This window comes from Streptomyces sp. NPDC054883, assembly GCF_053610645.1.
The window spans coordinates 1-50,137 of sequence record NZ_JBSGYT010000009.1 but is presented as its reverse complement, the minus strand read 5'-3'; the positions used below and the strand labels follow the sequence as shown (position 1 = coordinate 50,137).

At 69.4% G+C, this 50,137-nt stretch carries 35 protein-coding genes and 9 pseudogenes; 20 read left to right on the top strand and 24 right to left on the bottom strand.

Going from position 1 to position 50,137, the window contains the following annotated elements; translation table 11 throughout:
• Positions 1-517, bottom strand: a 517-nt coding sequence (locus tag ACWGH1_RS09525; protein ID WP_453408579.1) for a tetratricopeptide repeat protein, incomplete at its 3' end; no start/stop codon positions are given.
• Between the two features lie 1,171 nt (positions 518-1,688).
• Between ACWGH1_RS09525 and ACWGH1_RS09520 the strand changes: the two genes are divergently transcribed.
• Both ACWGH1_RS09520 and ACWGH1_RS09515 read left to right on the top strand, forming a co-directional pair.
• The gene (locus ACWGH1_RS09520) at positions 1,689-2,504 is read left to right on the top strand and encodes a hypothetical protein (protein ID WP_453356653.1); all 816 of its coding nucleotides are present in this window, start codon (positions 1,689-1,691) and stop codon (positions 2,502-2,504) included.
• A 37-nt stretch (positions 2,505-2,541) separates the two neighbouring features.
• The gene (locus ACWGH1_RS09515; RefSeq protein WP_453356652.1) at positions 2,542-3,168 is read left to right on the top strand and encodes a hypothetical protein; all 627 of its coding nucleotides are present in this window, start codon (positions 2,542-2,544) and stop codon (positions 3,166-3,168) included.
• Here ACWGH1_RS09515 and ACWGH1_RS09510 read toward each other — a convergent pair.
• From ACWGH1_RS09510 to ACWGH1_RS09500, 3 genes are all read right to left on the bottom strand, one after another.
• Positions 3,093-3,719 carry a transposase gene (locus ACWGH1_RS09510; protein WP_453356651.1) on the bottom strand — a complete coding sequence of 209 codons (627 nt, stop codon included), beginning with the start codon at positions 3,717-3,719 and terminating at the stop codon, positions 3,093-3,095. The genes ACWGH1_RS09515 and ACWGH1_RS09510 overlap by 76 nt on opposite strands.
• 364 nt (positions 3,720-4,083) lie before the next feature.
• Positions 4,084-4,287 (bottom strand): cold-shock protein, encoded by a 204-nt coding sequence (locus tag ACWGH1_RS09505; protein ID WP_453353985.1) that lies wholly within the window; start codon positions 4,285-4,287, stop codon positions 4,084-4,086.
• Between the two features lie 285 nt (positions 4,288-4,572).
• The gene (locus tag ACWGH1_RS09500; RefSeq protein ID WP_453353984.1) at positions 4,573-5,358 is read right to left on the bottom strand and encodes a class I SAM-dependent methyltransferase; all 786 of its coding nucleotides are present in this window, start codon (positions 5,356-5,358) and stop codon (positions 4,573-4,575) included.
• A 227-nt stretch (positions 5,359-5,585) separates the two neighbouring features.
• Here ACWGH1_RS09500 and ACWGH1_RS09495 point away from each other — a divergent pair.
• Positions 5,586-6,534 (top strand): annotated as a pseudogene (locus ACWGH1_RS09495) (IS5 family transposase).
• Here ACWGH1_RS09495 and ACWGH1_RS09490 read toward each other — a convergent pair.
• Positions 6,529-7,032: a hypothetical protein gene (locus ACWGH1_RS09490; RefSeq protein WP_453353983.1), complete on the bottom strand. Its 504-nt coding sequence runs from the start codon at positions 7,030-7,032 to the stop codon at positions 6,529-6,531. The pseudogene ACWGH1_RS09495 and the gene ACWGH1_RS09490 sit on opposite strands and share 6 nt — an antisense overlap.
• 102 nt (positions 7,033-7,134) lie before the next feature.
• On the opposite strand from ACWGH1_RS09490, the gene ACWGH1_RS09485 reads away from it, so the two are divergent.
• A complete protein-coding gene (locus ACWGH1_RS09485; protein ID WP_453353982.1) occupies positions 7,135-7,599 on the top strand; it encodes a helix-turn-helix domain-containing protein in 465 nt (154 codons plus the stop codon).
• A pseudogene (locus ACWGH1_RS09480) lies at positions 7,600-7,785 on the top strand (IS701 family transposase); the annotation flags it as partial.
• Between the two features lie 320 nt (positions 7,786-8,105).
• On the opposite strand, the gene ACWGH1_RS09475 reads toward ACWGH1_RS09480, so the two are convergent.
• The 4 genes and pseudogenes from ACWGH1_RS09475 to ACWGH1_RS09460 all read right to left on the bottom strand — a co-directional run bounded on the left by ACWGH1_RS09475 (position 8,106) and on the right by ACWGH1_RS09460 (position 11,676).
• On the bottom strand, positions 8,106-8,873 hold the full coding sequence (locus ACWGH1_RS09475; protein WP_361318461.1) for an SDR family NAD(P)-dependent oxidoreductase: 768 nt from the start codon (positions 8,871-8,873) through the stop codon (positions 8,106-8,108).
• Positions 8,874-8,906: 33 nt separating this feature from the next.
• Positions 8,907-9,669 (bottom strand): annotated as a pseudogene (locus ACWGH1_RS09470) (glucose 1-dehydrogenase).
• A 471-nt stretch (positions 9,670-10,140) separates the two neighbouring features.
• Positions 10,141-10,545, bottom strand: a pseudogene (locus tag ACWGH1_RS09465) ((R)-mandelonitrile lyase); the annotation flags it as partial.
• A gap of 114 nt (positions 10,546-10,659) precedes the next feature.
• Entirely contained in the window at positions 10,660-11,676 is a 1,017-nt protein-coding gene (locus ACWGH1_RS09460) for a zinc-dependent alcohol dehydrogenase family protein (RefSeq protein WP_453353981.1), read from the bottom strand.
• Positions 11,677-11,929: 253 nt separating this feature from the next.
• On the opposite strand from ACWGH1_RS09460, the gene ACWGH1_RS09455 reads away from it, so the two are divergent.
• The 4 genes and pseudogenes from ACWGH1_RS09455 (at position 11,930) to ACWGH1_RS09440 (ending at position 18,131) form a co-directional block, all read left to right on the top strand.
• Positions 11,930-12,817 carry a helix-turn-helix transcriptional regulator gene (locus tag ACWGH1_RS09455; protein ID WP_453353980.1) on the top strand — a complete coding sequence of 296 codons (888 nt, stop codon included), beginning with the start codon at positions 11,930-11,932 and terminating at the stop codon, positions 12,815-12,817.
• A 1,068-nt stretch (positions 12,818-13,885) separates the two neighbouring features.
• The gene (locus tag ACWGH1_RS09450) at positions 13,886-14,356 is read left to right on the top strand and encodes a DIP1984 family protein (RefSeq protein WP_453408578.1); all 471 of its coding nucleotides are present in this window, start codon (positions 13,886-13,888) and stop codon (positions 14,354-14,356) included.
• 1,793 nt (positions 14,357-16,149) lie between these two features.
• The gene (locus tag ACWGH1_RS09445) at positions 16,150-16,719 is read left to right on the top strand and encodes a suppressor of fused domain protein (protein ID WP_453352222.1); all 570 of its coding nucleotides are present in this window, start codon (positions 16,150-16,152) and stop codon (positions 16,717-16,719) included.
• Between the two features lie 667 nt (positions 16,720-17,386).
• Positions 17,387-18,131 (top strand): annotated as a pseudogene (locus tag ACWGH1_RS09440) (transposase).
• 51 nt (positions 18,132-18,182) lie between these two features.
• Here the strand turns inward: ACWGH1_RS09440 and ACWGH1_RS09435 are convergent.
• Positions 18,183-19,001: a lipase family protein gene (locus ACWGH1_RS09435; protein ID WP_453352223.1), complete on the bottom strand. Its 819-nt coding sequence runs from the start codon at positions 18,999-19,001 to the stop codon at positions 18,183-18,185.
• Positions 19,002-19,311: 310 nt separating this feature from the next.
• Here ACWGH1_RS09435 and ACWGH1_RS09430 point away from each other — a divergent pair, with 310 nt between their 5' ends.
• A complete protein-coding gene (locus tag ACWGH1_RS09430; protein ID WP_453352224.1) occupies positions 19,312-19,674 on the top strand; it encodes a chorismate-binding protein in 363 nt (120 codons plus the stop codon).
• Between the two features lie 65 nt (positions 19,675-19,739).
• On the opposite strand, the gene ACWGH1_RS09425 is transcribed toward ACWGH1_RS09430, so the two are convergent.
• The 6 genes and pseudogenes from ACWGH1_RS09425 to ACWGH1_RS09400 form a co-directional block, all read right to left on the bottom strand.
• Positions 19,740-20,081 carry a hypothetical protein gene (locus ACWGH1_RS09425; protein ID WP_453352225.1) on the bottom strand — a complete coding sequence of 114 codons (342 nt, stop codon included), beginning with the start codon at positions 20,079-20,081 and terminating at the stop codon, positions 19,740-19,742.
• A gap of 299 nt (positions 20,082-20,380) precedes the next feature.
• Positions 20,381-20,479, bottom strand: a pseudogene (locus ACWGH1_RS09420) (IS5/IS1182 family transposase); the annotation flags it as partial.
• A gap of 293 nt (positions 20,480-20,772) precedes the next feature.
• On the bottom strand, positions 20,773-21,492 hold the full coding sequence (locus ACWGH1_RS09415) for a hypothetical protein (RefSeq protein ID WP_453352226.1): 720 nt from the start codon (positions 21,490-21,492) through the stop codon (positions 20,773-20,775).
• Positions 21,489-22,676 (bottom strand): tryptophan 7-halogenase, encoded by a 1,188-nt coding sequence (locus ACWGH1_RS09410; protein WP_453352227.1) that lies wholly within the window; start codon positions 22,674-22,676, stop codon positions 21,489-21,491. Before ACWGH1_RS09410 ends, ACWGH1_RS09415 begins: the two co-directional genes overlap by 4 nt.
• A gap of 2 nt (positions 22,677-22,678) precedes the next feature.
• Positions 22,679-24,652 (bottom strand): LodA/GoxA family CTQ-dependent oxidase, encoded by a 1,974-nt coding sequence (locus tag ACWGH1_RS09405; protein WP_453352228.1) that lies wholly within the window; start codon positions 24,650-24,652, stop codon positions 22,679-22,681.
• A gap of 505 nt (positions 24,653-25,157) precedes the next feature.
• A pseudogene (locus ACWGH1_RS09400) lies at positions 25,158-25,436 on the bottom strand (ATP-binding cassette domain-containing protein); the annotation flags it as partial.
• Between the two features lie 373 nt (positions 25,437-25,809).
• Here ACWGH1_RS09400 and ACWGH1_RS09395 point away from each other — a divergent pair.
• Positions 25,810-25,945: pseudogene (locus ACWGH1_RS09395) on the top strand (IS701 family transposase); the annotation flags it as partial.
• Positions 25,946-26,271: 326 nt separating this feature from the next.
• Positions 26,272-27,138, top strand: a complete 867-nt coding sequence (locus ACWGH1_RS09390) for a COG4705 family protein (RefSeq protein ID WP_453352229.1) — start codon at positions 26,272-26,274, stop codon at positions 27,136-27,138.
• A 274-nt stretch (positions 27,139-27,412) separates the two neighbouring features.
• Here ACWGH1_RS09390 and ACWGH1_RS09385 read toward each other — a convergent pair.
• A pseudogene (locus tag ACWGH1_RS09385) lies at positions 27,413-28,739 on the bottom strand (IS1380 family transposase).
• Between the two features lie 899 nt (positions 28,740-29,638).
• Here ACWGH1_RS09385 and ACWGH1_RS09380 point away from each other — a divergent pair.
• From ACWGH1_RS09380 to ACWGH1_RS09370, 3 genes are read left to right on the top strand one after another with little or no spacing between them, the layout of a single operon-like run.
• Positions 29,639-30,715 carry an aminotransferase class I/II-fold pyridoxal phosphate-dependent enzyme gene (locus ACWGH1_RS09380; protein WP_453408577.1) on the top strand — a complete coding sequence of 359 codons (1,077 nt, stop codon included), beginning with the start codon at positions 29,639-29,641 and terminating at the stop codon, positions 30,713-30,715.
• Between the two features lie 29 nt (positions 30,716-30,744).
• Positions 30,745-31,827 carry a cupin domain-containing protein gene (locus tag ACWGH1_RS09375; RefSeq protein WP_453352231.1) on the top strand — a complete coding sequence of 361 codons (1,083 nt, stop codon included), beginning with the start codon at positions 30,745-30,747 and terminating at the stop codon, positions 31,825-31,827.
• Positions 31,828-31,854: 27 nt separating this feature from the next.
• A complete protein-coding gene (locus ACWGH1_RS09370) occupies positions 31,855-33,639 on the top strand; it encodes a pyridoxal phosphate-dependent decarboxylase family protein (protein ID WP_453408576.1) in 1,785 nt (594 codons plus the stop codon).
• A 22-nt stretch (positions 33,640-33,661) separates the two neighbouring features.
• On the opposite strand, the gene ACWGH1_RS09365 is transcribed toward ACWGH1_RS09370, so the two are convergent.
• From ACWGH1_RS09365 to ACWGH1_RS09355, 3 genes are all read right to left on the bottom strand, one after another.
• Positions 33,662-34,492 carry a methyltransferase domain-containing protein gene (locus ACWGH1_RS09365; protein ID WP_453356824.1) on the bottom strand — a complete coding sequence of 277 codons (831 nt, stop codon included), beginning with the start codon at positions 34,490-34,492 and terminating at the stop codon, positions 33,662-33,664.
• A gap of 92 nt (positions 34,493-34,584) precedes the next feature.
• Entirely contained in the window at positions 34,585-36,918 is a 2,334-nt protein-coding gene (locus ACWGH1_RS09360; RefSeq protein ID WP_453408575.1) for an ABC transporter ATP-binding protein, read from the bottom strand.
• Positions 36,919-37,084: 166 nt separating this feature from the next.
• Positions 37,085-44,827, bottom strand: a complete 7,743-nt coding sequence (locus ACWGH1_RS09355) for an amino acid adenylation domain-containing protein (protein WP_453408574.1) — start codon at positions 44,825-44,827, stop codon at positions 37,085-37,087.
• A gap of 545 nt (positions 44,828-45,372) precedes the next feature.
• Here ACWGH1_RS09355 and ACWGH1_RS09350 point away from each other — a divergent pair.
• The 3 genes from ACWGH1_RS09350 to ACWGH1_RS09340 all read left to right on the top strand — a co-directional run bounded on the left by ACWGH1_RS09350 (position 45,373) and on the right by ACWGH1_RS09340 (position 46,359).
• Positions 45,373-45,684 carry a DUF5132 domain-containing protein gene (locus ACWGH1_RS09350; RefSeq protein WP_453356581.1) on the top strand — a complete coding sequence of 104 codons (312 nt, stop codon included), beginning with the start codon at positions 45,373-45,375 and terminating at the stop codon, positions 45,682-45,684.
• A gap of 172 nt (positions 45,685-45,856) precedes the next feature.
• Complete coding sequence (locus ACWGH1_RS09345) at positions 45,857-46,072, top strand: MbtH family protein (RefSeq protein WP_453356580.1); 216 nt, start codon at positions 45,857-45,859, stop codon at positions 46,070-46,072.
• A 92-nt stretch (positions 46,073-46,164) separates the two neighbouring features.
• A complete protein-coding gene (locus tag ACWGH1_RS09340; protein WP_453408573.1) occupies positions 46,165-46,359 on the top strand; it encodes a hypothetical protein in 195 nt (64 codons plus the stop codon).
• 78 nt (positions 46,360-46,437) lie between these two features.
• Here ACWGH1_RS09340 and ACWGH1_RS09335 read toward each other — a convergent pair whose 3' ends face one another.
• The 4 genes from ACWGH1_RS09335 to ACWGH1_RS09320 form a co-directional block, all read right to left on the bottom strand.
• A complete protein-coding gene (locus ACWGH1_RS09335) occupies positions 46,438-46,572 on the bottom strand; it encodes a hypothetical protein (protein WP_453356684.1) in 135 nt (44 codons plus the stop codon).
• Positions 46,573-46,871: 299 nt separating this feature from the next.
• On the bottom strand, positions 46,872-47,654 hold the full coding sequence (locus ACWGH1_RS09330; RefSeq protein WP_453356682.1) for a COG4705 family protein: 783 nt from the start codon (positions 47,652-47,654) through the stop codon (positions 46,872-46,874).
• 423 nt (positions 47,655-48,077) lie between these two features.
• On the bottom strand, positions 48,078-48,248 hold the full coding sequence (locus ACWGH1_RS09325; RefSeq protein WP_453356688.1) for a hypothetical protein: 171 nt from the start codon (positions 48,246-48,248) through the stop codon (positions 48,078-48,080).
• Positions 48,181-48,549, bottom strand: coding sequence for a BlaI/MecI/CopY family transcriptional regulator (locus tag ACWGH1_RS09320; RefSeq protein WP_453356687.1), 369 nt, complete (start codon positions 48,547-48,549; stop codon positions 48,181-48,183). The genes ACWGH1_RS09325 and ACWGH1_RS09320 overlap by 68 nt, the downstream gene beginning before the upstream one ends.
• Before the next feature lie 502 nt (positions 48,550-49,051).
• Here ACWGH1_RS09320 and ACWGH1_RS09315 point away from each other — a divergent pair.
• Both ACWGH1_RS09315 and ACWGH1_RS09310 read left to right on the top strand, forming a co-directional pair.
• Positions 49,052-49,729, top strand: coding sequence for a polysaccharide deacetylase family protein (locus ACWGH1_RS09315; RefSeq protein ID WP_453356686.1), 678 nt, complete (start codon positions 49,052-49,054; stop codon positions 49,727-49,729).
• Between the two features lie 244 nt (positions 49,730-49,973).
• Positions 49,974-50,137 (top strand): undecaprenyl-diphosphate phosphatase (locus tag ACWGH1_RS09310; protein ID WP_453408597.1); only part of this gene is annotated, 164 nt, incomplete at its 3' end.

Sequence of the window (50,137 nt, the reverse complement as noted above, 5' to 3'; positions counted from 1 at the left end):
GCTCGGCAAACCGGGCGGCGGCCTGCTGATGTGCGTCGATGGCCTCCTCGAACCGCCGCACCTGCTGCAAAGCCGTACCCAGATTGTTCAGGGCCTGCCCCTCACGGTGATGGTCACCCAGCTCGGTGAACCGGGCGGCGGCCTGCTGGTGGGCGTCGATGGCCTCCTCGAACCGCCGGACCTGCTGCAGGGCCGTACCCAGATTGTTCAGGGCCTGCCCCTCACGGTGATGGTCACCCAGCTCGGTGAACCGGGCGGCGGCCTGCTGGTGGGCGTCGATGGCCTCGTCGAACCGCTGCATCTGCTGCAGGGCCGTGCCGAGGTTGTTCAGGGCCTGCCCTTCGGCATGGCGCTCGCCCAGCTCGCGGCATGTGACGAGGTCGTGCTGGTGGGCGTCGATGGCCTCGTCGAACCGCTGCACCTGCTGCAGGGCGACGCCGAGGCTGTTCAGCGCCCGGCTCTCGCCATGACGCTCGCCCAGTTCGCGACAAATTATCAGATCCTGCTGGTAGCTCATGGTGTCTCCCTGGAGTCAGGCCGTCCATGACGACACCCCCAGCAATCAGCCAAACGCGGACGACCGCAACCGGTCCGGGGCCGGTGTCGTCCAACCGAATGGCGCTTTCGCCTGTCTGGCGGACGCGGCCTGCCACAACTGCCCGGTCGCCTCCTCGCCAGCACTGGCGCCCCGGGCGAGGACGACCACGGTGCGCCCGGGGGGGCAGCCGGCCGTCCCGGGCCCGGCGCAGCGTGCACGCACTCTGCGGGGCAACCGAACGCTGCGGCGTAGGTCGCGGTGCCAAGAACGGCGGCGCCGGTGCCCGTGACGCGGGCGGGACGCTCCTGCACTTCGACCTCGCCGAACACCGCGCCTTCTGGGCCTGGGCAGCGGTGGAGTTCTTGCGCCACCCGGCGCCCGCATCGAGCAGATGCTGCAGACCAGCCACCACGCCCTGGTCCAGTACCGCCTACCCACGACCGGCGTCCCTTGCTCCGAATCGGCCGCCTCCAAGACCGACCAGTAGCGCGTCCTACCGGTCAGCTCCGAGCTCGCCGACGTCCTGTCCTCGGTCATCCGCCGGGTCCGCGATTCAGTGCGGACGTCATCCCGCTACAGCGGGGGCCCTGCGAGGCGAACCGTCCCAGGTGCTGGTGGGAAGCCGCGCCGGCATTACGGTGGAAAACTGCTCGCGCCCCTCCGCGCCAAGGCCGCTGCTGGCGCTCCGCCCGAGGTAAGGCGAGGTGGAGGGGCGGCCGCTGCTGAGGTTCGGAGCCCACCGTGATCCCGTCCTCATCGCGTAGTTCATCCGCTACAAGTTGGTCGGGCCGGAGCACGAGAACTGGCTGGCCGTACACCGGGCTGCAGCCGCCTACCGTCAGCGCGAGGGACACCGAACGGGTGACGGTCTCCGAAGCCTCGGAGAGCCCGGACCTCGGCGTTGTGGGTCTTGGCCTCGCCTTGGGCGGCCCCAAGTACGAGAAACCGTCGGGATGTCGGCTCCAGCTCGTTGGGACTGACCCCACCTCGAGTGGGTGGTATACCCCAGTGACCGGGCGACCGCCGATACGGAATGGTGACCGAAATGACAACGGCATCACAACCTACCGGCGCACAGGGACACCCCGCTCCTGGAACCCCCTGCGGTCTTGTGCCCCTTTCGCGATCCGCAGGCTTCTCCGGTCGTGCAATGGCTCTCCTCGTCACCCTAGCCGTGGCCTTCGGCGCCACCTTCGTCGTCGCCCCGGGCCCGTTGGCGGCGAGCGGGGGGTCGGGTGGCAACTACGTCGATCAGCGCAACCTGACCGAAGCCCTCCGCCAGGCGTTCGTCGCGTACTGGAGTTCCGGCGACCGGGATTTCTCCCCGGGCCTGGACAGGGTCGTGAACTACTGGTTCCGCTACCACGTGGCCAAGGCCGTGATCGCCGCGCTCCTGCTGATCGTGCTCGTAGCGCTCGGCGTTCTTCTCTGGAAGGTGTTCCTGAGGGTCGGCAGTCTCAGGGCGCAAAGGAGGGCGGCCCTCGCATCGGCCTGTGTTCTTGTCACGCTACTCGCCCTGTTCTCGTCGGCGGCGGTCATGGCCAATGTCCAGGGGGTGGTGGCGCCCTTCTCTTCGTTGCTGCCAATGCTGGGTGGCAGCGCGACCGACGCGGGTCTCGCCGATACGCTCGACCAGGTCAAACAGCAACTGGCCGACTCCCCGGGCACGGGGGACCGCACCCCGGCCGCCCTCGCCGTGATGATCGACGACTTCGCCCGATACCACGTGCCGATGGCCGTGACCGCCGCGATCGTGGCGACCATCCTCGTCGGCATGAGCCTGGCGTCATGGAAGAGGCGCGCGCGAACGGAGCCGTCCGACAGGCGAACGAGGCGCGTGTGGTGGTACTTCTGCGTCCTCTCGGCGTTGTTGTCGCTGGTCCTGGTCGTTGTCGCGGTGGCGAACACGACCACCGCGACAGACCCGGCACCGGCCCTCCTGGCTTTCTTCGAGGGCGGATGGTGAGGCGGCTCGTCCCGCCGGCAACGCCTTCTACCAGGCCATGAACGAGGCGCTGGGCGTCGAGGCCATGAAGCGGGCGGAAGGGAGCAACTACAACACCATCGTCCCGACCATGACCGCAGTCAAGAAACTGCCGGACTGGATCCAGCTGCCGAGCTGGTGGACCCCCAGCTTCAACCCCGGGGGCGCTGTCCGGCACCCAGTTCGCGGACCTGACGCCGCACCTATCCGGCGAAAACATCGAGAAGTACTCGAACCTGGCCGCGATACCCACCGGCGCCTGGAAGGTCTGCGTGGGGGGGACAAGCTGTACGGCATCCCGTGCGTGTCCAGCAATCTCTTGATCTCCGGCGTCACTTACCGCCGTCGGGACATCCTGGAGCCGCGCGGGATCAAGGCCGACCAGGTAAAGTCCGCCGACGACCTGATGAGCCTCGGCAAGGAGCTGACCGACGCCAAGCGCGGCGTATGGGCCTTCGGCGACTTGCGGACCTACCTGTACACGTCCTGGGGCGCCCCGGCTCAAGTGGAAGATGGACAACGGCAAGCTGGTCCACCTGTTCGTGACCCAGGAGTTCCTAAGGTCCGTCTTCAAACCGATCTTGCCCAGAGTAGGAGTGAGACGAGTGTGACCGCCGCTTCGTATGAGGTGGTGGTCTTCTCGTAGCGGGCGGCGATGCCTCGGAAGCCCTTGAGCTGGTTGAAGCAGCGTTCGACGGTGTTGCGGCGGCGGTAGATCTCGCTGCCGAAGCCCGTCGGCCGGCCACCTCGCCGGCCTCGGTTGTGGCGGTGCCATTTCTGGTGGCTCTTCTCCGCGATCGTGTGTCCGATGCCGCGTTTGCGCAGGTAGGCGCGGAAACCGCGGGAACTGTAGACCTTGTCGGCGATGACGTGGTCCGTTCGGCAGCGGGGCCGGTGCGGGCCACTTGGATGCGTTCGAGCAGGGCAAACGCGCAGATGCCGTCGTGCCGTTGGCCTGGGGTCAGCAGTATGGCCAGGGGTCGGCCGCGTCCGTCGCAAGCCGAGATGGATTTTGGTGGTCAGGCCTCCGCGGGATCGGCCAAGGGCGGGATGTCCGGTCCGTCCGTCCGGCGCCACCACCTCGACCGTGCCGAACGCGGCCGAAACCGCCTCGATACCCACATCGTCGATCCCGTCGAAGACCAGCGAGTCCCAGAACGGTGCACGGTCTGCATGACCAGCACCATCACCGTCCACAGCAGCGACTGGCCAAGCACCTGAAGGCGCGTCATTTCCGACTGACAGACGACAAGGCGTACGCCCTCTCACGAGCCGGTCTCCTCGCAATCGAACATCGAGGTAACACTCCGCGACGGCTCCCCAAGATCTGTGTCAGAACCCGCTTCTCGCGTATAGAGCCAGTGGGCAGCCGGAGGCGAAGGTGGCGGCCGGCCGTCGCTCGATAACCGCTTCGGAGAGAGGAGGATGTTGCCGGCCGGCTGCCACCTCGACGACTGCCAAGTGCCTGCAAGGCCGCACCAGCCGACGTGCCCCGGCCGTCTCGCGGCCGGGGCAGTTCAGCGGCCGGTGTCACCACCAGTGGCGCGCTGGTCGTCCGCCGCTACGAAGGGACGACGTTCTCCGCCTGGGGGCCCTTGGGGCCCTGAGTGACGTCGAAGGTCACCTTCTGGCCCTCTTGCAGCTCGCGGAATCCGGCGGCGGAGATGGCGGAGTAGTGGACGAACACGTCCGGGCCACCACCGTCCTGCTCGATGAATCCGAAGCCCTTCTCCGAGTTGAACCACTTCACGATGCCGCTTGCCATCAGTTCATATCCCTTGCCATGTTCCACGATGCGGCCACGCCGCACCGGCCAGGACCATCCACTTACGACCCCGACACCTCCACTATGTCCCCAGCAACCACCACCCGAACCCTCGACCGCACCGGCAGGACGGCCAAGAGGTCACCCAGGTGGCCTCAGCTGCGTGTGCCCCACGCGTGCCGGGTAGCCGGTTTGGTGGACGGTTCCGAACGAAGGCGCGAAGAAGTCACAGTGCCATCGCCACGATGACGGCCGCCGTCACCCCGCCCGGCACCATCACCGTCATCAGCCGGATCCCGTTGGGTCCGGTGTCTCAAAGGCTCCCGCACACCCACGGCGGACGGCCACGTTCAGGTCGACCACGTACTGCTCCTCCAGCCACCCGTCCGGGAACAACGCCGCAAGGCGCTCCCGCTCTGCGGCGAGGAATGCCTCCGTGCCGGGACGGCCGATCAGGAAGAGCGAATGGGTGGACAGCTTGGCCAGGTGCACATCAATCGGAATCCGCCGGGACCAACGCAGCAGGCGGTTCACGAAGGCCAGGCCCTCCTGCGAGCGTGCGCGTTCGTTGATGTACCAGCCAGCGCCGAAACTCTTCTCGATGCGCGCCTGCTGATCCGCAATCCAGCCGACCCCGACGTCCGGGTCGTTCGACCAGACCGCCAGCGCCCCACCAGGGCGCAGTACCCGCAGGGCCTCGGGTACGGAACGGGTCGGGTCGGTCCAGTGCCAGGACTGCGCGTACGTCAGGAGATCGAGGGAACCGGTCGCGAGCGGGAGCCGGTTGCCATCCCCGCGGACGAGTGGGACGCCGGGGTTGCGGCGCCGGAACTCGCCTGCCATCCCCTCCCCCGGCTCCACCGCGACCACCCGCGCCCCGCGCGCGTGCAGCAGCGCGGTCGCGATGCCGGTGCCCGCACCCACATCGGCGACGCGTGCACCGTGCAGTACGAAGCCGGCGAACTCCTCCACCGCGTCGAGCAGCTCCGGCGGATAGGACGGCCGGTTGTCGGCGTACCGAGTGGCGGCGGAGCTGAACGAGCGAGCGCGAGAGCGGGGTCCGATCGTCATGCCACCACTGTTCAGCCCCACGGCCCCCGCCACAACAGCGCACCAGAACACCCGTGGGGACACTGGCCCGAAGTAGGCACTCGACGATGGCGGACAGCATCCGGGCCGGCCTCGCTGCCCTGCCCACCCCCAGAGCAGACAGCGTGCCCGTGGCTCCCCGTCCGGCGGGCGCAGCCGCCAGAGGGGCGTGGGCGATCAGGTGACCGGCACTTGATCGGGTCGTTGTCCTGTATGCGGGGCGGGACCAACGCGGTGACTTGACGGACGTCGAGTGGGAGCGGCTTCGGCCGTTCCTACCGGTGGGCAATGGCCGGTGCGGGCGGTGGCGTGATCACCGGCAGGTGATCGACGGGATCTTGCATCGAGTGCGGACCGGCGTGCAGTGGCGCGATCTGCCGGAGCGTTTCGGGCCGTGGAAGACGGTCTACGAGCGTCATCGGCTGTGGTCGGCGGACGGTACGTGGGAACACCTGTTGCAGCAGGTCCAGGCCGCGGCCGACGCGGTCGGCGAGATTGACTGGGACGTCTCGGCGGACTCCACAATCGTGCGCGCGCACCAGCACGCGGCCGGAGCCCGCACCGACCCACCGCCCGCGCCCTCGGTGGCAAAGGGGGACGCGGTGGCAGAACACCAGGACGAGACACCACGGCAGAGCTTGGTCGGCCGGCTGGCGGAGGTGGTGCGGGCGGTGAGGGCCTGGGCCGGTCGCGGGGCGGCTTCACCAGCAAGATCCACCTGAGTGCCGATGGGCACTGTCGCCCGTTGTCCCTGATCATTACGCCGGGGCAGCAGGCAGATTGCACCCAGTTCGCGTGCGTACTGGAGAAGATCCGGGTTCCCCGCCTCGAGCAGGGCAGGCCCGCAAGAAGCCGGAGAGTATCGCGGCCGACAAGGGTTACAGCAACGGTCCCTGCCGCCACTACCTGCGGCGGCGGGGCATCCGGCACACGATTCCGGAGAAGACGGACAGCCAGGCCGTCCGTCTGCGCAAAGGAACACGCGGCGGACGACCTCCTGGCTTCGACGAGGACCGCTACAAGAAGCGCAACACCGTCGAGCGGGCCGTCAACAAGCTCAAGAACTCCCGGGCCGTAGCCACCCGCTACGACAGTGCGCGGCTATGTCTTCCTCGGAACCGTCACTGTGGCAGCCTCATCATCTGGCTCCGCTCATGACCGGCGAGCCGCGCCTGGGTCAAACGCAGGGGTCTGGCCGACCGCCGCGAGCAGTTCGAGCGGAAGCTCCTTGTCTCCCTGGCCGATGGTGAGCGCGAGCCAACGGCTGGAATCCCCGTGTGGCCATACCTGCATGCTTCCGGCCATCTGGCTAAGGAAGTTGATCGGCTCGGACACGGCCTCCCCCTCGAATCCAGCCCTCAGATACGGCCACAGGTCGACGACGAGTGGCTCGCCCCAGCGTGCCTTGAGCGAAGCGATCAACGCGTCGAGGTAGGCCCCCAGGTCTGCGTCGGCCTCGCGCGCCGCCTGGCCGTCGTCGTCATCCCAGAAGTCCTGACTTGCCCGCAGGATGCGCACACGATGCTCGGGGCCACCGCACCCGGTGCCGTCGTGGAAGTTCGTCTCCGGGAAAGGCTGTCCAAGCAGCTCGTCGATCAAGGAGAGGTACTTCTCAAGAGCCGCACTCGCAATGGCTCCGGACTCATCGGTCGTCATGAGCGCAGACTATGGGACTGCACAGACAATCCAACCCGGGCCTTGCGCACCGAACCGTGATCGCCCGGACAGCTCCTACTGATCCTTTCGTAAGTTCGGTGGGTGTGGTGGCGGTGCGGGTGGGAGGCTGTCGAGGTGGCTTATCGACCTTCGTCCTCCGCAGCCTGCGCCTCCCTTCCTCCCTTGTTGCGGCCTCAGTTGGCGGAGGCGCACCGTGTTCGGGCGGTCGAGTCGTTCGAGGGCGGTGTCTCGAACGCGGAGATCGCGCGGGCGGTCGGGGTGTGTGCGGAGAGCGTGCGGCGATGGCGGCGGGCGTGGGAGGAAGGTGGTGCTTCGGCCCTGCGGCGGCGTGCGTCCACCGGTCGTCCACCCAAGCTGGACGACGCGCAGGTCGAGACCGTCCGGGCCGCGTTGGAGAGAGGAGCACAAGCCCATGGTTTCGAGGCCCGCCTGTGGACCCTGGAGCGAGTCGGCGACATCGTTGAGCGGGGTGACGGGAGTGGTGCTGTCGAGGGCGTCGGTGTGGCGGTTGCTGACCGGCCGGCTCGGACGTGGGGTACTCGGTGATTGAGGGCGTGGGCGGCGGGTCTGGGTGAGGTGCATGAGCGGTTCGTGCACCGGTTTGCCGGGTCGGAGCCGCGGGAGTCGGCTCTTGCCTATATGCGGGGGCTGACATCTGCGATGGAGCGGAAGAACGGCTGGACGCTCGCCGAGGAGGCAGGACATGCGGCGCCCGGCCGGTTCCTGCGGCTTCCGCGCCTACCTGCGCAAACGTGGCATCGGACAACACGATTCCGGAGAAGAGCGACCAGAAATGGCACCGTCGGAACCGAGCCGTCGAGGCAGCCGACCGACCGCCTTCAACGGCGAGATCTACCGCCGCCGCACACCGTCGAACGCTGCTTCAACCAGCTCAAGGGCTTCCGAGGCATCGCCACACGCTACGAGAAGACCCCCACCTCCTACGAAGCGGCGGTCACACTCGTCTCACTCCTGGTCTGGGGAAGATCGGTTTGAAGACGGAGCCTAGCTAGCTAGTGGTCGGTCTGGGGCGGGGCCGACGGTGAAAGCTGTCATTGGGCAACGTAGCCGCCGTCGACGGGGAGGGCGACGCCGATGACGAAGCTGGCTCCGGGGCTACACAGCCACAGGACGGCCTGGGCGATCTCGTCGGCGGTGCCGAGGCGGTTGATGGGCTGGCCTGCTTCGGCTTCGGCGCGGTCGAGTTCTCCCTTGACGATCATGTCGCTGACCATGGGGGTGTCGATGGTGCCGGGGCAGATTGCATTGATGCGGATGCCGCGCGGGGCGTATTCGAGGGCGGCGCTGCCGGTCAGGCCGATCACGCCGTGTTTGGTGGCGTGGTAAGAGGCGCGGCCGGGAATGCCGACGAGTCCGCCGAGGGAGGAGCAGTTGACGATGGCGCCGCTGCCCTGGGTGCGCATGTGGCGCAGTTCATGTTTCATGGATGCCCAGATACCGCGCAGGTTGATGGCGTTGACCCGGTCGAACTGTTCGGCGCTCTCTTCGGCGGCGTCGGTGGGCGGGATCTGGATGCCGGCGTTGTTGTAGGCCATGTCGAGGCGGCCGAAGGTTTCGACGGTGCGGTCGACGGCGGCGGCGACCTGCTCTTCGTCGGTGACGTCGCAGACGACCGCGAGGGCTTGGTGGCCCGCGTCGGTGAGCTGTTTGGCGGCGGCCGTCAGGGCCGTTTCGTTGATGTCGGCGAGGGTGACGGCGGCGCCGGATTCGGCGAAGGCGCGGGCGGCGGCCAAACCCATGCCGGAGGAGGCGCCTGTGACGAAGGCGACCTGACCTGTGAAGTCGTAGGTGGGGTTCACGGGTGCGGCTCCTTGTGCGGGGTTTCTGATGGGTCAGACGGTCTGGCCGCCGTCGACGACGAGCGCGGTGCCGGTGGTGAATGCGGCGTCGTCGGAGCAGAGCCACAGCACGGCGGAGGCGATCTCCTCAGGCTTGCCGAGACGGCCGACGGGTTCGTCGGAGATGAGCCCTTCGCGTCCGCCGGGGCGGCTGGCGCCGAAGCGGCGGATCATCTCGGTGTCGATGATGCCGGGGCACAGGGCGTTGAGGCGGATGCCGTCGGCGGCGTGGTCCAGGGCCGCGGAGCGGGTGAAGCCGATGACGCCGTGCTTGGCGGCGGCGTAGGCGGCCTGGCCCTTGAAGCCCTTGACGCCGGCGCCGGAGGAAACGTTGACGATCGCGCCACCGCCGTCCTGCTGGAGCATCTGCCGGATCTCGGCCTTGGCGCACAGGAACATGCCGGTCAGGCTGACGCTCAGAATGCGGTCCCAGTCGTCCTTGGCGGTATCGGCCGCGGACCGGACGGGCTGCTCGACGCCGGCGTTGTTGAAGGCGGCGTCCAGGCGTCCGAAGCGCGCGACGGTCCCGTCCACAGCCGCCTGGAAGTTCGCTGGTGACGTCACAGGTGAGGGTGAGTGCTTGGCCTCCGTGGGCGGTGATGAGACGGGCTGTTTCCTCGAGCCCGTCGGCGGACCGGTCGGCGATGGCGACCTGCGCGCCGGCGCGGGCGAAGGCCAGGGCGGTGGCGCGGCCGATACCGGATGCGGCGCCGGTGACGAAGGCGACCCGGCGGCTGAAGTCGTAGGTCGTGTTCACGAGGTTTCTCCGAACGAGGGGTGCGCGCGGGGTGGTGAAGCGGGCGCGGATCGGGGTCCCAGGCGCTGGAGGTGTCCAGCTTGCGGGGCGGGTCGGCGATCCGTTCGCTCTCGTGGAAGTCCGAAGTGAGCGGAAGGAGGGTTGCCAGGTCGCGGGCGGGGCGCTGTCGTTCAAGGTGACCTCGACCTGGTGGCCGTCGATCGTCAGGCGGATGGTCACGGCGGCGTTCCCCTCGGACGGGCGGGTGGCGCCTCACGCGTCGCGGTCTGCCGGCGGGAGGATGAAGACGAGGCGCCCACAGGAGGCGGCGGGCTGTTGCTGCCGGCCGACACGGCCAGCACGACCACGGCAGCGGGAGCGGTTCGTACAACGGCGTCTCGAAGGCCGCGTAGCACGCGGCCTCCTGTTCACTCGGGCAGCGATCCGGCGTCGTGCCATCCCGCTGGTGCGCGAATCGGACGGGTGTCCGCTGGTGGGCGGGGCTGCGGCGTATTCCTCATCGGTGACGGGGGTCAGCCAGTGCACGACGTCGTGGTCGGCGTCGCCCTCGTTGATGGCCAGGTGGACCATCAGCCGGTTCGGTGCGGCGCCGTGCCAGTGCTCTTCATCGGCCTCGAACAGCACGCGGTCGCCGGGCCGGATGACCTCGACGAGACCGCCGCGGCGCTGGCACAGGCCGATTCCCTCCGTGACGAAGACCGTCTGCCCGAGCGGGTGGCGGTGCCAGTGGGTGCGCGCGCCGGGCGTGAAGTGCACCAGCGAGGCGGTGACCCGTGACGGGGCGGGTGCTGCGGCGACGGGGTCGATGTAGACGTGGCCGGTGAACCAGTCGGCGGGGCCTTTGACGGTGTCGATCGAGCTTCGGGTGATTTGCATGGTCATTCCTTTCGTAGTGAGCGTCGTGGCTGAGCGGATGGTGTGCGAGTGCGTCGGCATGTCGCCAGTGCAGCGCGCGGACGGCCGGGCGCAGGCCTGCTGCGGCATAACGGGTCAGGGCTTGAGGAGGGCCTTGATGGCGCGGCGTTCGTCCATGGCCTTGTAGCCCTCGGCGACCTGGTCCAGGGGCAGGGTGAGGTCGAAGACCTTGCCCGGGTTGATCCGGCCGGTCAGGACGCGGTCGATGAGGTCGGGGAGGTAGCGGCGTACGGGGGCGGGGCCGCCGCGCAGTCCGACGTGGGAGAAGAAAAGTTCCTGCCCGTCGATGGCCACCTCGTGGGGGACGCCGACGAAGCCGACGTTGCCGCCCGGACGGGCCGAGTGCAGGGCCTGCTGCATGGCCTGAGCGGTGCCGACGCACTCCAGCACGGAGTCGGCGCCGATCCCGCCCGTGAGGTCCTTGATCCGGGCCACGCCCTCGTCGCCGCGCTCGGTGACGATGTCGGTGGCGCCGAACTCCCGGGCGAGGTTCTGACGGGGCTCGTGCCGCGACATGGCGATGATCCGCTCCGCGCCCATCTCCTTCGCCGCGATCACCCCGCACAGGCCCACCGCGCCGTCTCCGACGACCACGGCGGTCGAGCCGGGCCTGACCTCGGCGGCATCGGCCGCCCACCAGCCGGTGCCCATCACGTCGGAGACGGCCAGCAGGCCGGGCCACAGCTCCTCCGCCGGGACCTCGTCGGTGGCGACCAGGGTGCCCTGGGCATTGGGGATGCGCACGTACTCGGCCTGGCAGGTGGTCATGAACTCACGGTGCAGGCAGTTCGACTGGAAGCCGTTGCGGCAGTTCGCACAGGTGTTGTCCGAGGTCGCGAAGGAGCCCACCACGAACTGGCCCGGCGTGACCGAGGTGACGTCGCTGCCGACCTCTTGGACGAAGCCGACGTACTCGTGCCCCATCGGGTGCGGATCGCCGATCGGCTCCAGGCCGCGCCAGGCCCACAGGTCGGAGCCGCACACGCAGGTGACCGCCGTACGGATGATCGCGTCGGTCGGGTGGAGGATCTTCGCGTCGTCCACGGTCTCGAAACGGACGTCGCCGGGGGCGTGGATCACTGCGCCGCGCATGAAAGGTCCTTACGTTGTCGAGGCGAGCGGTACCAGGGGGTGTACCAGCCGCCGAATGCGGTTGCAGGCCCGACACAGAGCGAGAAGCCGCCCCGGGCCGGATGCGGGCTCCCCGCCCCTCCGTGTTCGCGGCCGGGACGGAAAGCGTTACGTCCTCCAGGTAACCCGCTCTCCGCGCGCCCAGCGAGTCACCATCAACAGGTGTACCGGCAGTACACCCCTGCGGCCGTGCCCGAGACGTACCGTCGATGGCGTGGACAACAGTCAAGAGGTCCGCGAGTTCCTCACCTCGCGGCGAGCCAAGATCACCCCCGAGCAGGCCGGCATGCCCACCGGCCCCAGGCGCCGCGTCCCGGGCCTGCGCCGCAGCGAGGTCGCAGCCCTGGCCGACGTGAGCGTGGAGTACTACGCCAAGCTGGAGCGCGGCAACCTCGTCGGCGTCTCCCCCACCGTCCTCGAAGCGGTCGCCCGCGCCCTCCAGCTCGACGACGCCGAACGTGCCCACCTCCTGCATCTGGCCCAGGCCGCCGACGGCTCCGACGCCCTCACCCGCCCCCGCCGCCGCACCACCCGGCAGTGGACGGCGCACCGCAGCCTGCAATGGACCCTGGACGCGATCACCGCCGGGCCCGCCTTCGTGCGCAACGGCCGCATGGACCTCCTCGCCACCAACCGGCTCGCCCGCGCCTTCTACACCGACGTCTACGCCAACCCCCACAACCAGGCCAACCTCGCCCGCTTCCAGTTCCTCGACCCCGCCTCCCGCCGCTTCTACCCCGACTGGGACCAAGCCGCCGACATCGCCGTCGCCATCCTGCGCACCGAAGCCGGCCGCAACCCCCACGACAAGGACCTCCACGACCTCGTCGGCGAACTGTCCACTCGCAGCGACGCCTTCCGCACCCGCTGGGGCGCCCACAACGTCCGCCACCACGGCACCGGCACCAAGCGCTACCACCACCAGGCCGTCGGGGAACTGACCCTCGCCTACGAAGGTCTCGACATGGCAGCCGAACCCGGCCTCACCCTCACCATCTACACCGCCGAACCCGCCTCCCCCTCCGAAGAGGGCCTGCGCCTGCTCTCCTCCTGGGCCGCCACGCCTCAGTCCCCCTCGCCCGCACCGCGCTCCCGCAGCTGACTGTCCCCACGGCCGACGATACGAACCCGCTGGGCTACAGTCAGCGGCCGACGTGCCCCAAGGCTCCTGGATCTCCGACGGCTATACCGCAGGCTGGTTCGCGTCCCGGGGCTACCGAGAGGTCCTGCCCTCATGCGCGCACAGCGGGAGATCACCCCATCAGGAGCCCTGTCGACCTGCACGTTCCGTGATCGTGATCTGCAGCTACTGAGCTGAGCGCGAAGCCTGACTACTGGACCATACGGGCGAAATAGCCGCCTTTGCTTGCCTGTTTGGTTCGGAGTGTCCATATCACTTGAATCCTGCGCTTCGGGCGCACCTTGCTCCCCACGCCGAAGGCAATCGATGCCATGAAGCGCCTCACGCAGCAGGTGATGCTGCTTTCCGCCGCTGTCGCAACAGCGGCGGCGCTCAGCATTCTCCCGACGCCGCAGGCAGAGGCCCACGGCTCGAATTCCCCCCGCAGATCGGCATCCAGTTCAACGCCGACGGCAACGCCGGCTCAGACGGCAACCGCGGCCAGTGCGGAAACGCCTTGCCCACCCCGGGCTTCCCCAGTCCTGTTGACAACAGCCGCGCAGTGACAATCAGCAGCGACACCGACGACCGCCTCGGCGGCTGCCAACTGCAGCTCCGGCTGCACAGCTTCTGATCCCCTACTCCCCCTGGTCGTTGATTCGCATGGTATGACCGGCCCGTGGAGTGTCGGGCACGGCGTCGGGGGTCGGCGCCGTCCAGGAGCGTCAGGGCCTCGCTACGGGGGCACGGCAGGGTGCCGGGCGAAAGGTCGTCCGGCATGGGTGGTGGCCGGTGGCAGCTGGCGACCGCTGCGACGGAGCATTACCCGGCATGCTGCCGACAAGCGGTGGCCGAACGTGGTCGGCACCCCAGTGGAGCCCATGCACCTTGACCGGCAAGGGGACCTGCCCGGCCCGGTCACGGGGCGGGTGTTCCTCGGCAGCCGCAAGGTGATCGAGCTGGCTTTGCCGGGCACGCCCGCGGCCTGACGTAGGGTGATCGGCGCGGCAGCACCGCACGACGAACTGCGCCAAGGGACGGACGACGACGATGAAGCTCGGCGAAGCACTGGCGGAGCGCGCGGAAGCGGCTCGCCGCGTCGAACAGCTGCGGGCCCGCATCGTGGCCAACGCCCGCCACCAGGAAGGCGAGACCCCCTCCGAGGACCCGGCAGTGCTGCTCGCCGAGGCCGCCGAGACCCTCGACACTCTGGAAACCCTGATCCGGCGCATCAACCGGACCAACGCTGCCGTCGACATGGGCGCCGACGGCACCCTCACCGACGCCCTCGCCCGCCGCGACACCCTGCGCCTGCGCCACTCCGTGCTCACCTCCGCTGCCGACGCCGCCGCCGGCAGCGGAGAGCGGGGCCACGGCCGCCAGCTGCGTTCCGAGCTGATGGTGCTGCCCGCGCTGCCCGTCGCCGAGCTGCGTGCCCGCGCCGACGACACCGCCCGCGAGCTCCGCGAGATCGACGTGCGCATCCAGCGCACCAACTGGGAGGCCGACCTCCTGGACTGAGACCGGTGATGTGGAGCAGGTAGTCGCTCCGGAGGCGTGCACAACCGAGGGCCGGCGGTTACCGGCCCGGCCGGCGCGCGGAGAGCAGCGCATCGGGTTCGACTCCCGAGACGACAGTGCAGCTCAGCAGCGTGACGAGTCACAGCGCATCGCGCACATCTCATCACCACGTGCAGATCCGGGCCGTGACGAGGGCGGGTTCGGGGCATCCACATCGCAGGACGGCGCCCGGTCCGGGAGTTCCCACTCCGGGGCCGGGCGCCGTGTCGTACCAGCAACGCGCGACCGCCGGTGCGGCAGCCGCCGCGTGCGGCGTCGCGGTCGGTGGCCGTACCTCTCGCCATAGTGACTTCCCGCCTCCCGCTCGGTGTCCCGGGACGTGTGCGGAGGCCGCCGTTTTGTCGGTGAATGCAGCGACGCGTAGGACTGGGTCTTGGCGGTCACCCGTCAATCGGATGGTCAGCGTGAACGTTCCACCAGGGCTCATCGACGGCCCGCAGAGTTCCCGTAGGTCCGGGTCGTCATCCGCGACCGTCTCGCGCATCCGCCGGCGACCGGCGTGGTGACCGTCACCGGCGGCAACCAGGGTCACAGCACCAACCCCGAGGGCATGGTCAGCACCTACTCGACCACCTCGTACCGGGTGGGCCAGGCGCCCTGGGGCCAGACCATCAGCGCCTACATCTCGCCGAAGCTCCAGGCCGCCGCCCCGCCGAAGGCCAGCCTGAGCGGGCTCGGGGCTGCGCCGTGCCGACCTCACCCGCCACGCAGAGAGACTGTCAGTAGCAGGGGTATTCGCCGAGTGTCACGGAGGAGACTTCGTTGTCCAGCGTGTACAGGCCGAGGTCGTAGACGGAGGTGTGTGGCCTGACTTCCAAGCAGGTTCCCGAGTCGGCCCAGGTGGGGAAGTGCCGGTGGAGGTGGATGGAACGTCGAGGTTGTTGACGACGGAGCCCGCGCGGTCGCCCGCGCCTTGCGTGCCGAGGTCGTTGACGGAGTTCTTGAAGATCCAGATCTGGGCGTCGGAGTGGCGGATGTTGAAGCCTCGGTAGTCGTAGAGGCAGTAGAAGTTTCGGGGGCACTCGTCGATGCCTGCGCCGGTTGACGCGGCCCGGACGGAGGAGCTGCTGGTGGTGGAGGCTGCGGCGGTCGGCGCGATACCCGTCAGAGCGAGAGCCGAGACGAGGGCGACAGCGGCGGTGGCAAGGTGACGCACAGGTTATCCCTTCCTTGTGAGCCCGGTATGACACCTCTTGACTACCCAGAGAAATGGATCAAATCCGTAGAGTGATGGGCGTGTGGGGGTGTTCCGCCGTTGCGTACATCCCGCAACGCACGCCACTGCACCCAGAACGCCTTGGAACGCGCCCCTGGCACCTCTTTGCGACGCGTGCGCCCCTGCAGGCGGTGCTGCGTCGCGGTGTGTGGGTGCCCCCGGGTCGGACGGCGCGGCCGCCGATGCCGGAGAGCGACTGGAGGCAGCTGCACAACGTCGTCGGCGCGACCCCTATGTGGGCCGGCCCCTTCGCGCGAGAGTACTGACCGAGGTGGCCGCCGTCTCGTCGCGTTTGCCCGCTACAGCCGCGACGGCGGCTTCGCCGGGCCCGGCGCTGGGTGGATACGGCTCACCGGCAGGGACACGGCCGCCTGCCCGCGGACGTCACCGTGGATCTGAGCGATCCGGACCATCACGGCTTCAAGCCGATCGCAGAGGCCGCTCACCTGTTGCGGAGAGTTACCGGTGACGCCCCCCGGTGGCGTCCACGCGTGAGTAATGGTGCAGGCTGGGTTGCATGGTCAGTCGCGTAGAGAAGTACCTCGCCCATCTTGATGGGCTTTCCGGGGCGAGGGAGCCGCGGTTCTTCCCTGTCAAGTCGACCAAGCAGGGCATGAACGGCGTGACGGAGATCGTGTACGAGGACCTCCCGAAGGGGCTCCTCACGATGCTCACCTATGGTTTGTCGCTGGCTGAGCATCCTGACTGGCAGCACGGCTCGCCGGAACTCTGTCTCAGCGTGAACTCGGCCAACGTGATCTGGGCGCATGCGGTGGGCTACCTTGCCGAGCAGCTCCGTGGCACCCACCCCCTCGGCTACGGCAGCACCATCAACTTCGGCGAGCGAATCGTGCCGGAGTCGGAGATGACGGCGTTTTGCGTGTTCGCGCCGATGGTTCTCGACAGAGACGACTACCTGGGCATCGACGTGGGCGTTCCGGGACACGAGGGTCACGACGTAATCAACATCCAAGGGATCTACCCCATCCACGAGATAGAGCGGCAGTTCATCAACGAGCACGGGCTGGAAGCCTTCTGGAAGAGCGACTGGGATCCCGCGGACGTGTTGCGCCGCCCCGCGATCTGACCTCGGTGGTACACCAGCCTTGATCTGGATGACTCGTTCGCTGGGAATGTCAGGCGAGCAGGACCCGCTTGCGCAGGAGGGCGAACCGGCGCGGCCGAACATCTGACGCTTGAGCACCTTGATCCGGTTGACATGGCCTTCGACGACTTCGGAGTTCCGGGTCAGGGCCAGGCCAGCGATCACTGCATCGCGGTCGCGGTCGATACCTGCGGCAAGCGTGTGGAGGCTCGAGAGGTCGTCCTGTCTCACGGTGTCGAGCCAGTCCGGTAGTCGCTCGCCCTGGCGCTCGGTGAGCATGGTCGCGAAGGACCGGACGCGCCTGGTGGGTGCGTCGATTTCGGGGCAGTCGGCCCGGACGTTCTTCAGGTGGAGTTGCTCGGCATCGGACAGGGTTTCCGGGCGGCGCAGAACCCATCCGGCGACGGCCCGGGGCGAAGGCGGCAGAGCTGTCACGGGCCGCGGCGAGGTGCGCTTCTGGCGGAGGTAGGTGCGAACGCGCTGGTAGCTGCCCCGATAGCCGAGCGGGACAATCTCTTCCCACAGTTTCCAGGCGTTGGTGCAGCCCTCGTTCCAGCGGTCGTCGAGGTAGCGAACCGGACGACTCCTCTGCAGGGTCGGGCTCCGCCGCTGCCATTGCAGACGTCTCAGGAACCAGGACGCGCAGACACTGGCGGTGCTGGGCGATGCTCCGCTCAGCGGCCTCGCTGAGGTTGTGCCAGAGATGGTGCGAGAGCGGGGCGGTAATGGTCTTGGTGGTGGCCGTCCGTGGTGTCTGCCGCTGGCGGACCGGGTGCTGCTGGTCGCGGTGTACTACCGCACCAACTTCACTATGCGGCAGCTCGCCCCGCTCTTCGGGATCTCCCCGGCCACCGTCTGCCGGGTGATCAACAAGCTCGGTCCACTGCTGGCGCTGGAGCCGGCACCGCGGCCCGTCGCCGATGTCGAGCGGCTGTGGATCGTGGACGGCACCCTGATCCCGGTCCGCGACCGCACCGTCGCGGCCAGCCTCGTCCCGCAACTACCGGTTCTCGGCGAACGTGCAGGTCATCATCGACGCCGACACCCGCCTGGTCGTTGCTTCGGCCCGTCCGGTGCCCGGGAACAAGGCCGACGCCCACGTCTGGCGGGAGTCGGACCTGCCCTCGAAGGCGGCTGGGCCGACGGTCATCGCGGACGGCGCCTACCTGGGAACCGGGCTGATCGCCCCGCACCGCAGACGAGCCGGCCGCCCCCTCCTGCGCGGCCAGGAGGAGGACAACGCCGAACACCGACGCGTCAGGGCTCGCGTCGAGCACACCTTCGCCCGCATGAAGAACTCGAAGATCCTCCGCGACTACCGCCAGAAAGGAGACGGCCTCCACCACGCCGTCCAAGCCGTCGCCACCATGCACAACCTCGCCATGACAGGCTGAAACAGCAGGCCAGCCACCACACCGGCCTGCCCGCACCCACCGCAACAACCTTTAGTTCTGGTTCTTCTCCAGGGCGGCAATGTACTTGTTCATGAGGTGGTCGCGTACTCCGTCCGATGCCGGTGCGAGCATGTCGGCGGTTGCTCCCTTGGCGCGGTCCAGCAGTCCGCCGACCACCGGCATCTTGTCGCGGACCGTGCCGCTGGAGTCGATGTAGCGCAGGGCGCTGACGTGGTGAAAGACGGGCTCGGGCGGGAGCTGGGGAACAACGTCGTTGTTGTTGACGAAGCGGTAGGTGCGGTCGGTGAAGGCGCTGTCGTAGGCGCGGGCCAGGGTGCGGTCGCAGGTACGGGGCTGGCCGAAGGTGTAGACGCCGTCCGCGGTCAGGTTGGGTTCCTCGAAGTGCAGACGGGCGGCCGCCAGCATGGCCAGCGCGCCGCCGAGGCTGTGGCCGGTGAACCACAGCGTCTGATCGTTGTCGCGGAACTCGTCGATTGCCGCCCGGATGTGCTGCCATGCGCCGTTGAGGGCTTCACCGAAGCCGTAGTGGACGAAGCCGGTCTTGCCCGGACCGGGCCACGGAGGGGTCGTGGTGTCAGAGAGCCAGTCACGCATCTCCACCGGCTGCGTCCCGCGGAACGCCGTGATGACCATCCGGGGGCTCGCGATGGTGTAGGCCTGCGTATCTTCCAGAGGGAAGGGCGGCCGGAACGAGGTGTGGTGGTGGCGGACGCGGTCGAAGCCCCACTCATGGGCAGTGGCCTCCACCGTCTGCTCGTCTTTGTAGGCCAGCTCGGCGGCGCGGGCCATGCCCAGAGCGTGGCCGAGGCTGTAGTCGGTGGCGGTGTGGTCGATGACGGCAGTCGTCATGACGGATCCCTCCGTAGAACCAGCGATAGCTACGAAGGGTAACGATAGTTACTCAGGGTGGCGATGTCTCGAACCGGAGTGCTCGTGGCGACAACCTGCTCCGACACGCCGGAGAGAGGACTCGGGGAGCGCAGGCGCCGGCAGGGCGGCGGCCCTCGGATCTGCATTGGCGCTTTGGCCCCGGTTCGCGTCTTGGGGGTGCATTCCACGGGCTCAGCCATCGCCTCCCAGACGGCGCCTTCCGGCCTGGGGCCGCTGTGAGCCGCCTGCAGGTTCCGGCCCGGCCGGCCGTCAAGGCGGCCGGCCCGCTGTGGCACCTGTCGACACTGGTCCGGCCCGGCTGCGGCACCCGGCCCCCACCTCTCTCGAACTCGCCGCACTGCTCCACCCCACGGCAGCTGTCTGCGGTGTCCCGAGGACGGCCGCACGTGAGCTGATCGCGGAGTTCGAGCAGGGACCGCGAGAGTTCCATACCGGCCTGGTCGGGTGGACGGACCGGCACGGTGACGGACAGTGGGTCATCGCCCTGCGCTGCGCCATCCTCGACGGACGGGGCCTTCGGCTCTACGCCGACGCAGGCATCCTGCCCGCCTCACGGCCCCAGGCCGAACACGCCGAAACCGCACGCGAACTCTCCATCATGCACGATGTCCTCAGATACGCCCGCCCATGATCAGGGCTCCCGCGGAGTCTTCCTCGGGGCTGGTGTAGAAATCGATGACGGCCCGCTGCCACTCCTCAACGTCCAGCAGGCCGTCGGCGTCCAGGCCGAGCTGCTCGTAGGCGCTGCCAGGAGTCCGTCTCGGGCAGTCCGAATGCGGTCTGCGACCGCAGGAATTCGTCCGGGCTGACGCTGCCGTCCCCATCACCGTCGACCAGGGCGACGTGTGCCTCCACCGACGGGCCCACCAGGTCACCGATCGTCCGCAGCTCACGCGCACGGAGCAGGGCACCCACGAACGCGTCCTCATCCAGCCGGTCCTTGCCCTGGACTCCGGCGAGCTTGGCCAGCTGCTCCCAGAACGCTGCCGCACCTTTCTTGACTGCCGCGCCCCGGGGCGTCGTCGTAGGTTCGCCCATGGCGTCGAGGAGTCGCTGAGCACGCTCCTGGACATCCGCCTGGTCGACGTACCCGTCGCCTTGCGAGTCGAGCGTGGCCCCTTCCGGGCGGGAGAGCAGTGGACTCGAGCGGCAGCGTAGGGATGCTTGCCTGCCGACTCGGAACGCCACACCCGCGACCGGGTGGCGCCCTGGCCGCTCTCACGGGTCCTTCGGCTGCGGCCCCCGCGAACGAGGAAGATACCTACTGGCGGCCTCATCGCGGCGTGATCGGAAAGGGTGCGGGTGGGATCATCACGCTGGAGGCCGAAGGCGTCATCTCATTTGGCCAGCCTGCGATAACAGATGAGGGTGCAGGCGATGCTGGTGAAGGCGAGGAAGTGGTCGGCTTTGCGTTCGTAGCGCCGGTGGAGTCGGCGGCCCAGGCCATGGTGCGTTGGATAGTCCTTCACCAGCGGTTCAGGGCCGACGTCCCGCACCCGGCGGACGCGAACGTGCATCCGGCCACGCCAGGAAGCGGCCATACGCGCGGCCCGCGAAGGCAGAGTGGAGACAGGCGCGACCCCATCAGTTTTCTGCTGGCAGGGCCGCGTCTCAGCTCGGTGGTTCTACGGAGACGGCATGGTGAGCCGCCATCAAGGCGCTGATGACCTGGCCGCCCGCCATGCGCGACTACGAGCGGGGCGGACGGTGCGGCGCCCGATATCCGCGGTTACTTGTTGTTGAGGCTGGTGTGGTTCCACCAGCCCTGGCGCCCGGCGGTGAAGGTGACCTCGCGGGTCCCGATCAGGCCCTCGTAGGGCTTGCCCTTCGCCAGGGGGCTGGTCTTGACGACGCCTTTCGGGTCCTTGATGGCGGGGATCGTGACGGCGGCGGCGTGGTCGAGGTCGCTCTGCTCGAAGCCGGCGGGCTGTGTGATGGTGATGACCTCGTCCCAGTTCGGTGCGGCGGCGAGCTGGTGGGCGAGGTGGACCTCGGAGCCGTCGCCGAAGGCGAGGTAGGTGAGGTGGTCTGGGTAGTCGGTGGCGTCGAGCGGCTTGTAGTGGACGACGTCCTGCTTGCGGCAGGTAGCGGCGGTCTGGTCGAGGATTTTGGTGAAGGTGCGATTGCCTGCGTCGTCGACGGTCACCCGCTCGAGTTCCACGGGCAGCGAGTCGCGGGTGCCGTCGACGATCTCCTGGAGAGGCCAGTGGCCCTCGGAGAACAGGGAGTAGTACACCCGCCGGTCCTCGTGGTTCGAAAGGTCGTTGAGGTACTTCTTCCGCAGGCCCCCGTCCAGGCCGAACTTGTTGATCATCTGGAAGGCGTGGATGGGGGTGTGGTAGAGCGGGAGGTGGTAGGCGAAGATCGTGTCGATGCCGATGAGCAGGAAGCGGTGGCCGTGGCGGGGGGCATCGGCGTCGGACGAGGAGGTGACGTCGGTGGTGGTCATGCGGGCACTCCTGGAGTTGGGATCAGGTCGGATCGGGTGCTGGTGCCGGCGTCGGCGGGATCCGTCGGGCCGGCGGTGTGGCGGCGGCGCCAGAAGGCGTGCCGGGGCCATCGGTGTTCGAGGGCGTAGAAGGTGCGCCGGTTGCGCAGGTGGGCGGCGGTGATCGTGTCGAGTTCGGTGGCGTAGCGGGTGAGGGCGGTGCGGTCGCCGCCGAGGTGATCGTGGACTGCCTGGCCGGCCCGCATGCCGGTATACAGGGCGGTGAGGATGCCCTGCGACGACAGCGGGTCGAAGGCGGCGGCGGCGTCGCCCGCGGCGACCCACCCGCCGCCGTGGACGGCGTCCAGGCGGACGGTGTGGGCGGGCGCGCGCCGGAGGGTGGCGGCCGGCCATGGGTGCGCGGACAACCGGGCGGCGGTGTGCCGGGTGCGGGCCACGTCGGTGAGCAGGCAGGTGCCGCCCATCCGGGCGCCCGGCAGGTCTGCGTCGGTGTAGCGGGCGAGCAACAGGTGGCCGGCGGGCAGCAGCGCCGTGTACCACCAGCCGTCCGGCGATGCCTCCACGAGGGTCGAGGCCTCGGGGGTCGGCGTGGTCGATGGGGGCAGGGTCAGACAGAGCGCGACCAGCCGGTCGTGGACCACCCGGCGGGCGCCGGCCGCGGTGGCCAGGCCGGCTCGGCGGCCGGTGGCGTCGATCAGCCAACGGCAGCGAACGGTGCGGCGCTCGCGGGGGCCGCGCAGTTCCACGGTCCAGGTGCCGTCGCCGGAGCGGCCGGCGGGGCGGGCCGTGGTGCGTTCGGCCACTTCGGTGCCGAGGAGGCGCGCGCGCTCGCGCAGCTCCCGGTCGAAGCGGCCGCGATCGAGGTGCCAGCCGTGGCCATGCGGGTCGAGGATGCTGTCCTGGGCGGCGAGGTCGTCCGAGCCCCAGGCCGACAGGTTCGCGTAGCAGGGCAGGTGGTGTCGCTCATCGAGGACGTCCTGCGTGCCGAGGTCGTGGAGAAGGACCCGGGCGGCGGCCGGGAGCGCCTCGCCGACGGGCGAAGGTCCTGTGGCGGCGTCGGCGAGCAGGACGGTGCGGCCGGCGCGGCCCAGTGCCAGGGCGGCGGCGACGCCGGCCGGGCCGCCGCCGGCGACCACCACGTCGTACGCGGGCGCGGCTGCTGCCCGGTGACCGGTGTGGTCCATCGTCACGAGGAACCCTGGTGGCGGCCGGCGCCGTTGGCGGCATCCTCTCCGAAGGGGTCGAGCTTGTCGATGTAGCCGACGGTGATGTTCTCGGGGGCGAGGCCGATGTCCTCGGCGAGGTCCGACAGCTCCGCCCTCTGGGCGGCGTCGTCGGCGGTCTGCGGTAGGTGCAGGGTGACCAGGTTTCGGTCGCCCGGCACCCCTTCGAGGTCAAAGCCGGGCACGGACTCGACCTGGATGCGTGGCGGGTACTTGTTGTCGCGGACGGTGTAGCGGCGGGTCTCCACGACGCCGAAGCGGTGCCACTCCGCGGCGGCCTGCTTCAACTGCTCCTTGTAGGTGCCCTTCAGGCCCCGCAGCCAGGAGGCCCGGTTGAAGAACGCCGCCTCGCGCTCGTCCTCGGAGGGTGTCAGGCCGCCCTCCATGTTGACGATCCGGAAGTCGTGCTCGGTCAGCACGTGGTTGGGCACCCGGGCGGGCCAGAAGGTGGGCAGATGGGGGTCGTAGCGCGGGCCCAGGCCCGCGGTCGACTCGTAGCCCGAGCGGCAGCTGGCGGTGTCCGTCTGCCACGGGATGGCCATCCACCGGGTCAGGCCGCCCGGGCCCTGCGCATGCAGGGGGCCGCCGTCGGCCAGCGCCTTCTCGGGAGTGAGCTCCTCGCCGTAGTCGGGCTCCGCCTCTCCCTCGGCACGGTGCAGGATGCGGAACGGCTCGGCGAACATTGTCGCGTGCCGGATCGGCCAGGTCACCTCGCAGCCGGGGTGGAAGGCGTCGGCGAGGCAGAAGTCGAGGGCGGCACGGTCCAGGAGCCCGGGCTGCTCGGCGAGAGGCGCGTCCTCCAGACGGCGCGGGAAGCCGGACCAGGGGGTGTCGACGAAGTCGCCGTCGGACCACTTGAGCAGCATGTCCATCTGGAGGGCCGACAGGGTCATGTACTGCCGCGGTGACTTGGGACGGCTGGCCATGCCGTCGCCGTAGAACCACGGCCAGGTCATCGGCGCCAGGCCGTCCCTCTCGTAGTCTCGCATGGCGGTGTACACCTGGCGGCGCAGCTCGCGGTAGGTGGTGCCGGGCTGGGAGAGGCGGCGCTGCAGCTCGATGGTGGTGAAGTCCTGCGGGCCGGCGCAGCCGAAGTGGGTGGCGAAGCCCTTGTTGACCCACTGCAGGTGGCTGAAGCGCTCCAGGATGGGCCTGATGTGGTGCTTGAAGGACACTTGGGCGGGCCGGGGCAGCTGGCCCTTGCCGACGAAGACGTCCAGGAGCAGGTCGTAGACGGTGCGCACGGTCTTGATGTCCGGTGCGTAGTTGGGCGGGCCCACCACCACCCAGGCGGGTCTCACTTCGATGCGGCGGCTGTCCAGGGTGACCGTGGCGGTGACCGGGCCGTCCGAGATGTCGTCGTACCAGCCGTCGTTGTTGCCGAAGGACTTCAGTTCCTCGTTGTTCTTTGCGCCGGAACGGCCGGAGCCGCCGAGCACCACGAGCCGGCCCTGCTCGTCGGTGTGCATCCGGCCCAGCGGGACCGGGATGCCCTGGAACGTGCCGCCGGTGAACTCCACGCTCTGACCGGTGCCGGCGCGCACGGTCTTGCGACCGGGATCGATGACGAGGCTGCGACGGTCGATGCCCTTGTTGCGCCTCGGTGTGCTGTGGCCCTGCATGTCGGGGATGTCGAGGGCGAGTCTGAACTCGTACCAGGCGGCCTTCTGGTTCGCGACGTGGACGCCCCACTCGATCGTGGCGTTGGTGTTCGTCAGCTCGCGTACGACGTTGCCGGCGCTGTCGTAGCCATAGATGCGGAAGCGGGCCGCCTGGCGTTTGAAGGCACCGGTGTCGTCCTTGAGAGAGCCGGCCGGCATCGGGTCCGGGTCCGGTGTCTCGGGACCGTAGTACCAGCCGTCGTCGCGGGTGCTGTTGCCCACCCGGGCCACTCCGATCGCGGGGTGGATCTTCGCGTAGGCGATGTCGTCGCTCATGGTCGTTGCGGGTTCCTTCCGGGATGGTGAAGGTCGCAGGGCGTCGTGCCGCACCGGCGGGCGGCCGAGGGACCGGGCGATGGGCCGCGCTGGAGGCGGCAGCCAAAAACCGCCCTTTCCCTCTCTGAGACCCATAGGACGCGACGCACACTTGTGCGGCGTCTGCTGCGAGGAATCCCCTCCCCCTGCCACCGCTCAAATGCCTGGACACGGTAGGCAACCCTCTTGGAGGAAAAAGAATCGATCCTTCTCACACCGTCGTCGGAGCGTGCGCCGGTGCTCATCCGGGGCGCGGGAGGACAGGTCGGTGAGGCGGAGAGTGACTGTGAGCTCGGCCGGGCGCTCAGCATCGGGGCTCGTTGCCACCTTCCGGGTCGTCGGACTCCTGGTCGTGCTCGCTGGGCCACCGCGTGACATCCAGGAGAAGGCCGTCAAGCGAGCGGTGCCGCAAACGGCCTACGGCATCCCCTCGTTCGGGGGGTCCGCGCCGCTGGACTGGTCAAGCGTGGTGATGACGGGCAGGGCGCTGGTGGATCGACTTCGCCTCCAGCAACGCGCCGACCTCTTGGAGGGGCGCGGCGTGCCCGGCGTAATGGCGGCCGTTGACGGTGACCGAACCGCCGGTGGGCGAGTCCAGGCCGACGATCATGCGCATCGTGGTCGACTTGCCGGCTCCGTTGGGCCCCAGGAACCCGGTCACCGTGCCCGGCTTGACCTGGAAGTCCAGGCGGTCCACCGCAGTCTTCTCCCCGTACCGCTTGGTCAGCTGCTGCGCCTCGATCATCGGATACGTCCCCTGGACTCCGGCGGCCGAACGGTTCCGGCCTGCGTCAGACCCACGCTAGGCACAGGGCGGGCTGCCGCTGTCGCACTCCGGGGGGATCCCTGAGGCCGGCGTCGTACCGCGGTACCACGCTGTGGGGCGCGGCTGTGGGGCGCGGCGGCGGTCCGGCCCCGCAGGCACGTCCATGGGAGAACAGGTTCAGCGCAACGCCAGGTGCTCGGCTGACGGCGGGACCGGACCAGGGCGGTCAACGACGTACCGATCCCCGTGAATCGCCGGCATCGCCCCGTGCCAGGCCTCGTCGTGGGCCCGCGACAGGGTCCACGCCTCAACCCGCGGCCGCGGCCGTTCCCTCCCGAACCGGGCTCGTCCCCGGATCGACCGGGACGCGGATGAGGTCCTGGACGACGTGCGCGCCTACGTCGTCGACCACCTCGGCGACCCGAAGCCGTGCTGATCGTGAGCGACACCGGGTGCCTGAGAAGGGTGTCCGCTCGGCCGGGGTCCAGCCAGTACTCCTGTGTTCGAGGCAACGAAGGTGAATGGCGAACCGGCCGGCACAAAGCCGGACCCTTCGCTCACCGTGTCGCGAGGCATACGGGCGGTCGGCTTCCCCGACGCTGAAGGCCTAGACCACGACCGCGTCATCGCATGCATCGAACCCGGGTCCTCCGAATTCCGTGTGAGGGGAGAGCAAAGACACGCCCGGACTCGGTTACCTCAACGCCGCATGGGATGCGACGTGCCGGCGACACCGCAAAACCCGCTCGTTCCCCATCCGGCGACCCGCTCCAAGAGAGTGCGGCGTCGATGCACCGACCAGGAGTAATGGACATTGGAAAAGTCAGAAGCGCTGACCGACCTGGACGTCGTCGGCACCGGAAAGTACGTCATGAAGAAGCTCCCGGAGGTCACGCTGGCTTTCTGGATCATGAAGATCGCCGCCACGACTCTCGGTGAAACAGCTGGGGACCTCTTCGCCCAGACCCTCGGACTGGGCTACTTCCTCACCACGATCGCGCTGTTCCTGATCTTCGTGGTCACGCTGGTGGTCCAGCTCGGCTCCAAGCGGTACAACCCCTTCTTCTACTGGACCGTCATCCTGTCCACCAGCATGGCCGGCACCACCATGTCCGACTTCATGAACCGTGACGCAAGCGCAAAGTACCTCTCAGCCGGGGACACTTCGCTGGGCCGGGGCCCTCAGGGCCTGGGATTGGGCTACCCGGTAGGGGCGGCGATCCTCATTTCGATCCTGGTCGCGATCTTCGTCGTCTGGAAGTTCACCGGTATGACGTTCGTCATCCGCGACATCACGACGCTTCGCGGCGAGGCCCTCTTCTGGTCGGCGATCCTCGTCTCCAACACGCTCGGAACCTCCATGGGCGATTTCCTGTCCGACAGCTCCGGACTCGGCTACCTGGGCGGCGCGCTCCTCGTCTGCGCACTACTCGGCGGGCTCCTCGCCCTCGTGCCGGTACCCGTGGTGCCCAACGTCCTGCTGTTCTGGATCGCCTTCGTCCTCACCCGCCCGCTCGGTGCTACGGCGGGAGACTTCCTCACCAAGCCGATCGCCAAGGGCGGCCTGGACCTCGGCACGATGGGCTCGTCCGCCGTGCTACTCGCCGTCCTCATCGGCCTCATGGGCTACGCCCACATTCAGGAGCGCAGGAACACCGTCCCGCGCGCGGCAAGGTCGTAGCCCGGAACTCCTGAGACCGGTCTTCGGGGCGGCGGTGAATTGACGTGCAGATCCGCCGTCGCCCGACCACGTCCCCAAAACCGATCCTCGGGAACGGCGGTCCTGCCGGCGGAGTCGTAGCGCAAGCTGATGCGCCGACGTACCGTAGCCGCGAAGACCGGAACGCGCACTCCAGGTGGGGGTCGAGTCCGTCGGCCCTGCCCAATCACCGAAATCGCTTCGACCACCCTTCGTCCAGCTCGGCGCCGCGCGCGTGCGGACGAGGGGCTGCCGGTCAGCCGCCAGGTCGGGGCAGTGCGGCGAGGCGGTGGAAGGCCATGGCCAGTTCGTTTTTCCAGGGCCAGGTCACCGATATCCACAAGCGCAGGCGCGGGCCGCCGTTGGTGAGGCGGGCGGCGACGTGCCGCAGCCGGTAGCGGAGCTTCTTCGGCTCGGCAGTGGCGAGTCCGCCGTCCAGCAGCAGGACACGGGTCCAGGCGAGCAGATCGATTGCCGTGAGGCTGAGTTCGAGCCAGACGGTGTTGATGTCGAAGTCGCGGGAGGGGAAGCGGCCGAAGCCGGTGGTCTTGCCGCACCGGATGTGGTCCTCGACGGGGGCATGCCCGCGGTGGCGGACTTCCAGGAACCGGGCGGAACCACCACCGCAGGACGGGGTGTCGGTGAGGAACACCTGATGCCGCAGGGCCTCGTCCTGGTCGAACAGGGACAGTTGGGCGCCGGGGTGCGGCTGTTCCCGGCGCACGATGATGCGGGTGCCCGCCGGGTAGCGGGTCGGTCGACCATGCCGGTCAGCTCGGCGACCTCGGCGCCACCACGCAGAGTCCCGCCCAGGTCCATGGGGGGATGCCAGAGACGGTCGGGTACGGCCCGGACAGCCCGGCGGACCGGCTCGGTGATGGAATATCCGACCGAGAAGAAGGTACGGATTCCTCGTTTCCGCAGGTCGCGGACGTGGGCGAGGAAGGCTTTCGTGGATCCGGCACTGTCGGTGCGGATCAGGAGGTCGGTGCCGTGCCGGTGGGCGTCGGGGATCTGCGCGAGTGCCTGGTCGAGCACCGTGATGTGGTCGGCGGCGGTGTTGGCACCGGCGTTCCCGGGCCGCAGCCGGCCGGACAGTGCCTCGCCCGTGTCGGCCAGGAAGCACAGCAGCGGGTGGAAGCCGAAGCCGCCCTTATAGGTGGGTGAGGCCTGCTCTTTCTCGGAGTGGCAGGTGAACAGCGTGGCGTCGAGGTCCAGGACCAGCCCGGGCAGAATGCGTCCCGCGGCACGGGCTGCGGGAATGCCCTTGCCTTGCTCGGCGGCCTGCAGCCAGGCCACTTCCCAGACAGTGCCCTCCCATCGGTGTCGGCGAGCAGCCGCCAGGCCGTCGGGGCCGAGGCGACCGAACCGAACGCCTCTGCTTGGTCTCGCAGTACGGCCAGATCCGCAATGGCCTCGCCGCCGTCGGCGAGCATCACCGCCGGATCGGTGGCGATCCGGCCCGGATCACGCCCGGTCCCGCGCGGCCGGAGCGGCCTGAGCGCGGTGGAGTACGCGGCGGTGAGCCCGGTGGCATCAGCGTGATCAGCCAGCAACCGTGCCCCGGCATGACCGACCACCACCCCAGAACCATCGGCACTGACCTGGACCTGGGACGCGAACGCCGGTACTTCGAGCCTGGTACAAGGCCCCGCGCCTGAACCCCGACCGGGTCGGCATCAAGATCACCGTCACCCGCGTCCTTGGTCCCACCAAGCCCGCCGGCCGCTGACACGTCGGATCCCGGCGTGGGCGCAATCGGGCCGGAGAGAACGGCCCGGCGACACACGTCGCGGCCCGGTTCGGCGCCAACGGTCACCGCTACTACGGGAGGCACCACTGCTGTTGCTGCAGCAGATCCTCGTACTGCGGGCGCTCGGCTTCGGGCTGCCGGTGGCCGCTCCGGCGTGGACAACGACGTCGGCGTGCCGCGTACGAGGCGATCGCCCTGGGGCCGGCCACGTACCAGCGCGACGCCATCGGGCCTCCGCCACCACCCCGCTGAGCTGAGCCGCGCCAGGGCCGCAAGCACCGCCCAGGGCACCCCCGCGGCGGTTCCAGCGCCGCCAACGGGGACGGGAAGCCACTCTTAAGGTGCATGCTTCGGGCGCATCTTCCAGCCATATTCGGCCCGCTGGGGGCATGATTCAGGCCGAATGCTTCCGTTTTCCAATCCCCGCCATGAGCCGCAGCGCCTTATTCGCAATGCGGAAACGTTCTCTCCAATGCCGCGGAAAAATACCTCCAATTATTTTCGGATATTCACAGCTATCCGTCGTCGTCACAGCGAAGTTGTATGCTCTGGATCCGGCCCTGTAAGACTGTTTCCGCAGCCCGTGGGGCGGCGTATGAACGTTGATATGTGACGGGGGTTGCAGTGCAATAGAAGGTTAGATCCACGTACGTCTTGCGTCGGCCGGAACGTGTGAAGCCACTGCGATCTCGGATGAGGTGTCCTGTGCCTCCTGGAAGCGGTAAGCGAGTGCGGGAAGTCGTTCACTCGCTCGGTCTGCCCGGTCCCGCCGGACCTCGGCCCGAAAGTCTCGGTTTTGTCAATCTCAAATCTAATGAGAATCCGAACGGCGGGCGGTACCGCCATTATCCGGAGTACTCGCCGGACTTCCTGGCACCGCTTTATCTGAGCCTGCTGGACGACATCGACCCGCCGCCGCCCTGCCTGGCGGAGCGCTCCGCCAGGCAGAACGACGGTCACGCCGGCACAGCAGACGTGGTGATCACCCGCGGCGCCACAGAAGCGCTCGATCTCGTCCTGCGGACTCTGTTCGCCCCTGGGCAGGACGCCGTGGCGGTCACCTGGCCGAGCTTCGGCTTCTTCGAGCGCCTCGCCGCATTGCACGGCGTGACCTGCCATCGGGTGCCCCTCGGCGGAGAGCGGCACGACCGGCTGGACCTCGATCGCCTGCTGTCGCTCCCTGTGAAAGGGATCTATCTCTGCGACCCCAACAATCCGACCAGCACCTGCCTGGACGCCGGCGATCTGGGCCGCCTGCTGGACCGGTTCGACGGATTCGTGATCATCGATGAGACCTATGCGGAATTCACCGGCCGGCCCTCGCACCGGCACCGGGTGCCCTCCCGTTCCGGTCTCATCTCGGTGCGGTCGATGTCGAAAGCGCTGGGCATGGCCGAACTGCGGCTGGGCGCCCTGTTCGCGGCTCCCGACATCGCCGAGGCGGTACGTCTCGTTCGCCCTCCATTTCCCGTTCCGGGACCGGTGGCCGAGGCTGCCGCCGCGGAATTGACCGACCCGATGGGCATCGTGTCCCGCATCACCTCATGCGTGGCGGAACGCGACCGCCTGGCCAAAGAACTCGCGGAATGCCCGGGAGTGTTCAACGTCTTCGCGGACGCGGGATTCGTCACCGTTCAAGTCGCCGACCAAGACGCCGTCACGGCCGAAATGGAGAATTCTCGTATCGCAGTGCTGTCCGAGCCGGAAGGCTGGCACGGGCATCTGCGGATCTCGGTCGGGTCGCGACAGGACAACGCGCTGCTGCTGGCGGCTTTGCGGCGCAGCGCCCCACGTACCACCCTCTGATTCCCTCCCCTCTAGGAAAGTAGGCGTACATGACCGAAGAACTCATCCTTGACAAGCCGAGGCTGAACACCGCACCCGTGACGGTCAGTCGCGACGACATCCGCGCGATCTCCTCCGTGGTCGCCGACGGGGAGACCCATCACCTCGGCCAGCAGCGCGACTTCAGGCGGCATGCCCTCCTCGCCGACTTTCTCCCGGAGACGGGGCGGTTGTCGCTGGCATGGGTGCGCCTGGCCGACGGCGAACAGCTGGACGTCCACCAACACCCCACGAAGTCGATGATCCTCGTCTGCAAGGGCTCGGTGCGGCTCCTCGGGGACCGGGAGGAGGAGCTGACCGAGGGGGACACCGTCGCGGTACCCCCTGGCGGGCGGCACGGCTTCGTCACGCGGCCGGGCGAGGTGTTCGAGGGCCTGTCAGTGCAGTTCGAGGGCAGCGGACTCTACGAGGACGAGACGGCGCCCCGGGTGAACTTCGGCGGCGACCTGGCCTCCCTGGCGGAGCTGGAGCGGTACAACCAGGAGCGGCTGGACAAGTTCGGCCGGCACCGCATGTTCGAGCTCTTCGACAGCGGCCGGGTGACGTCGGACCCCGAGATGCGTGACCGCTTCGTGTCCGCGCTCTACGTCTGGTCCGTGTACTTCCAGCGCATGCTCTACGCGCGGCAGGCGGTCTGCGCCGACCCCGAGCTGCGCGAGGTGTACGCGGGCCACCTGCGCGAGGAGTTCGGTCACGACGTCCTGCTGAAGGAGCGGCACGGCATTGGCGAAACGGTCTACGACCCGATCCTGGAGGCCGTCGGCAACTGGTTCGTGATGCAGATGCACGGAGCCGACGAAGCGGCGAAGATCGTCATCGTGCACATGGTCGTCGAGTCCTCCTGCCAGGTGTTCGGCGAGCGCACCAGCGTGGCCTTCGCCGAGCAGACGGCGGACGAGGTCTCCTACTTCGACCTGCACTCGGAAGTGGACGAGGACCACCGCGAGCTGGGCCGCGATCACCTGCGCGGAGTGTCCGCGGACCAGTTCCCCCGGCTGATGCAGGTCTGCGGCCAGGCGTGGGACCAGCTCGACGTGCTCTTCGAGCGCATCGCCACGTACATGGTCCGCTGACCGGCCGGAACGCGGATAGGAGAGCCGATGCGGCACGCACGCTCGGGTGCGGGGTTGTTCGCGCACCCAGACAACCGCGAGACGTTCATGGAACTGCTGCGGCATGTCATCGACGATTACTACCGGTGGCACACGCAGTGCGCGGAAGCGGCCGCACCGGCTTTCCCCGGAGCCGGGGAGGGCGAGCGCCCCGTCACGGCGGCGGCGAAGGACATGAAGGCAGTCGGCGATCTGGTGCGGGAGCTGTCGGGCCGGCTCTCCCGCGAGTCGACTCCCTTCCCGTCACCGCTGTACCTCGCACACATGACGCCCGACGTGCCGGTGGCGGCGCACCTGGCATACCTGTGCGCGATGCTCTACAACCCCAACAACGTCACGCCGGAGGCGTCTCCGGTGACCACCGACCTCGAGCACGAGGTCTCCGACGACCTGTGCCGCCTCATCGGCCACGCACTCGGCACCGGGTGGGCGCACCTCTCGTCGGGTGGCCACTCCGCCAACTACGAGGCGATGTGGATCGCCCGCAACCTGCGCAGCGTGCCGGCCGCGGTGGCCGCCCATCCCGCCGCCCGCGACCTCGTCGCCGGGGTGCCCCCGATCGTCCTGGCCAACATGCCGGTCGACCGCGTCCTGGACCTCGTCGAGCACCTGGCCGGGCGCGGCCTGCTCGCCGAGATCGGGAGGCTGGCCGCCGCCCAGCGCCGGGAGGCGAACACCGCCGGCACCCTCCTCCTCGCCCGCAGTGCCCATTACGCCTGGGACAAGTGCGCCGACCTGCTCGGACTCGGACCGGACGACGTGGAGCCGCTCGAATTGACGCCGGCGCACCGGGTGGACGTCCAGGCCCTCGGCCGACGCGTACGCGCCCTGCTGGAGAGTGGCAGCCCCATCCTGGCGGTGGTCGCGATGTGCGGCAGCAGCGGAGAGGGCGCCGTGGACGACCTCGACGCCATCTTGCGGTTGCGGGACGACTGCGAGCGGCGCTTCGGGGCCTCGTTCTACGTCCATGTCGACGCCGCCTTCGGCGGCTACCACCGCAGCCTGTGGCTGCGAGCCGACGGCGAGATGGCCCCCTACGACGAACGGCCGCTGCCCGGCAGCGGCGCCCGTGTAAAGCCCGAGGTCCACGCCGCCTTCCGCGCGCTGCCCAGGGCCGACTCGGTCACCGTGGACCCGCACAAGAGCGGCCACGCCCCCTACCCGGCCGGCGGCCTGGTACTGCGCGACAGCAGGGCCGTGTCTCTCGTGGCCCGCGAGGCGGTGTACTTCGGCCACGGGAGCGACCGTCGGCTCCCCTTCGGTCCGCACACGCTCGAAGGAGCCCGCCCCGGTGCCGCTGTCGCCGCCGTCTGGGCCGCGCACCGGCAGATCGGCCTGCACGCCGAGGGCTACGGTCGGCTGCTGGGCGGCTGCGTCGCGACGGCTCAGCGATTGCACGAGAGGTTCTTCCCGTCCCGACCGCCCGGGGCGGCCGGCGCGTCTCCCGGGATCGTCAGCTGCTTCGCCCCCGATCTGAACATCATCAATCTGGCGGTCGGCCCGGATGAGGGCGACGGCGGCCCCGTCACGGTGGGCGCGGGCAGCCGCCGAGCCCTCGACTCCATCCTCGCCGAGGCCGCCGCCGCCCCTCTGACCAGCCTCTATGTCTCGGGAAACACTCTCACTGGCCGCGCCGTCACCGGCGGCACGGAGCAGGTGCTGCGGCTGTGCGCCATGAAGGAACTCGGAGCGGGGACGCTGACCACCGTGGAGGAGGGCCTGCGGGCCGCCGTCGCCCGGTCATTGGGCGGCGGCACGGGTGCCGCAGGGTGACCGAGGAAGGCGCTCCCGCCGCTCAGTGACGGCGGGCGACGACGAAGAGACGCCGGAAGGGGAAGAGGGTACGACCGTCCGGCTGTGACGGGTAGGCCACGCGGAGCCGGTCCAGGTAGGCAGCGCGGAACACGTCGTACTCGGCAGCGGACAGGCCGTCGACGACCGGCCGCAGCCCAGCGGCCTCGACCCAGGTCCAGACCGGATCGGAGCCGCTCAGCACGTGCAGGTACTCCGTGCTCCAGGCGTCCACTTCGACGCCTGGGCCTGTGAGCAGTTCGTAGTAGCCGGCCGCGTCCAACGCGTGGCGGTGACCCAGCGATCGGTGCAGAGAGGCCGGACCGAGCGGCTCGCCGTTCGGCCCGCCCTTCTCCAGCGTCTCCAGCATCAGCCGGTGCCACGGCGCGTGGTGGCACACGGGCATCTGCACGGCCAGAGCACCGCGCGGCGCGAGGTCGCCGACCATGCGCCGCAGGATGTCGTGATGGTCGGGGACCAGATGGAACACCGAGTTGGCCAACAGCAGGTCGGGACGGTTCCCGGGGCGCCACGAACGGATGTCCTCCTGGTGCAGGACCGCTGCGGGTGCGATGCCGGCCGCCGTCCGCAACATCTCCGCGGAACTGTCCACGCCGTGCACCTCGGCATCGGGGAAGCGCTCGGTCAGCAGGCGGGTGATCGTGCCGGGACCGCAGCCGATGTCGTACACGACCTCGGGGGGCGCGTCGAGGCGGACGCGGTCCAGCAGCTCCACCGCCGGGCGCATCCGGTGCTCGGGGAACTGCAGGTACAGCTGCGGATCCCAGCTGTCGGCGGCCGGGGACGGGCGCAGGGGCTGAGCTGCTGCGGTCATGTCGCTTCCTTGGTCGAATGTGCTGGAGACGCCGTCCCCGGCCGCGGACCCGAGGGGGCGCCTGGGGCCGGGGACGGCGAGCGAGTACGGCGTCAGACCGTCACTGGCCGGCCGGCCTGCAGTTTCCACAGCCCGGCGTAGAGGCCGTCGCGCGCCAGGAGTTCTGTGTGCGTTCCCTGCTCGGTCACCAGCCCACCGGTGCCCATGACGTGGATCCGGTCGGCGCTGCGGACGGTGGACAGCCGGTGGGCGATGACGATCAACGTCCGGTTGGTCCCGAACGCCTGCAGCGCGTCCTGGATAGCGGCCTCGGTCTCGTTGTCGACCGCCGACGTGGCTTCGTCGAGGATCACGATGGGCGGGTTGCGAAGGACGGTGCGGGCCAGCGCGATGCGCTGCTTCTGTCCGCCGGACAGCGCGGCGCCGCGCTCCCCGATCAGCGTGTCGTAGCCGTGCGGCAGCGCGGTGACGAAGTCGTGGGCCCCGGCGGTGCGGGCGGCGGCCACCAGTTGCTCGTCCGTGGCGCCGAAGGTGCCGTAGCGGATGTTGTCCGCGATCGTCGAGTCGAACAGGAACGGCTCCTGGGTGACGTACCCGATCATACGGCGCAGGTCCGGCAAGGCGAGGTTGCGGACGTCGCAGCCGTCGAGCAGGACGCGTCCGCGGTCAGGTTGACGGAAGCCCATGAGGAGTTTGGCGATGGTGGTCTTGCCCGCGCCGGTGGTGCCGACGATACCGATGGTCTCGCCGGCGCCGACGGTCAGCGAGGTGCCGCGCAGCGCCGCGGGCCGTCCAGGGTAGGCGAAGTGGACGTTCCGCAGCTCGATCTTCCCCTTGACCTTCTGTACGGGCAGTCGCCGGGCGTTCTCCGCGCTGGTCTCCTCGGGCAGATTGTGCAGGTACTGCACGCGGTCCAGGGAGGCGAGGGTGCGCTGGTACTGATCGGTGACGTTGCCGAGCCGGGACAGCTTCGCGAGAGCGTTGCCCGGCAGCTCGATCAGCGGTCCGAACGCCGCGGTGGACACCGTGCCCCGCAGTACGGCCCTGCCGCCCAGCAGCAGCGTGCCGACCAGCGTCGACCATGCGGAGAGCCGCAGGACCTGTGTCTGGGCCGCCGCACTCTTGTCGGTGTGCCGGTTGACCTCGCGGTATTCCCGGCTCAGTTCGGCGACCCGCCCGCTCTCGTGGTCCTCGGTGCACGCGGACTTGATGGTGGTGTGCGCCTGAAGATTCTCGGCCATGCGGCCGTTCAACCGGGCCCGGTGCTCGCCGGAGGTTCCATGGTCGGCGATCGCACGCCGGTGAAACCGGAACGACAGCCAGGTGACCAGTGGGACGGGGGCGAAGGCGACCCATGCGATCTGCGGGGCCAGCAACAGATAGACGGGGACGAGCACGGCGAAACTGGTGGCCATCTGGACCACCTCGTGCAGGTTGGTGCCGACGAAGGAGCCCATCTGGCCGACGTCCTCGGTCAGCACCGCGGAGATCCGGCTGGTGCGTTCGTTCTCCAGGTCGGCAGGTGCCAGACGCTGCACATGGTCGTAGGTACGGGTGCGCCAGTCGTCCTCCACGGCCTGCCCGAGCCGGCGCCATTTGACGTCGGCCCGGTAGGTCAGGGCCGCCATGGTGAGGCAGGCCAGTGCGGCGGCGCCGGTGAGAGCCGACAGCTGGGTCGCGGTTCCCACCAGGCCGAGGCCTGCCAGGGTGGTGCTCCCGCCCCGGGCGAGCACCAGCACGATCGAGGGCACCAGGGCGTACATCGCCAGCTCCGCCAGCTGAGCGAGGACGGAGAGCAGCGTCGCCGAACCGACTTGCCTCCGGTACCGACCGATGATGGTGCGCAGCGGACGGTGGCGCGGGGCCGGGCCGTCATCCGGTTGGTCCGGTCGTTTCGCGCCGTCGAACCGCCGCCACGCGCGTCTGACGACGACGGTCGTCGCCGCCGCGGCCAGACCCAGGCTGATGAGAGGGCTGGCGAGCAGCTTGAAGCCGAAAGCGCCGCAGGCGGCCACGGCGACCGCGGTCGCCACAACTCCGCCCTTGACGACGGCCTCGGACTGGACGTGCCGCCGGGCCGGTGTGGGCAGTTCTCCCGGGGCAGGGGCACCGGTAGGCGTCCGACCGCCCCGCGCGCCCGCGCGGTTCGTCGTGGCCGGGAGGGAAGCGCGTCCGCCGCTGCACGCCCTGGCGTACGTCAGGGCGCGTGCGACGGCCACGTGCACGCGTAGTGCGATGCGTTGCGGTGGGAGCGCGGGGTCGTGCAGGACCAGCATGCGTCCGGTGACGGAGCTGACATGCGCTTCGGTGATGTCGTCGTCGGCGGCGAGGACGTTCTCGACCAACCGGGCGAGGAACGGGCTTTTCAGCACCGGCTCGACGTCCCAGCGCTGTCTGCCGGGGAGCACCGATCTGGCGTGCAGCATCCGCCGCACATCGGGAGGACGCGGCGTGGGCGCGTCGACGGCTGGGGCCAGGAGCAAGGACATCGCAGCTTTCACCGGGTTTCGAAGGGGAGGCGCCGCAGAATGCGGCACGGCTGCGGGGCACGTCCATGCCCCGCAGCGCAGAGGGCGGCGGCAGATCGAAGATCTAACGAAGGTGTTCGTACGGAGGACATGGCGGCGCCGCCCCGACGTCCAGGCGGCTCAGAGGCTCGTCGGGGGCCTGGGCGACCGCCGTCAACAACCGCACCCAGGTCTCGAAGAGACCAGCGACCGTCTGGCGATCGAACAGGTCGGCGTTGTACCGGAACAGTCCCTCCAGACCGGCCGGACTGCCGTCCGCCCCTTCGCGCTCGGTCAGACCCACGCTGAGCGGGTCGATGGCCGTGTCCGTTCCCACCGGAAACTCGCTCACCCGCAGTCCGGGCGGCGCGAAGTGGCCCTGCGGAGTGTTCTGCAGGATGAGCATGACGGGGTACAGCGGATGGCCGGCGCCGAGCGCCTCCACCAACTGGCCCAAGCCGAGGTCCTGGTGGGCGTACGCGCCGAGCGCGGTCTCGCGGGATTGTTTCAGAAGCTGGGTGAAGGTGGGGTCGCCGGAGGTGTCCGTGCGCAGCACCACGATGTTGGCGAAGAGCCCCACGAGGTCGTCCAGGGCCTGGTCGGTGCGTCCGGCGACGGGAGTGCCGACGAGGATGTCGGTGCCGGCTCCCAGTTTGGTGAGCAGGGCGGCCATTCCGGCGTGCAGCACCATGAACAGGCTCGTCCCGGTCCGGCGGGCCAGCTCCACCAGCCGCGCGTGCAGCTCCGCGTCGACACGGACGGTGAGATGACCACCGCGATGCGAGACACCGGCGGAACAGGAACGGCCGTGGGGAAGCCGCACCACCGCGGGGAGGTCGGTGAGGTTCTTGGTCCAGTGGGCGAGTTGGTGTGCGGTGAGGCTGTCGGGGTCGTGGGGGTCGCCGAGGAGTTGGTGTTGCCAGAGGGTGTAGTCGGCGTACTGGACGGGCAGCGGTGGCCAGTCGGGTTCGGCGTCTCGGCTTCGGGCGGTGTAGGCGGTGGTGAGGTCGTGGACGAGGGGGCTGATGGACCAGCCGTCGGCGGCGATGTGATGGATGGTGACCAGGAGGACGTGGTCGTCCGGGCCGAGCGCGAACAGGTCGGCGTGCAGGGGAGGTTCGGCGCTGAGGTCGAAGGGATGGCGGGCTGCCTGGGTGAGCCGTGCCTGTAGCGCGTCCTCGTCGGCGATGTCGAGGTCGGTGAGGGGCAGGGGTGGGGGTGTGGTCGGCGGGTCGAGGACGTGCTGGCAGGGCACGCCGTCGATCTCGCGGAAGACCGTGCGCAGCGGTTCGTGCCGGATCATCACGTCGGCCAGGGCCTGTTCCAGCGCCGTGCGGTCGAGACGACCTCGCAGCCGCAGCGCCAGCGTGATGTTGTACGTGGGGCTGGGCCCCTCCTCGCGGTGCAGGGACCACAGCCACTGCTGTCCGAACGACAGCGGCATCCGTTCGGGGCGCGGCTGGGGTACGACAGCGGCCCTGACCGGCAGGCCGCCCTCGTCCAACCGCTGCGCCAGTGCGGCGACTGTCGGAGCTTCGAACAATGCCCGCACCGTGAGTTCTGTGTTGAGGGTGGTGCGGATGCGGCTGATGAGGCGGGTGGCGAGGAGGGAGTGGCCGCCGAGGGCGAAGAAGTTCTCGTCGGCCCCGACGGCGGGCAGACCCAGGACCTCGGCGAAGAGCCCGGCAAGGACATGCTCCTGAGGCGTACGGGGAGCCCGTCCCCGAGGTACGGAATCCGCGCCGGGCGCCGGCAGGGCGGCCCGGTCCAGTTTGCCGTTCGGCGTCAAAGGCAGCGCATCCACCACGACAAGCGCGGAAGGCACCATGTAGGCGGGCAGGCTCTTCTCAAGGCGGGTACGGGCAGCGGCCACGTCGCAGGAGGTCTGGAGATCGGCGGGGACGAGGTAGCCGGTCAGGCGGGTGTCACCGGGACGCACTTCATGGGCGACGACAGTCGCATGCGCGACTCCCGGGCAAGCCGCCAGAGCGGCCTCGATCTCACCGAGTTCGATCCGGAATCCCCGCACCTTGACCTGGTCGTCAGCCCGACCTTCGAACTGCAACTGCCCGTCGGACCGCCACCGACCCAAGTCCCCCGTTCGATACATACGCGTGCCCGCAGGCCCGAAGGGATCCGCGACGAACCGCTCCGCCGTCAGCCCCGGCCGCCCCAGATACCCCCGCGCCAAACCCACCCCGGCCACGTACAACTCACCCGTCACGCCCGCCGGCACCAGCCGCAACGCCGCATCCAACACATACACCCGGGCACCAGGGACGGGCTGCCCCAGGACCGGTTCTGCGGTGGCGTCCAGCCGGGCCCGCACCGCGTCCACGGTGCACTCGGTCGGTCCGTACATGTTGAAGGCGGTCAATCCCGGCACCGCCCGCAGCTCCTCCCACAGCCGCTCCGGCAGGGCCTCACCGCCGAGGACGGCCACCCCGGGCCGCCACTCCTCGTGCCTGAACAATCCTCGGTCGGCCAGGACGCGGAGGTAGGACGGCGTGACGTCGACGGAGTCGATCCGGTGCCGCACCAGCCACGCCCCGAATCGGTCCCCGTCCGCCCACGTCGCGGCGTCTGGCACATGAAGCTCATGACCGCCCATCAGCGCCGCCAGCTGGCCCCAGGAGGCGTCGAAGGACACCGAGGCGGTCAGCGCCACCCTTAGCGGCCGCCCCCCGGCGCACTCCGCGGCGGGGGCGAAGACCTGCTCCTGGTATTGGACGGCCAGTGCGGCCACGCTCAGGTGCCGGGCCACGACCCCCTTGGGGCGGCCGGTCGAGCCCGACGTGTAGATCACGTACGCCGGATGGTCGGGCAGCAGCCTCGGCGCCGGGTCGGTCGCCGGGAGCGGCTGCACCATCTCGGCGGTCTCCGGAGCGTCGAGGAGCAGGCGCGGCAGATCCGGGCCGAAGTCGGTCGCGGCCGTGGTGGCCGAGTCGGTCAGCAGCAGCACGGGCCGGGAGTCCTCGACCATGGCTGCGATGCGGGCAGCCGGGTACTGGGGGTCCAACGGCAGGTAAGCGGCTCCCGCCTTGAGCACGGCGAGGAGAGCCACGACCAGGTGTGCCGACCGGGGCAGGGCGAGGGCGACGATGTCCTCGGTCCCGACGCCCCGGGCGATGAGGGCGTGGGCCAGCCGGTTGGCCCGAGCATTCAGCTCGGCGTACGTCAGCGTGGTGGCGCCGGTCACCACCGCGGTCGTGTCCGGGGCGGCCGACACCCGATCCTCGAAGAGGCGGGGGAGGGTGGTTGCGGGGAGCGGCGCCGTGGCGGAGCCGACGGTGTCGCCGAGCAGGCGCCGACGTTCGTCGACGGACAGCACGTCCATGCGGCTGATCGGCCGGTCCGGGTCCTGCGCGGCTGCCCCGAGCAGGCGCAGCCAGCGTTCGGCCAGCGTGCGGACCGTGCCCGCGTCGAACAGGTCCGTGGCGTACCCGACGGTTCCCACGAGACCGAGATGCCGGCCTTCGTCACGCCGTTCGACGAGGGCGACGTCCAGATCGAACTTGGCCGCCCCGGTGGGAACCGCAGCGGCGGAGACCTCCAGTCCCGGGACTTCCGGCGGGCCGGCGTCGGCGGCGTCGACGGAGAGCATGACCTGGAAGAGCGGGTGCCGCGCCGGTGACCGCGCCGGGTTCAGGGCCTCCACCAAGTGCTCGAACGGCAGGTCCTGGTGGGCGTAGGCGGCGAGCGCGGTCTCTCGGACCTGTCCCAGAAGCTGGGTGAAGGTGGGGTCGCCGGAGGTGTCCGTGCGCAGCACGAGGGTGTTGACGAAGAACCCCACGAGGTCGTCCAGGTTCTCGTCGGTGCGTCCGGCGACGGGACTGCCCACCGGGATGTCGGTGCCGGCTCCCAGTTTGGTGAGCAGGGCGGCCATTCCGGCGTGGAACACCATGAACAGGCTCGTCCCCGTCCGGCGGGCCAGCTCCACCAGCCGCCCGTGCAGCTCCGCGTCCACCTCGAAGGCCACGGAGTCACCGCGGTGCGAGGCCACCGCCGGCCGGGGCCGGTCGACGGGAAGCTCCAGCTCTACGGGGAGGTCGGTGAGGTTCTTGGTCCAGTGGGCGAGTTGGTGTGCGGTGAGGCTGTCGGGGTCGTGGGGGTCGCCGAGGAGTTGGTGTTGCCAGAGGGTGTAGTCGGCGTACTGGACGGGCAGCGGTGGCCAGTCGGGTTCGGCGTCTCGGCTTCGGGCGGTGTAGGCGGTGGTGAGGTCGTGGACGAGGGGGCTGATGGACCAGCCGTCGGCGGCGATGTGATGGATGGTGACCAGGAGGACGTGGTCGTCCGGGCCGAGCGCGAACAGGTCGGCGTGCAGGGGAGGTTCGGCGCTGAGGTCGAAGGGATGGCGGGCTGCCTGGGTGAGCCGTGCCTGTAGCGCGTCCTCGTCGGCGATGTCGAGGTCGGTGAGGGGCAGGGGTGCGGGTGTGGTCGGCGGGTCGAGGACGTGCTGGCAGGGCACGCCGTCGATCTCGCGGAAGACCGTGCGCAGCGGTTCGTGCCGGATCATCACGTCGGCCAGGGCCTGTTCCAGCGCCGTGCGGTCGAGACGACCTCGCAGCCGCAGCGCCAGCGCGATGTTGTACGTAGCACTGGGCCCCTCCAGCCGATGGAGGAACCACAGCCGCCGCTGCGCGAACGACAACGGAACCGGATCGGGCCGCCCTCCGGCGGACAGAGTCGGCCGCCCCGTGCCGGTCGCGTCCAGCCGGGCGGCGAGTTCGGCGACGGTGGGGGTCTCGAACACCTCGCGCAGGCTCACTTCTGTGTTGAGGGTGGTGCGGATGCGGCTGGTGAGGCGGGTGGCGAGGAGGGAGTGGCCGCCGAGGGCGAAGAAGTTCTCGTCGGCCCCGACGGCGGGCAGACCCAGGACCTCGGCGAAGAGCCCGGCAAGGACATGCTCCTGAGGCGTACGGGGAGCCCGTCCCCGAGGTACGGAATCCGCGCCGGGCGCCGGCAGGGCGGCCCGGTCCAGTTTGCCGTTCGGCGTCAAAGGCAGCGCATCCACCACGACAAGCGCGGAAGGCACCATGTAGGCGGGCAGGCTCTTCTCAAGGCGGGTACGGGCAGCGGCCGCGTCGCAGGAGGTCTGGAGATCGGCGGGGACGAGGTAGCCGGTCAGGCGGGTGTCACCGGGACGCACTTCATGGGCGACGACAGTCGCATGCGCGACTCCCGGGCAAGCCGCCAGAGCGGCCTCGATCTCACCGAGTTCGATCCGGAATCCCCGCACCTTGACCTGGTCGTCAGCCCGGCCTTCGAACTGCAACTGCCCGTCGGACCGCCACCGACCCAAGTCCCCCGTTCGGTACATACGCGTGCCCGCAGGCCCGAAGGGATCCGCGACGAACCGCTCCGCCGTCAGCCCCGGCCGCCCCAGATACCCCCGCGCCAAACCCACCCCGGCCACGTACAACTCACCCGTCACGCCCGCCGGCACCAGCCGCAACGCCGCATCCAACACATACACCCGGGCACCAGGGATCGGCCGTCCGATCGGCGGCGTCGCGTCAGAGGACGTCAGCGGTCCGCTCATCGAGGGGCACACCGTGACCTCGGTCGGACCGTAGGCGTTGATCATCCGCCGCCCCGGGGCCCACCGCTCCACCAACCCCGGTGGGCACGCCTCGCCCGCCACCACCAACGTCTCCACGGAGGCGTCCGTCGTGTGCACCGCGGCCAGTGCCGACGGCGGCACGATCGCGTGGGTGACGCGCACGTCGGGATCGGTGAGGGCGGCCAGCGGGTCGCCGTCGGGCACGAGCACCAGTGCCGCCCCGGACAGCAGGGAGGTGAACGCCTCCGCCACGGAGGCGTCGAAGCTGGGCGAGGCGAACTGCAGCATCCGGCTGCCGGTGTCGACCGCGAACCCGGCGGCCATGGCGGCGACCATGTTCGCCACACCGGTGTGGGTGACCACCACTCCCTTGGGACGACCGGTCGACCCCGAGGTGTAGATCACGTACGCCGGATGCCGAGAATCCACCTCGATCCCCGGATCGGTGTCCGGCCGGCCATCCGCCAACTCCGCCACCATGCTCACGTCGTCGATCACCAGGACCGGAGACGCGTCGCTGAGCATGTAGGCGATCCGTGCCGCTGGGTACTCCGGATCCACCGGCAGATACGCGGCCCCCGCCTTCAGCACCCCCAGGAAGGCCACCACCTGCTCCACGCCGCGCGGCAGCACCAGAGCCACCACGTCCTCCGCCCCGATGCCGCGGGCCGCCAAGGCGTGGGCGACACGGTTGGCCCGCGCGTTCAGCTCCGCGTAACTCACGATGGTGTTGCCTGCCACCACGGCTGTCGCGTCCGGAGCGCTGCGCACCCGGTCTTCGAACAGGCGCGGCACCGGGACCGCCGCCGCTCCGGCGACGTCGTCGGGCCGGAGCAGAGCCTCCCGTTCCCGGGCGGACACCACCTCGATCCGGCCGAGCGGCATGGTCAGGTCCGCCTTCACCAGCTCCGGCATCAGGCTCAGCAACCGCTCTTGGTGGTCCACCAGGTCGGCGCGGCTGTACATCCCGGAAGCCGCCAGCAGTTCCAGCTGAGGGCCGCCGCCGTCCCGACGGTCCCGCACGGTGACCACCAGATCCGTGCCCTGCTGGACTGAGACGCTGTGCGCGCTGCACCGATGACCGGCGAAGGTGAAGTCGTAGTCGAACCGGGTGATGTTGACGAGTGGCGAGAACGCCTGGTTGACGCCTTCGGCCAGGGCGAGGTCCCGGTGCAGGTCCTCGCCGCGGTAGCGCTGATGAGCCACTGCTTCACGCATCCGCTCGTCGACATGCGCCAGCAGATCCGTCACCGACATGTCGGCCCTCAACGACAGCCGCAGCGGCACGACGTTGGCGAGCATCCCGGGCGTCGAGCGGGTGACCTCATCAGGGCGGCCGGACACCACCAGACCCAGCGTCACGTCCTGCACCCCCGTCAGCCGGGAGGTGTACAGGGCGATCCCGGCCACGACCAGCCGGGGCCAGGTGATGCCGGCGTGTCGGGCCGCCGCGTACACCGCCTCGTAGTTCGGCAGCGGCCGCGTGCCGCTCGCTTGGGGGCCTGCCGCGGGCCGGGCCTCCGCCGCAGGGCCGGCATGGGCCGTCGCGAGGTCGGGCCGGTGCGGGATCGTGGTCGCTCCCGTCCAACCAGAAAGCCGCCGCTTCCAGAACGCCCGGTCGGCTGCCGCGGCCGGCGAGCCGTGGTAGTCCGCATCGGCGCGGACGAGGGCGGACAACGGGGCGAAGGGACTGTGGCCGGCCGGCTGCCCCCCGGCCAGCGCGGTGTACACCTCAGCGACCCGGCGGGCGATGAGGGCGAAGCCGAAACCGTCCACAGCGGCGTGGTGATAGGTGTGACACCACCAGAACCGGTCAGGGCCCAGCCGCAGCAGTGCGAAGCTGAACAGAGGCCCGTCGGACAGCTCCAGAGGCTGGGCCACGTCCGCGGCGATCCAGGCCCGCGCGGCCGCATCGGGGGTGCGCTCGTCGGCGACGTCGACCAGCGGCAGGACCCAGGGGACATCACGCTCCAGAACCTGCACCGGACCGTCGTCGCCGGCCACAAGGCGCACCCGCAGCGCGTCGGTCTCGTTCACGACCTGCCGCAGCGCGCTCTCGAACATCGTGGGGTCGACCGCCCCGACGATCTCCAGGTACTCGCCGATCCGCAAACCCACACCCGGCTGAGAACTGTGCTGTTCGGCCAGCCAGATCTCGCGCTGCGCGGCCGTGACGGGCAGCACCTCAGTCGGCGCGCCGGAGCCGCTTTCCACCGTCGTGGATGCGGCGACGACGGACAGGGGAGAAAGTTCGGAGCGGGACAAGAGCAACCTCCGGGGATTTTCTGAAAGCCCGCCAGTGGCAGACGGCCGCCGACGTTTCAGGCGCAGCATGGCCGGGCTGACGCGTCGACCTTCGTCAAGTACGCACGTCCATCGAGCACGCGCATCACAGTGTGCAGGAAGGCAGGAAGTGAGGTCCCGGCGTGATCAAGGTCCTTGCTGGAGATCCAATCGTGCCAGCCCCGGTATCCGCTACCGCTACACAGAGGTGGTTACCACTCGAAGGAATTACCTGCGGCCTCGCTCTCACGATTTGACGAATGGGATTATTACTACCGGTCGGGAAGGCGTGCGATCCACGCCGACCGTGGGCCATAGCATAGGCCGGACCTGCCTAAACGGTTCTCCAAATGATCTTCACTCGAATTCATTGTATTTGCTGGGGCATCGGCGGCGGAGCGTGGCCGGATGCGTGAATGCCGGTAGCGTGTAAGTGTTGGCCGTGCAGAGATTCGGGTCGGTTGCGGCGCATTGGCGCTCCACCTCCTCGAGCCCCTGCTTTTTCACCGGGGTGGTGAAGTGCGCCCATGCCGGGCGACGCTCACGCCGGGGTCACATTCCGCCCTGCTGGTTACGCTAAAGAGAAAGGCATGGCCATGCCTCCTTTTTTCCTCCCTTTCTTGGTGGGTATCGTCGCGGCGCCCCTGGTGAAGCGGGCGGTGAAACCGGTGGTGCGCAGCACCATCGCGGCCTCCGTCGGCCTGGCCGTGGAAATGAAGAAGGCCGCCCACCAGGTCGGCGAGGAGTTGCAGGACATCACTGCCGAGGTGACCGCCGAGCGCATCACCGCTGAGCTGCGGGATGGTGAGAAGCCCACGGTCAAGGCAGGTAAGTCCTGACGGGCCGGCGGGTGCCGACGGCACGGGGCGTGGGGGAACGAGCTCTGCCGCCAGGTCGGGGCCACCTCTGGGCGAGCGCCGCGGAAGCCGTCCGCGGATCACGGCACGCGCGCATCGAGCAACCCCCCGTGCCGACACCATCACCTCTCGCCCCTTCGGAAGGCAGTGACGCATGATCAACCCGTTCGAGGACGAGGACGCACGCTACCTGGTGCTGGTCAACGAAGAAGGTCAGCACTCCCTGTGGCCGGCTTTCGCCGACGTCCCCGAGGGCTGGGCCGTGGCCCACACCGAGGACACCCGATGGCAGTGCCTGGAGCACGTCGAACGGTCCTGGACCGATATGCGGCCGCACAGCCTCGTCGTGGCCATGAACGGTCGGGGCTAGCCGGGCCGTGAACGGATGGACGGCACGCGATGCCGTTCCCGCGCAGCAAGAAGGAACTGAGGGGCCATGGAGGTTGTGAAGGTCGTGATCTGGTGACGGAAGCCGAGCAGGCACAGCCCTCATCTGCGGACGTGCTGTACGCGGCCGAACTGGTCCATCGACACGGCGCCTACACGCTGATCGTGCGGGACCTGGTGCGCGGCGTCCAGAAGACGACCACTGTCCCCAGGAAAACGGTGGGGAAGATCCCCATGTATCTCTCGATGTTGAATCTCGATGAGTCCTGACGGCTCCAGAGAAAGAGCCGCAACAGGCGGGGCGGCGGGCGGAGGCCAACTCCGTCCGCCGCCCCGCTTACATCTGCCTCACGCCTCTTTCGGCTTGAGCGATACCTGACGGCGCCCGGAGCCGCGGTCGCAGATGCTGAAGGGCGCCTGGGCGAGGAGGCCGGGGGTGGACTTGCCGGTCTGGAACAGGTTCGGTGTCTGGTAGAAGGGCAACGCCTCCGCGATCTGCCGGTGCAGGTGGCACAGCTACCCTGGAACGCGCCGTTCTTCCAGGTCGTCCTGCGGCAGGGCCTGGACCCGGGCGCGGACCTCGGTCCGGCCGCTGGCGTCGAAGCTGCGCTCGAGCTCGGCGTCGTTGAGAACGATGAGTTTGCGGAGGGCCAGCGGCCTGGCCGACGAGCCCAAGCCCGCCGTCGACAACGACCGGCTCGGACGCGAACCCGAAGCTGCCTACGGGGAACACCGTTGGCGGCTCCGAAGCTTCTGAATGGGCGTGCTGAGCAGCGCGGTGGTCAGGCCTCGTTGTCGTGGCGGGTGGTCGCGAGGTAGGCGACGAGGACGACGATGGCGAGGGTCCAGCCGGCGGTGACCGGGCCGAGGCCGAGGTCCAGGCCGCCGCGGGTGTGCGAGACGGCCATCCAGTCGGCGAAGGAGGCACCCAGGGGGCGGGTGAGGACGTACGCCGACCAGAAGGCGGCCACCGCGCCTAGACCGAGCCGGGCGTGGGCGACGGCCGGGATGGCGATCAGCGCCGTGAAGACCAGGCCGGAAGCGACGTAGCCGAGGCGGAAGTTGGTGGCGGTGAGGTCACCGGCGGCGGTACCGAGCGCGAAGGTGGCGAGCACCGTCGCCCAGTAGAACGCCTCGCGGCGCCGGGTGTTGATGCTGTGCACCGAGAGCGTGCGCTCGGTCGCGTACCAGGCTGCGAAGATCGCCGCGAGGACGAGCACGAAGGCGGGCGTGGCCTCGGTGTACGGGACGCCGAGGCCGACGTGCAGCACGTCGGCCGCCATCGTGCCGAAGACGCTGACCATGACGACGGTCGTCCAGTAGACCCAGGCCACGTACCGGTCGAGCCGGAACTGCACGGCAAGGGATATGACCAAGCCGACCGCGCCGAGTGCGACCGCGATCATCGGGTCCATCACGTGGGCGAGGAAGTCCGACGCCGTCTCGCCCATTCCGGTGGTCAGCACCTTGATGACCCAGAACAGGGCGGTGACCTGAGGAACCTTGTTCATCGTCTGCCGGACGGGCACGGACGGGCCGCCCTGCCGGAGTTGCGCTGTCGTCATGAGCGGCACAATGGCATAGCGACCGCTACGTCTACAAGTTTGTAGACGGAAGCCCGGTGGGTCGATATGGTCAGGACGCAGCCTACGAGCCGCGCGGCTGAGCGGGTTACCTCGCGCAACTGTTCAACGATGCCGATGCACAGACTCCGACGCACAGATGGGCCCGACGCAGTGATGGCCTGGCACCTCGTGCCACTCGTGCTGAATGCCTGCCCTACCGAGGAAGCCGCGGAACTCCCACCGGGCCCGGATGCGCGAGCGGGTCAGTCCTTGGCCGCGACGCCGCGTCGATTGAGGCACCGCTCAGTGCCGGCGGCCACCGGTTCCTCCTCGGTCACCCGCTGACCGACAACGGTGGGTTGCGGGCCGGGGCCGACGTGGGAGTTGATGTCCGGCTCGCCGGCCGTACGGCTTCACGTGCGCTCAAAACCGCGGTGACAGGGCCCGCCGGTCGACGCCGGTGAGCGGTGCGACGCCGGCATTGATGTGTGCTGCGCACTGCGCGCGCTTGGCGCTGTCCAGGAGCTCATCGCTGTCGGACGCGGCGTTGATCAGGCTGGCACAGCAGAGGGCCAGTAGCAGCGCGCCCGCCACGAGGGGCCGGCTTCGCCCTGTGGGAGGCGGCGCGGCCAGTAGAGCGCGCACTCGTTGAGGGACAGCCCCGCCCGTCGCCGCCAGGCCGGTGGGGCGCGGCATGCCGCTGGTCGCCAGCGCTGCGCGCCCGACGGCCCGAGCGACCACCGTCCGCGTATCCCCGACCCTCCCGGTGGCGGAGGAGCATGCCTTTTTCGTGGAGGCGGGACAGGATGGTCAAAACGGTGGTGTAGGCGAGGCCGCCGGGCAGACGTTCCCGGACCTGCCGAGCGGTCAGTGGCTCGTCGGTGGACCAGAGCACAGCGAGCACGTCGCTCTCGAGTGCACCGCGCGCCCGCCGGCCGGATCCTTCCTGGGCCTCCTGCTCCCCGGGCTTGGATCGAGCAGCCGGAACACCTCAAGGCCGTCCTCCACGACCTGATCGGCGGGCCGCTCGGGCCACAGCAGCGCGAGAACGCCCTCGCCCTGTTCGCGCACGCCACCGACCGGGGACCGGCGGCGGAAATTGCCCGGATGCACCAGCGAGCACTCCCCCACCCACGGCCGTCCGCGCGTTCCCGCCGGGCGCCGCAGCGGCTCGCCGTGACCATGGCGGTCGCATGCGCCGTGTGGGGATGCGCCGTTGGCGCGGGGGTCATGACGACGCCCAGCCGCTCGAGCCCGGTAAGGACCGTCGGTCACGGTTTCGACCTGGACGACCTCCCCCGGGCCCACAGCCACCACAGCGCATCCGAGGAGCACCACTCGTGAGGGCCGATGCCGGGCCCGCGATCTCCACGTTCGGGCCGTTGCGCAACCGGTACATGCCCCGCCTGTCGGGACGGGGCAACCCCGGACACGTCGCCCTGACCTTCGACGACGGACCCGACCCCCGGTCCACCCCGCACTTCCTGCGCCTCCTGGCACAGCACGGGGTACACGCCACCTTCTTCCTGCTGGGCTCGCAGGCACAACGCTCGCCCGGCCTCGTCCGGGAGATCAGTGCCGCCGGCCACGAGGTCGGGATCCACGGCTGGTTGCACCGTCCGCTGCTGCTGCGCGGTCCGCGCGCCACCCTGGACGACCTCGCACGCGCCCGCGACACCATCGCCACGACCACAGGAGAGCGACCCGTCCTCTTCCGGCCGCCCTACGGCGTCATGTCAACCGCAGCACACGTCGCCGCCCGCCGTCTCGACCTCGACCCGGTGCTGTGGACCTGTTGGGGAGAGGACTGGACCGCCCGCGCCACGCCCGAGTCCGTGCACCGCACAGTCACCTCCGACCTTGCCGGAGGTGGAACCATCCTGCTCCACGACTCCGACTGCACCTCCGCACCCGGGGCCTGGCGCGCAACCCTGGGCGCCCTGCCCCGCATTCTCGAGACATGCGCGAGACGCAGGTACCAGGTGGGCCGGCTGAGCGACCACGGACGGCGAAGAAGCCGCAGCGACATGCTTCCGTTCGATCGGAACGCATCCGACGACGCTATCGTCTACTGATCTGTAGACGATATAGTCGTCACCGTCGCGCACCCACGGTGTCCAACCGCCCTGCGGGAGGGTTACCAACCCGACCGCACTGCCGCACGAGCCTTCGCGGCCCACCGCGACGGAGCGCAGCGTTCTCACCCGCGGAACGAGGGCGGCCGGATCCACCGAGCGCGCACATCGCACCCCAGCCCACGCGGTGGTCCAGCCAACGCTTGACCAGCCTCACATCGAACCAGCCCCAGGGACGGACCCATTGAGCACCATCGGCATCGGCCAGGCGGCCGTTCTCGGCATCGTCGAAGGGGTCACCGAGTTCCTGCCAGTCTCCTCCACCGGCCACCTGAAGATCACCGAGGGCCTGATGGGCATTCCGGTGGACGACAAAGCCGTCGTCGCCTTCACCGCCGTCATCCAGGT

Excerpts from the sequence above, each read along its gene's own strand:
- ACWGH1_RS09520 (WP_453356653.1), top strand. The coding sequence starts at position 1,689 with ATGGCTCTCCTCGTCACCCTAGCCGTGGCCTTCGGCGCCACCTTCGTC.
- ACWGH1_RS09515 (WP_453356652.1), top strand. The coding sequence starts at position 2,542 with ATGAACGAGGCGCTGGGCGTCGAGGCCATGAAGCGGGCGGAAGGGAGC.
- ACWGH1_RS09505 (WP_453353985.1), bottom strand. The coding sequence starts at position 4,287 with ATGGCAAGCGGCATCGTGAAGTGGTTCAACTCGGAGAAGGGCTTCGGA.
- ACWGH1_RS09500 (WP_453353984.1), bottom strand. The coding sequence starts at position 5,358 with ATGACGATCGGACCCCGCTCTCGCGCTCGCTCGTTCAGCTCCGCCGCC.
- ACWGH1_RS09490 (WP_453353983.1), bottom strand. The coding sequence starts at position 7,032 with ATGACGACCGATGAGTCCGGAGCCATTGCGAGTGCGGCTCTTGAGAAG.
- ACWGH1_RS09460 (WP_453353981.1), bottom strand. The coding sequence starts at position 11,676 with ATGCGCGGCGCAGTGATCCACGCCCCCGGCGACGTCCGTTTCGAGACC.
- ACWGH1_RS09450 (WP_453408578.1), top strand. The coding sequence starts at position 13,886 with ATGAAGCTCGGCGAAGCACTGGCGGAGCGCGCGGAAGCGGCTCGCCGC.
- ACWGH1_RS09445 (WP_453352222.1), top strand. The coding sequence starts at position 16,150 with ATGGTCAGTCGCGTAGAGAAGTACCTCGCCCATCTTGATGGGCTTTCC.
- ACWGH1_RS09435 (WP_453352223.1), bottom strand. The coding sequence starts at position 19,001 with ATGACGACTGCCGTCATCGACCACACCGCCACCGACTACAGCCTCGGC.
- ACWGH1_RS09425 (WP_453352225.1), bottom strand. The coding sequence starts at position 20,081 with ATGGGCGAACCTACGACGACGCCCCGGGGCGCGGCAGTCAAGAAAGGT.
- ACWGH1_RS09415 (WP_453352226.1), bottom strand. The coding sequence starts at position 21,492 with ATGACCACCACCGACGTCACCTCCTCGTCCGACGCCGATGCCCCCCGC.
- ACWGH1_RS09410 (WP_453352227.1), bottom strand. The coding sequence starts at position 22,676 with ATGGACCACACCGGTCACCGGGCAGCAGCCGCGCCCGCGTACGACGTG.
- ACWGH1_RS09405 (WP_453352228.1), bottom strand. The coding sequence starts at position 24,652 with ATGAGCGACGACATCGCCTACGCGAAGATCCACCCCGCGATCGGAGTG.
- ACWGH1_RS09375 (WP_453352231.1), top strand. The coding sequence starts at position 30,745 with ATGACCGAAGAACTCATCCTTGACAAGCCGAGGCTGAACACCGCACCC.
- ACWGH1_RS09370 (WP_453408576.1), top strand. The coding sequence starts at position 31,855 with ATGCGGCACGCACGCTCGGGTGCGGGGTTGTTCGCGCACCCAGACAAC.
- ACWGH1_RS09365 (WP_453356824.1), bottom strand. The coding sequence starts at position 34,492 with ATGACCGCAGCAGCTCAGCCCCTGCGCCCGTCCCCGGCCGCCGACAGC.
- ACWGH1_RS09360 (WP_453408575.1), bottom strand. The coding sequence starts at position 36,918 with ATGCTGCACGCCAGATCGGTGCTCCCCGGCAGACAGCGCTGGGACGTC.
- ACWGH1_RS09350 (WP_453356581.1), top strand. The coding sequence starts at position 45,373 with ATGCCGGGCGACGCTCACGCCGGGGTCACATTCCGCCCTGCTGGTTAC.
- ACWGH1_RS09345 (WP_453356580.1), top strand. The coding sequence starts at position 45,857 with ATGATCAACCCGTTCGAGGACGAGGACGCACGCTACCTGGTGCTGGTC.
- ACWGH1_RS09330 (WP_453356682.1), bottom strand. The coding sequence starts at position 47,654 with ATGACGACAGCGCAACTCCGGCAGGGCGGCCCGTCCGTGCCCGTCCGG.
- ACWGH1_RS09315 (WP_453356686.1), top strand. The coding sequence starts at position 49,052 with ATGCCCCGCCTGTCGGGACGGGGCAACCCCGGACACGTCGCCCTGACC.